This window comes from Ruegeria sp. AE4 (assembly GCF_056542185.1).
In genome coordinates this window covers 1-57,671 of the sequence record NZ_JBQFZK010000008.1, presented here as the reverse complement: position 1 = coordinate 57,671, position 57,671 = coordinate 1, and the positions used below count along the sequence as shown (strand labels likewise).

The window sequence follows — 57,671 nt, the reverse complement described above, 5'->3', positions numbered from 1 at the left end:
TTGCAACAGCTTCACGATCACATCGGATTTGGCGATCAGGTCCTGCAATTTGTCGTCGATATTGGCCGTTCGCATCCGCTCTTGCCGGAGCGACTCGGATTTTCCCTTGGAAAAGATGCCGACAAACGACTCCCACCCGGTTTTCGAGCGCATCTCGTCGAAATCCTTGGAAAACGCGTTGGTAACATCGTCCAGACCCATGATCAGCTCGGCGATGTTGGCGTTCATCACCTCAGTATGGGCGTGAACATCCTCAAGCGTGGCATTTTCGATGTCGATATCGGCCTCGGCCGTTCCAATCTTGGCCCGCGCCGCTTCGATCCGCGAGGTCAGCCCCTCAATCTGCGACTGGCTTTCGCGCACTTTCGTTTGCGTTTCTTTGATAAGCGCTTCGAATTGCTGGTTCGACATCTCTGCTGTCCTTTTTTTCTTTAATTACCCAATAAGATAGGGAATGTTACGGTCATTTACATCCCCTTGAGTCCAAAAATCACGCAAACTCTGGCAAACTTGGGGTGGAAAGGAAAGCCACGTGATCGCAACCTGACGTAGAACTCAACGCTGCGACTATGCTGCAACGATTGGGTCTGAAAATAATTTGATCAAATCTGGGCTGATCGACCCGCATCGGTGGACATAGACAAAGCCCTCAACACCTGATTGGGTGCGGCAACTCAACTTCTGCGCGGAGAATGACATGCTGGACGCAACGACCGATCTGAAATCAATTCTGAAGAATCCTGACTTGCTTGTAACCAAAGCCTATATCGGTGGTCAGTGGGTGGACGGTGACAACGGAACTTTCGACGTGACCAACCCGGCCCGGGGCGATGTGGTGGCCAAAGTGGCCGATGTCAGCCGAGCGCAAGTCGCCGGAGCAATTGCACAGGCCGAAGCCGCGCAAAAGGAATGGGCCAAGTTGACCGGCAAGGAACGAGCGGTGATCCTGCGGCGCTGGTTCGACCTGATGATGGAGAACGCCGAAGATCTGGGCAAGATCCTGACCGCGGAGCAGGGCAAACCACTGGCTGAGGCCATCGGCGAAGTCGGCTATGGTGCCTCCTTCATCGAATTTTTCGGGGAAGAGGCCAAGCGCGTGTATGGCGAGACCATCCCGGGGCATCAGCGCGACAAACGGATCATGGTGCTGAAACAGCCCATTGGTGTGGCGGCCTCGATCACACCCTGGAACTTTCCCAACGCCATGATCACTCGCAAAGCAGGACCTGCGCTGGCGGCGGGGTGTGCTTTTGTTGCCCGCCCGGCGGCAGAAACGCCACTTTCCGCGCTGGTTCTGGCGCTTCTGGCGGAACAAGCCGGCGTGCCAGCTGGTGTGTTCAACGTGGTGCCTTCTTCCCAGGCCAGCGAGATCGGCAAGGAGTTCTGCGAAAACCCCGGCGTACGCAAGCTGACCTTTACCGGCTCGACCGAGGTGGGGCGCATCCTGCTGCGGCAAGCTGCTGATCAGGTCATGAAATGTTCGATGGAACTGGGCGGCAATGCACCCTTTATCGTGTTTGATGACGCGGATCTGGATGCTGCAGTCGAAGGCGCGATGCTGTGCAAATTCCGCAATAACGGCCAGACCTGTGTCTGTGCCAACCGCATCTATGTACAGGCCGGTGTTTATGACGCGTTCGCTGCCAAACTGAAAGCGGCGGTCGAAGCCCTGAAAATCGGCGACGGTCTGGCCGAGGGCACCACAACCGGCCCGCTCATCAATGCCGATGCGGTCGCCAAGGTGGAAGAGCACATCAAGGATGTCACGGACAAGGGCGGCGCCGTTCTGACCGGCGGCTTGCCTCACGATCTGGGCGGTACGTTCTTTCAGCCGACCATCGTGACCGGCGTGACTCAGGACATGATGGTGGCGCAGGACGAAACCTTTGGCCCGCTGGCACCGCTGTTCAAGTTCGAGAATGAAGATGACGTGATCGCAATGGCGAATGACACGATCTTTGGCCTAGCCTCGTATTTCTATGCTAAGGATCTGAGCCGCGTCTACAAAGTGGCCGAGGCGCTGGAATATGGCATTGTCGGCGTGAACACCGGCATCATCTCGACCGAGTTGGGCCCGTTCGGCGGCGTCAAGCAATCTGGTCTGGGCCGCGAAGGCAGCCACCACGGCATGGAAGACTATCTTGAGATGAAATACGTCTGCATGTCGGTCTGATCTGGGGGGCCATCGCCTTGGGGCGGTGGCCATTCTGCCCTCGGGCGAGGCGTTGTTCTGGTCAATCGGATCGTTGACGGCTGGGCAATGAGCTGATTTCACCAAACATGAATTCCCTGCGGGCAAGCTTCGTGGGGACTTTTCTATAGGCCCGATCCGATCCCAAACTTAGGTCTTTTCGTCTTTCGCTATCACGGTCGTTACGGTGCGCGTCACCCGACTTTTGGTGATTGCAATCGCCCCTATGACCAAGGCACAGGCTATGGCTTGCGCAGTTGTGATCGCTTCTCCAAACGCAAAGAACCCGACTGCAAACATTGTGGGCAATTCAATGCTTCCAACAACCGCAGTTTGAGAAGCGCCGATCAGCGGCGAACAGATCGTGTAGACAAGCTGCGGCACAAGCGCCGTGACCAATCCAATTCCAATGATCAGAACCCAATCGGACTGACCGTCAGGAAGCAGCGTGGAAACGTCTGCATTCAGCATCAAAGGCAAAAGCCCTAGAACCGATCCCAGAGACACCGAAGCAATGCGTGCAAGTGGCGCAATTCGGGACAACCTGTGGACCAGAACAGAAATCCCGAAGCCAAAACCAAATGGCGCCGCCAGCGAGATTAAAAGCGTAGGAATGTGCTCGACCGGAACGGATGCTGGCGAGCCGGCTATGATGGCAGCCAGAATGATGAGGCCAGACGCAAGAAACGCGCGCCTTGTGGGAGTATCGGCGAACAAAGCCCACGCAATGATCAACGTGAAAACCGGATATGTCATATACAGCACGCCCACCGTCGATGCGGGCAGTGTCTTTAGTGCTGTGACATATCCGATCCAGCCAAGCCCCATCACCACTCCGACCGCAAGACCCCAACAAATCTCGCGCCAGGCTTTTCGATGTACGACGAGAACTGGCAGTAACAAAACAGCTGGAACGATGTAGCGATAGAATGCGACCGCGAAAGGTGCAACGCCCTGCTCAGTCAGCCCCCTACTGAAATAGGGAACAAGCCCGAAACAGATTGAAGCAAAAAGAACGCCAACAACCGCAAGCGGTTGCGGAATAGCCGGTCTGGTCTGCGTGGATGTCGTCGACATCTGCAAGTTCTAGCACAGGTTCGCGATGAGTGTAGCCGAGTTAACCGGACCCACGCTTTGATGAGCATAGGCGCTGACATCAAAAAACAACGCCCCGCGTCTGGAGGAACGCGGGGCGCGGGTGTTGCGGCAGTCCGGGAGGAGGAGACTGCCGCTAGGCTTTCAAAGCCTCAGTTCACGGCCTTGGCGTCAACCACATCTTTTTCGATGGCTTTAGCCGAGGTAATTTCGATCCGGCGCGGTTTCAGGGCTTCGGGCACTTCTCGCTTCAGGTCGATGTTCAGCATTCCGTTTTCATGGTTTGCGCCGGTGACACGGACGTGATCAGCTAGCGCAAAGCGACGTTCGAACGCGCGGGTTGCGATGCCGCGATGCAAATAGCTGCGGCTCTTGTCCTCGGATGCCTTCTTACCGGCAACAACCAGCGAGTTTTCTTTCACTTCAACGGACAGGTCGCTTTCCGAAAAACCGGCAACGGCCACCGAGATACGGTAGGTGTCGACATCGGTTTTTTCGATGTTGTAGGGCGGATAGCTTGGCTGTGCCACATCATTGGTCAGAACGCGATCCATCATGTCGGCGATCTGGTCAAAGCCAATGGTTGCGCGGTGCAGCGGTGCAAAATCAAATGTACGCATGTGTCATATCCTCAGTCTTGAGCGATTCACGATCTGGCCCTCCGGCTGGACGGACCAATGTTAATGACGGACCCCGTTGTGGCGATCCGATATCAGTGACATGGGAAGCGATTTGACCGAGTTCAACCCCCGCCGGAGCTGATGAATTTCGCGCCAGACCCTGACGCACCGGACCCAGCCTGTAACCGGCGGATCGTAGCCGTTGGTTTTGGCGCATCGCGCCGCATGATGGACTTGAGCTCGGCCACGACCTCGTCAAGCTCCATGCCGAACCCCACCTTTCTGCGACCGTTCGTGCCTACCGCTGAAACCACGGACAAAACCTGCCAGCGCGAACCGTTTTTTGCCAGAATGGCGGATCCGGAAGACCCGAAGGTGACGTCGCAATCAAAAGTGATCAAGCCTTGCCTGCGATCCAAAACGCGGCACGACCTTTCCCGCGTGATCGCCTCGGATCGTCCGCGCCCATATGAGGCTATGCTGATCTCGTTTCCTGAAACTCGCCCGCTGTGCAACACGAAAGGATCGGCAATCGAATACGGGATGGGCTCATTCAACCGCATCAGGGCGACGTCCATCCGAACGCCTTCGTGCGAAAGCGGGTTATTTGAAGCGTAGCCGGGCAAAACCGCAATCTGCGTGACCTGACGCTCGGCCAACGCGCTGCCGTTGCTCAGACCCGCACGAAACGTGATGTCTTCGGGCGCGTATGTTTCCCCGGTACGACGGTCCACAGCACAATGGGCAGCGGTCAGCACCATGTCCTGCGCGATCAGCGTACCTGTGCAATAGGACGCTTCGCGCACATCCAGCCGCCCGATTGCTTCCCAACCGTAAAGGTCGTCCCGGTCTGTCAGCTTGCGTTTGTTGGCTTGCGCATGGGATGCGGTCGCCAGAACACTCAGGCCCAAAAGCAGGCTTATGAAGACCTTGGTCATGGTCGGACAAACCTTGCACCGACGTTCTTGCCCGTCCCCGAACCGGAGGTCGACAATCCAAATCCGTGCCCGGCAGACAGCTCGTCGCGCAGCAATTGCAGCGAATGTTCAACCGCAGTCCCGATCGCAACGCTCTGGCCATCCATGCTGGCCTTTGCCGCCACAACCGACACGATCTGAGGGCGCGTGCCTGTAAAAGAAAAAACCGGTGCTCCTGAAGACCCGAAGTCGACGTCGCAAGACATGATCATAACGCCTGCCTGCCGGTTCATGACCGAACAAACCTGTTGCAACGATGGCGCTTCTGAGCGGTCATGTGCATAAGACACCACGCCCACTTCCGCACCCCGGCGCGGCTGATCTCCTGATTCAAACGGAATGACCGATGTGTTGCGGATCGGCTGCCAAAGCTCGATCAGGGCGACATCCGCGCCGACACGGTCCGTCGACGACTCGGCACTGAATTGATAATCCGGGTGAATTACAGCTTGTCTTGCCGTTCGATAAGCCAAAGCACGCCCCAGCCGCCACCCGGCCAGAAATTCGATATCGGACGGGTTCACCCGCTGCCCGGACACCTTGTCGAACAGGCAGTGCGCCGCTGTCAGCACAAGGGTTGGCGACACAAGCGTTCCGGTGCAGAACCCTTTTCCGGCAATATCCAGACGCCCGACAGCCATCCATTCGCGCCCGGAATCCGAGGTCTCCAGGCTTTCCAGCCTAGTGTCCTGTGCTGTAGCCGTCATCGGCAAAGCACAAAGAACAATCGCCTTAATCCAGTTGCGCACTCGGGTCTCCGGGGACTCACTCTGAGGCTTTTGTCCTACGTGTCACGTTGGGCAAAAATAGGGCGATCGGAGTCCAGGTGAATTTCCTGAGGAAATGATGCGGGGCGGCATCAGAGTGGCTTATCGCAAAATAGGAACAGAATCTCCTGCCCGTTGCAACGCGGGTGGTTTCGGCCCCCCTGTTGCCCAATCCAGCAACTCGACCGTATGAACGACTGGCACTTGGGTGCCGGACCCGATTTGCATCATGCAACCGATATTGCCTGCTGCGATGATATCAGGTTTCTTGACCTCAAGTGTCCTGATTTTACGCTGCTTCAACTGACCCGAGATTTCCGGCTGCATCAGGTTGTAAGTCCCTGCGCTACCGCAGCACAAATGGCTGTCGGCAGGCTCGACCACTTTGAACCCGGCACGTTTCAGAAGGTCTTTGGGATAGGTCTTGATCTTCTGCCCATGCTGCAGCGAACAGGCTGCGTGATACGCAACTGTAAGGTCCTGATCACGCCGTTCGGGTAGACTCAGCTTCATAACCAGCTCACTGATATCCATCGCGATACCCGAGACCCGCGCAGCATCGACCGAGAGCGCGTCGTTCCGGAACATATGCCCGTAATCCTTGACCGTCGTCCCACAGCCTGAGGTATTGATCACGATGGCGTCCAATCCGCCGCCGTCCATCTCGCGAATCCAGGCCCTGATATTGGCGATTGCGGCTGCGTGGCTGTCTTTCACCTTGCCCATGTGATGGGTCAGCGCTCCACAACATCCTGCACCCTCAGCCACCACAACCTCACATCCCAGCCGGGTCAGCAGACGGATCGTGGCGTCATTAATGTCAGTATTCAGCGCTTTCTGTGCGCAGCCCGTCATCAGCGCCACCCGCATTTTCCGCTCGCCTTCGGGCGCAAAGCTTTGAGGGTCATCGTTACGGCTGACCGGCGGAATGTTCTTGGGCGCCATGTCCAGCATGGCACGCAAACGGGCATCTGGCATCAAAAACCGGAACGGGCGACCCAGTTTCGCCCCGATCAGCGCCCAGCGAAAGCGCATCGGATAGGGCAGGATCTGTGCCAGAACCCAACGCAAAATACGATCCGCCAAAGGGCGTTTGTAATTCGCCTCGATATATTCCCGCGCGTGATCGACCAGATGCATATAGTGCACACCTGATGGGCAAGTGGTCATGCAAGCCAGACAGGACAGGCACCGATCGATATGTTTGACCGTCTTTTCATCGGGCTGCCGCTCGTTTTCGAGCATATCCTTGATCAGATAGATGCGCCCGCGCGGACTGTCCAACTCGTCGCCAAGAACCTGATAGGTCGGACAAGTCGCCGTGCAGAATCCGCAATGGACGCAATTGCGCAGAATTTCGTTCGAGCGCTTGGTTGCCGGGTCTTGCAGCTGCCGTTCTGAGAATGATGTCTGCATAAACCTATCCCATCAGCCCCGGATTAAACAATTCACGTGGGTCAAACTTAGCGCGCAACCCCTTTGTCAGGCTCGAGACGGCCACGTTTTCCGGTTGAAAACGCCCCAGTCGCGCGACTGTTTCTGCATCCGCTCGTACAAGTGTCGCGTGGCCAGAAAACACACCTAGACGCGCGCGCAGATCCGTACCTTTCGGGACGCGCAGCCAGACAAGCCCACCGCCCCAGTCGAAAAGCAACTGATCCGCTTCGGCACGCGCTGAAACTTCGGCCGCATCTCCGGGTTTTACTGAAAGCCGCCAGACATCCCCGTCCTGCCCCTGAAACGGATGAGCATCGCGGATACCAGCCCACAGCGTGTCTGCATCCGCTTCCTCTGAAATCTCTCCAAACCGGGACAGTTCAGCCGCCAACTTGCCTGTGCGATATGCGACCGCGTCCGTGAAGCCTTCGACCCTAAGCAGGGCTTTCCCGGCGTCGGGATCATACGCGGCCCCCGTTACTTCGAACGGCGATCTCAGCGCAGCGGACAGAACCCGAACCGCAGTTCCAGCTTCCCGGACCCCAACAGATAATGTTGCCACCCGTTCCGGTTTTGGAAGCACCTTCAGCGAAACTTCGGTCAAAACTCCTAAAGTACCCCAGGACCCGCCCATCAATTTGACCAGATCGTACCCGGTGACGTTCTTCATGACGCGGCCACCGTTCTTGATCACCTGCCCGCGCCCATCGACATAGCGTACCCCCAGCAGAAAATCCCGGCAGGCCCCGGCCTGAATCCGTCGCGGGCCCGAAATATTGGCCGCGACGACGCCGCCAATGGTCGGTTCACCTTGTGTCCCCAGCAATCCGCGATGATCCATCGGCTCAAACGCGAGGTGCTGGCCCTCTGCTTCCAGCGTCGCCGTGATCTCGGCCAAGGGCGTCCCCGCCCGTGCAACAAGGGTCAGCGCCCCGGGTTCGTATAGCGTAATACCGCGCAAAGCTCCGGTTTCGATTTCCGCATACGGGCTGGCAATTCCACGCGTCCCGCCTCCGACAATGCGTACAGGGTTTTCTAACCCGACCACCAGCTTTGCCAGATCGGCCTCAGTCTCAGGTCTCATTGGCTTCATCTTTTCCAAAATACTCCGGGGGCAAGGGGGCAGCGCCCCCTTATTCTGCAGCCATACGCCGCGGCTCCGACACGTCGAGCGGAAACACTTTGGCCGCGTTCAGCAGCCATTTGGGATCGAAAACGTCCTTAACCGCCATCTGCGCCTCAAGATCGGCAGGTGAATATTGATGAGACATCAGATCCCGCTTTTCGATCCCCACACCATGTTCCCCAGTCAGACAGCCGCCCTCGTCAACACACAGCTTCAGAATCTCTGCCCCAAAAGCTTCGCATTTTTCCAGATCGCCGGGTTTGTTGGCATCGAACAAGATCAGCGGATGCATATTTCCGTCGCCCGCGTGGAACACATTTCCGACCGGCAACCCAAACTCCCCACTCAATTCTCCGATACGACGCAGAACGGTTGGTAGGGCTGACACCGGGATCGTGCCATCCAGACACATGTAATCGTTCAATTGTCCCATGGCACCGAATGCAGATTTCCGACCCAACCAGATCTTGGCGCTTTCCTCGGCCGACTGGCTTTCGCGCAATTCAACCGGGTCATGGCGTTTTGCTATCTCGATGATTTTCGAAAGCTGAAAATCTATTTCAGCGTCAGACCCCTCCACTTCGACGATCAGCAGCGCGTTGCAATCGGGATACCCGGCATGGGCAAAGTTTTCGCAGGCCCTGATGCACAATGTATCCATGAACTCGATCGCGACCGGCAATATGCCCGATTGGATGATGTCCGAGACACACTGCCCCGCAACCTCATTGTCATTAAAACCCATCAGGACCGGTCGTGCGCCCTCGGGCTTGCGAAGAATACGCAACGTGGCCTCGGTCACCACACCCAGTTGACCTTCGGACCCACATATGACGCCCAACAGGTCCAGACCTGGTGCATCCAGATGCGCACCACCGATTTCGACAACGCTGCCGTCCATCATGACCATGGTCACGCCCAACAGGTTGTTTGTTGTTACCCCATATTTGAGGCAATGCGCTCCGCCCGAGTTCATCGCGATATTGCCAGCAATGGCACAGGCCAGCTGTGAAGACGGATCGGGGGCGTAGAAGAAATCCTCTTCCTCGACCGCACCGGTAACGCTTAGATTGGTGCGACCCGTCTGTACTTTGATGAAGCGGTTGTCATAGTCGATTTCCAACACCTCATTCATCCGTGCGACGCCCAGAATGACGCAATCCGCGGTCGGCAAGGCTCCACCGGCCAGTGAAGTGCCCGCGCCGCGCGGCACCACAGGCACGTTTTCGTCATGACAAATGCGCAGAACATCCGAAACCTGCTGTGTGCTTGACGGCAGCACGGCCAGCATTGGCGGGCATCTATAAGCCGTCAAGGCGTCACACTCGTAAGCGCGGGTTTCGGCGGGGTCGTGGATGATCGCCTCTTCGGGCAGAACCCGCGACAGCCGCGCAACAAGCGCAGATTTCCGGCTCAGAACATCCGGGCTTGGCTTTGGCATCTCCATGGCGCTCCTCCTTTTGGTAAAGTAATATTACCAATTTATCGCGCTGGCAAGTTCCCATGCCCGGCCTTACTGTCGCGGTCATGACCTGGATCGAACGTGCCGCTCTTTTTGCCCCTCTGGACTATGCATCGCTGCTTCTGCTGCTGGTTGCTTGGCTGTGGATTGGGTGGAAAATTGAACATCCGTCACCGCAGAGGCAATCCGTAGCCCTTATGATGGACGATTATCGGCGCGAATGGATGCGCGAGATGGTGACCCGCCAACCGCGCATGTTCGACGCGCAAGTCGTGGCGGCCATGCGGCAGGGCAGTACATTTTTCGCGTCGACCACGATGATTGCCATCGGGGGCGGGCTGGCCCTGCTGGGCAATACCGAAAGACTGGCAGGCGTCGCAATTGACCTTGCCATCGGCAGTGTCCCGGCAATGGTCTGGGAGATCAAAATCCTTTTCGTCGTATTGCTGCTGGCCAACGCATTTCTGAAATATGTCTGGGCGCACCGCCTTTTCGGATACTGCGCCGTGTTGATGGCTGCAGTTCCCAATGACCCCGAAGACCCGCAAACCTATCCCCGCGCCGGTCAGGCGGCTGAGATCTGTGTCACCGCCGCGCGCAGCTTCAACCGTGGTCTGCGCGCCACTTATTTTGCACTGGCGTCGTTGGCATGGTTTCTTGGACCTGTCGCGCTCATTTTGGGTACAGCGGTCACGTTTGGCGTCTTGTATCGGCGCGAGTTCGCCTCACACTCCCGGGAAATACTGATGGCCCGAGCCGCTAGCACGGATACGTGATACCGATGCGCTATCCCACTGGTTACACTGGTGCGATGCGATACTTGATTCTCTGCGCCATGTTGGCGAGCCCCGCCCTTGCCGACCCGCCAACAATCGAACAGGTCCGCACCAGTGCAAACGGTGATACATGGCGGTTCGATGTGACGATCCGGCATCCCGATACGGGTTGGGATCATTACGCCGATGGCTGGCGTGTTCTGGATATGGATGGAAACGAGTTGGGAATGCGCGTCCTGCTCCATCCTCACGAAACCGAACAACCCTTTACCCGCTCTCTGGGCGGGGTGGTCATTCCCGATGGCATGACACAGGTGCAAATTCAGGCACGGTGCATCGTCGATGGATGGAATGAAGGCACCACAGTGGTTAACCTGGATTGACCCTCAGAAAATTCCCATGGCCAGACCCGCACCCAAAGCGGCTCCTGTCTCGCGGCATTGATCCAGCTGGTCTTGCGGGATTGTCTTTTCGGCCAAAATGGTCTCGGGCGTTTGCGCATGGGTGCAGATGATCAGCGGAGGCTGAACAGCTTTCAATCGCCAACCAGTGGCTATCCGTGCGATCTGACGGGCGGCATTCTCGCCATCCGATCCCGCGCAAATCATCTGCGCATAGGGTCGGCCTTCTATTTTGCCCAGCACCGGGTAGTAGCAGCGGTCGAAGAATTCCTTCATCAGACCCGAAATTGCCGCCAGATTTTCAGGCGCGCAAAAGATGTAGCCATCGGCAGCCAACAGATCTTCCGGCCAGGCTTGATCGGCTGGCATAAGCTTTGTGTCAGCCTCACCTCGCGCGGCTTCGGCCGCGGCTTCGGCCATCTGCCGGGCACCGCCTGTGCGCGAGTGGTAGACAATCAGTAGCTGCGCCATGTCAGACCCGGTGATAGGGGCCACCTGACAGAATGGTCGCGGCCCGGTAAAGTTGCTCGGCCAGCATCACACGGGCCAGCATATGGGGCCAGACCATCGACCCGAATGAAATGGAAAAATCCGCCTCGGTCCGCAGAACCGGGTCAATTCCATCCGCACCACCGATCACAAATGCCAGGTCCTGCCGACCCGCGTCGCGCCAATCACCCAGCTTTTTCGCGAAATCGGGCGAGGACATGACACGCCCCCGTTCATCCAGCGTGCACAACACCGCCCCTTTGGGCAGGGCCTTACGCAGCAGCGCGGCTTCGGCTGCCATCCCTGCGTTTTTCTTGTCTTCAACCTCGATCACCTGCGCAGGCCCAAGGCCCAGCGCACGGCCGGTCCGGTCAAATCGGGTCAGGTAATCGTCAAGCAGTGTCTTCTCGGGTCCGGCGCGCAATCGCCCGACCGCAACTATGCTGATACGCATGTCTCTCTCGCCTCCGGCCTGTTAATGCAGGCCGGGATAGCGCCTCAGTTCGCCGAGGCGCTGCCGCCCTGAGGCAGCCACATCTTTTCCAGCTGATAGAATTCACGCACTTCGGGGCGGAAGATATGGACGATGACGTCGCCCGTATCGATCAGCACCCAGTCGCCGGTGTCCTTGCCTTCGACCTTCGAGGTGAAACCGAATTCCTGCTTGATGCGATCCGTCAGCTTTTCCGCCATGGCCGACACCTGACGGGTCGACCGACCCGAGGCAATCACCATGTGATCCGCAACCGATGACTTGCCCTGCAGGTTGATCTGCACGACGTCTTCGGCCTTGTCATCGGAAAGTGAGGAAAGGATTCGTTCAAGCAGCTTGTCGCTGATTGACTGAGAGTGGGCCATTATGTTGACCCCATCATCGGCGGGCAAACCCGCCTGTGTATGTAGAGACAGGACATAGTCCTCCTTTGCTGCGCGCCGTGAAACCCCGGCGCCGGGGTACTAATAAGGTAGCAAGGGGAATGCAACATTTCAATGAATGTACGCTGCAGGGCGCACACAGACGCTTACTCTGTGATGATCTGTTGCGCAGTTGCGCCGTCCGATAACAGTCGGATCTCGCGCTGTGGGAAGGGGATCGAGATACCTTCTTCCTTGAATGCGTCCCAAAGCGCCAGATAGACATTGCCCCGGATATTGGTCAGCCCCTTTGTCGGGTCGCTGATCCAGAACCTCAGCACATAGTCCACGCTGCTGTCACCAAACCCGGTGATGTGGCAAACCGGTTCATGTTTGCCGCCGCTCAGGACCCGGGCAACCGCCTTTACCGCCCTGATTGCGGTTGCGCGCACCTTATGCGGATCGTCGTCATAGCTGGTACCAAAATCCAGATCCAATCTCACGAACCGGTCGGAATGCGACCAGTTCACCACCTGGTTGGTAATCAGATCTTCGTTTGGTATCAGGTACTCGCGCCCGTCCCGTGTTACGACCGACACATATCGCGCGCCAAGTGCATTGATCCAACCGAACGTATCCCCCAACGAGATTACATCGCCCGGCTTGATCGAGCGGTCCATCAGGATGATGATCCCCGATATCAGGTTCGACACTACTTTTTGCAAACCGAACCCGATACCCACGCCGATGGCGCCAGACAAAAGCGCGATGCCGGTCAGATCGAACCCCAACGTTCGGATCGCAGCCATAAAGACTGCCCCGTAAAGCAGAACCTGTATGCCTTTTGACAGCAGCACCTGCATGGACGGAGTTATGTCGTCATTGCTTTGCAATGCGCGTTCGGCTGCGCGCGTGCCGATACGGGCCAGTGTCAGCAGGATGCCAATCAGCAAAGTTGCCTTGAGAATCCCAAGAGCCGAAATATGCAGGTCCCCAATGGAAATCGCGACACCGTCAAGAAAACCCGCGACATCATCCGTCAGATTCAGCGCGACAAGCGTTGCGTAGATCCACATTGCCCACTTGAAAATCCGGCGAAGTGTGCGGTTTTGGACCAGTCTCGCGACCAGTGCTATCGCCAGCCACGCCGCCGCCAACGTAGCTATCACCCCTATGATATAGCTTCGCGACGGCCAAGTGAGTTGCTGCATGGTCAGATACAATGCCCACGAAAGCAGGATGAAGTAGACCAGCGCCAACCGTCGCATCAGCTGCACCAGAACCCGCAGCCGCCATTTCGGCCATCCCGTGCGCGAACGAGCCCAGGCATCCCATCTAGACTGGGTCAGGAATTTCAGCAGCAAAGCCAGCGCCCACAGCAACAGGATGATGAGCAGTTGATATTGTCGCCAGCCCGGCGTGACGATCAGATCAAGCAGCCTCTCGAATTGCGCGGAAAAAGCCGCAACCATGTTGTTATAGAGGTCGGTCAGCGTACTTGGGATCAGGTCTTGGTTCATGCACGTCTCCTGCGGGGTCAGCTTGAACAGCAATGCAGGGCGATGCAAGCCTGACACTGGTTTTGAACCTTGATTGCCGGAAGGGCGCGGTATATCTGAACCGCATGAGACTCAATGTGGCCCAACTTCAGAATCTGGAAGATCGCGCGCGCTTGCGTGAACGGTTCTTTGGCGCTGCCCGCACGGTTCTGGCGCGCCTATCCGTCGCCTGAGCCAACTCGCCAGCTATTTCTCATTACATACGGGAGAGGACCGATGTCCCCCAAGACACTCTATGACAAGATCTGGGATGCCCATGTCGCGCACGAAGCCGATGATGGAACCTGCCTGCTTTATATCGACCGCCATTTGGTGCACGAAGTCACCAGCCCGCAGGCATTTGAAGGGCTGCGCATGGCAGGCCGTAAAGTGCGCGCGCCGGAAAAAACCATCGCTGTACCGGACCACAACGTGCCGACCACACCGGACCGCGTGAATGGGATCGAAAACCCGGAATCACGCATTCAGGTCGAGGCGCTGGACAAGAACGCCAAGGATTTCGGCATTCACTACTACCCGGTGAATGACGTGCGCCAGGGCATTGTCCACATCGTTGGACCGGAACAGGGTTGGACCCTGCCGGGTATGACCGTTGTCTGCGGCGACAGCCACACAGCGACCCACGGTGCCTTCGGCGCGCTGGCCCACGGCATCGGAACGTCCGAGGTTGAGCATGTTTTGGCCACGCAAACGCTGATCCAGAAGAAGTCCAAAAACATGAAGGTGGAAATCACCGGCAAGTTGCAACCGGGCGTGACCGCCAAGGACATCACTCTGGCTGTGATCGGTGAGACCGGCACCGCTGGCGGTACCGGCTATGTCATCGAGTATTGCGGCGAAGCGATCCGTAATCTGTCGATGGAAGGACGCATGACCGTCTGCAACATGGCGATTGAAGGCGGGGCTCGTGCTGGTCTGATCGCGCCGGATGAAACAACGTTCGACTATGTCAAAGGCCGCCCGCACGCGCCGAAAGGGGCGCAGTGGGAAGCGGCTCTGACATGGTGGAAAACCCTTTACACCGACGAAGACGCGCATTTCGACAAGGTCATCACTCTGCGCGGCGAAGATATCGCGCCGGTCGTGACCTGGGGCACCAGCCCCGAGGACGTTCTGCCGATCACCGCAACCGTCCCGAACCCCGAGGATTTCGAAGGTGGCAAAGTCGACGCAGCCCGCCGCTCCATCGAATACATGGGGCTTAAAGCCGGCCAGAAGCTGAGCGAAGTTGAGATCGACACCGTCTTTATCGGCTCGTGCACCAACGGCAGGATCGAGGACCTGCGAGCCGCCGCCGAGATTCTGAAAGGCAAAAAGATCAAGGACGGCATGCGCGCCATGGTCGTTCCGGGCTCGGGCCTCGTCCGCGCGCAGGCCGAAGAAGAAGGTCTGGCGGATATCTTCAAAGAAGCCGGTTTCGAGTGGCGTCTGGCAGGATGTTCGATGTGTCTGGCGATGAATCCCGACCAGTTGCAACCGGGTGAACGCTGCGCCGCGACTTCAAACCGCAACTTTGAAGGCCGTCAGGGCCGGGGCGGGCGTACCCACCTGCTAAGCCCGGCAATGGCCGCCGCAGCGGCAATCACAGGACGGCTGACAGACGTTCGTGAAATGATGTAAGCTACCCTCATAACTGGATATTTGAGGGATTGAAGACATGAGTGACTGGACAAAATGGCTATTGCTTGGACTTCTGTCCATCGTGTTCGGCATCTTTGTGCTGGGCGCACCGGTCGTGGCATCAATTACCGTGACGGTGGTCACAGGTGTATTGCTGTTGATTTCGGGCGCATTGCAGGTTGTTGGCGGCTTCACAGTCGAAGGGACCGGCAACAAGATACTGTCACTTATCATGGGTGTCGTGATGCTGTTTCTGGGCTGGTCCTTTTTGGATCACCCACTGCAAGGAACGCTGACACTGGCAACCGTCTGCCTGATCCTGTTCATGGCTGGCGGCATTGCCCGCGTGATCCTGTCGTTCCAGATGCGTGGAACACAGTATTTCTGGGCGACGCTGGTCTCGGGCATCATGTCGATTGTTCTTGCAATCCTGATCTGGCGCTTTGCTGCAATGGACCCTTCGGTGCTGCTGCAATTGCTGGGCATCCTGCTGGGGATCGAGATGATCTTTAACGGGCTCGGCCTTGTCTTCATGGCGTTCTTCGTCAAGGACGCACCAAAAGAAACGAAACAAGCTTAACGCGGGGTCTGGGCGCGGCCCTCTCCCGCAGGAGTGTGAACATGGATAAGTTTGAAAAAGTCCACGGGGTGGCCGCCCCAATGCCGCTGATCAATATCGACACCGATATGATCATCCCGAAAGTGCACCTGAAAACCATCAAACGGTCGGGCCTGGGTGTCGTTCTGTTCGACGAGATGCGCTATCACGATGACGGTCAGGAGAATGAAGAATTCGTCCTGAACAAGCCCGCCTATCGCGAGGCCGAGATTCTGGTTGCTGGCGACAATTTCGGCTGTGGGTCCTCACGCGAACACGCGCCCTGGGCGATCAAGGATTTCGGCATCAAGGTCGTGATCTCGACCAGTTTTGCCGACATCTTCTTCAACAACTGTTTCAAGAACGGCATTCTGCCGATTGTTGTCGGGGCAGAACACCACGCGATCCTGATGGATGATGCGCATAAAGGCGAAAACGCCCGCATGACCGTACATCTGGAAGACCAGCAGATCACCACATCGGACGGCGTCGTGATCGATTTCGAAATCGATCCTCACCGCAAGCACTGCCTGCTTAATGGTCTGGATGATATCGGGCTGACGATGGAAAAAGATCATCACATCGACAAGTTCGAGGATCACGCCAGTCAGGCCCGCCCCTGGGTGTGATTCTGGGGGCGAATCTGTGGATACTCAACCTGACGGGGTCGCCAAGGCGGCCCCGCTCGCATTCTTGGGGTTGATTTTTCGAAAACCACAACATGTGGGTATCAATTTGAGATACACGTCGGATTTGCGTCGAAAATGATGCAATACCGCACCAGTTGCGCCATCTTTTTGCCCGAAATCCCGTGTTTTCTGCACCTCGGCTTGAGCAAAATGCCGCTTATCGTTCATGTTGACGCTGAAGAGGCATCCGTCAACGTCAGACGAAGCGACGGGCACAAGTTGGAAACAAGTCGACAAAGATCGGCTGATCCGGTTTGAAAAAGGGTTCGGATAGTGATTGCGCGCACAACAGGGGCGGCGATACGCGGTATACTTGTTGCACTTATGGTGCTGACACCTGCGTTGTACCTGCCTGTCTCATCTACGAACGGGACCGAGATTCTGGTCTTTCTCGCGATCCTCGCGTTTATCCTGACCTTTGCCGAATACAATTCTGCCTTTCCCAGCTTTATCGAATTCCGCGACGCGCCCCCGGTCAATCGCCTTCGGTTTGTCGGCCTGATGTCGATGGTCACCTTTCTAACGCTGATCTGCAAAAACGCCTTTGAACCAACGCAGTTGACCACATTCTCTTATTCGGTTGGTTTGGCTGTCGCAAATGTGGTGGACTTCCCCTATTCTCCGGTGCGCCTCATCGTGTTGATGTTGCCCCCGGATGCCAGCCACGCCTTGATTGAACTGGTCCGCATCACCGCCAGCGTAGCTTATGTCGCGGCATTGGTCACGATTGTCAGCTTTGCCTATGCGGTCAGGGTTCGGGGTTGGCCAACCGGGAATGGCGCCTTCAATGTTTGGACAAACCTGCCGCTGTTTGACCCTACCAAAGGGGGCGATGTCGTTACGCGCCTTCAACGGGATGGCCGCCTGAACATCTGTATCGGCATTCTGCTGCCATTCCTCATTCCGGCGATAATCAAGTTGATGAGCAGTGTGATCGCCCCGATCTCTCTCGGGAACCCACAGACCTTGATCTGGACCATGAGCGCATGGGCCTTCCTGCCCGCCAGCATGATCATGCGCGGCATGGCGACCCTTAGGATCGCGGGCTTGATCATGGAAAAACGCCGCGCTTATTCGACCAGCGAGTCAACACAGGCCGCATGATCCGCACCCTATGTCTGCTATTGCTGCCCTTTGCGGCACAGGCAGAGGTCGTGCGTATCGCCACCTATAATACCGAGCTCAGCGAAAAAGGTCCTGGCCTACTGCTTCGCGACATTCAACGCGATGACGCGCAGGTTCTGGCCGTTGTTGACGTTATTGCATCGGCACGCCCTGACATAATCGCCCTTCAGGGTATCGACTGGGACCTAAACAATACTGCTGTAATCGCCCTGACCAGGAAACTGCGCAACGCGGGGCTTGATTACGGATATTACCTTGCCGCACAACCCAATGCCGGGCTGGAAACCTCGCTTGATCTGGACGGTGATGGCAAGACCCAAGGCCCCGGCGACGCCCAAGGCTGGGGGCAGTTCACAGGTCAAGGTGGGCTGGCGGTGTTGTCGCGATACGAAATCATCACCGCTGAGGTTCAGGATTATTCCGAGCTGTTGTGGCAGAGTTTACCAGGCGCCACCCTGCCCGGCGTAAACGGGCACCCCTTCCCGTCTGACGCGGCACATCAGATACAACGCCTGTCTTCGACCGCGCATTGGGTTGTACCGATCGAAACCCCTTATGGGCGGCTCAATCTCATGACCTTTCATGCGGCGCCACCCGTTTTCGATGGGCCCGAGGATCGAAACGGATTGCGCAACCAAGATGAGATCCGGCTCTGGTCCGTTTTACTGAACGGTGAACTGAGGCCAGTTCCCGAAGGTCCCTTCGTAATCGCTGGCGATGCCAACCTTGACCCAACGCGTGGAGAGGGCCGTAAACAGGCCATTCAGTCCCTTCTGGCCCATCCGCGTTTGCAAGACCCGCTGCCGAAAGACCCGTCAGGTTCAACCTCAACGGTCGCGTGGAAGGCCACGGGTGAAATGCGCGTGGATTATGTGCTGCCGTCGGCCGACCTGCGCATTTCGGATGCCGGTGTGACGTGGCCGGAAAAAGGCAACAAGCTTTACGAATCTGCCCTACGTGCCAGCAGGCACCGATTGGTCTGGGTTGACGTCACCCTGCCTTAAGGCATGATCGACTCTGGGGTCGCATAGGACAAAGTCACCAGGTTAGGTGAGATTGCAGAACGCAATGCATCATCCAGATCGGTCTGATGCTCAGAACCCAGTAACTCGGTCAGGTACGATCCGTCCAACTGGTGTGGCACCTGCCACAGATACCGCATTTCAATCAGGTGTGAAGACATGCGCCAGAATGGTCGCGCCAGCTGCAATGGCCACCATTGCATCGGCTTCACGGATATGTCGCGTCCGGTCACTCTCGTCAAAGACTGCGCGATCTGAGTTCCGGTCAGAGTGTAGCCAGCAAAAGGAACATCGCAGAACCGCGGCAGATCCTTTCGAATTTCACACAGCGCGACGGCAGCTTGGGCCAAATCAGGCAGATAGGCCCAGGCGTGCAAAGCTTCTGGATCTCCGGGATACACGAATTGATTGCGCGACAGATGCTTGATCATGACCTGATCGAACCAGTTTCCAGATGCCTCGGTGTCAATGAAATCACCCGCACGCAGAAGGATCGTACGGACGGTTGAGGCGCGATACGTCTCCTCCATCTCGATCCGGATGCGGCCAAGCGGATTGGTGGCCAAGTGCGGTGTACTCCCGGACCATGGGCCTTGCGTGTCCGCTCCAAACACATAGACGTTGCCTGGAACCAGTACGGTGGCTCCGGTCTCGGACGCGGCATCTATCACACGTCTGGTCAGGTCGGGCATTTCACGCGACCAATCAGGATAGAGCGGGTTCCACCCATTTACGATGACATCCACCCCTTTTGCCGCCTGGGAAAGAGAATCGGACCCGCGACGGAATGTCTGCACGGTCCAACCCGCATTCCGAAACGCCTTTGCAGCATTACGCCCAAACCGGCCCGACGCGCCGAGTATCAGAGCAGTTTGTGTCATTGATACCTCCTGTTTCGGACCAATCTATCCATTCAATGCACGTATGGAATTGCCGGGAAATGTAGAATGTGTATTCAATTATGAATGGATAAAGCACTGACGCATGCGGATTGGTCTCTGATCCAAAGCTTTCTGGCCGTGGCCGAAACAGGATCCCTGTCTGCCGCTGCTCGGCACCTTGATCGCAGCCAACCCACATTGGGGCGGCAAGTACAAAGCCTTGAGACCGAACTGGGCGTATCCTTGTTCGACCGCCACGCGCGCGGCCTGAAACTAAGCGTGGCAGGTTCCCAGCTCTTGCCGATGGCGCAGCAAATGCACAGCGCCATGACTGCCTTCAGCCTTGCCGCCGCAGGGCAGTCGCAGCAGCTTGAAGGCTCGGTCCGCATCACCGCTTCGGTCTTCGCGTCGCATCATCTGCTGCCTCCGATTCTGGCGAATATCCGAAGGCAGGAACCCGCCATTCAACTTGAGCTGGTCGCCACCGATACCACGGAAAACCTGTTATACCGCGAGGCAGATATTGCCGTTCGCATGTATCGCCCCGCGCAGATGGATATCATTTCGCGTTATCTGGGCGAGGTGCCGTTATGCTTTTGCGCGGCCAGGTCCTATCTCGACCGTAAGGGACGCCCCAAGACACCCGAGGAACTTTTTTCCCACGACCTTGTGGGGTTTGACGCCAATCAGGAAATCATCAAGGCCATGCGCGAAAAAGGATGGCCCGCAAGCCGCAACAGTTTTGCGACCCGCTGCGATCTGCAAAGCGCCTATTGGGAACTGATCCGCGCGGGATGCGGCATTGGCTTCAGTCAGGTCCAGATGGCCGAAGCCGACCCGGATGTCGAAATCTTGCCGCTGGATGTTGAAATCCCGGTTCTGCCCGTGTGGTTGGCTGCGCCGCAGGCCATGCGCCAGACCCCACGTATCCGCAGGGTCTGGGATTTGCTGGCAGAAGGGCTCAAGGCCAGCCTCTGAGGATCAAAGAGGGCCCGTATACGTTCCGCGCGCCGGGTAGTTATTGCCCAACGTGAACTTCAGACCACCCGCGATATCCGACATCGACGGGCGACCGAAAGGCGTGGTCTGTCGCCAAGCATAGTACAGCGTCCGGTCAGGTGCGATGTAGAAATGTCCGGGCTCTGCGAACAGGTCTGGTTCGGCACTGCCTTCGCGCTTGGTCGAGATGTTCAGCCCCCAACCCTCCCGCGCCTCAGACAGGGGCAGGCTGTGGCCTACGCGTAAGCGGGAAACATTGGCTTTTGCGGCGGTTTCAGCGGCACGTTCGGCGGTATCGGTGGTGATCATGATAACCTCGACACCCAGCGCCGCGAAATCGTCCAGCGCCGCCTCGGCCTCGGTCATCTGTCTGATGCAGATCGGGCAATGCAATCCGCGATATTGAATCACCAGCGTTCCGTTTTCGCCCTTGTTGGTCTCAAGGTCGAAACCGCCATGGGCGACGGTTTCAATTTTCAGTGCAGGAACCGGATTTCCAGGTGTCAGCATGTATTTTCCTTGTGTTTTGACAGGTCTGTCTCATTGACCCGATGCTGCGCAGACGCTAGGGCCTGTGCAACAAAACGCAAGGAGACCCTTCATGCCCAACCCCTCGCTCCTCATCCTGCCCGGAGACGGAATTGGCCCAGAAGTTATGGCCGAAGTGCGCAGAATCATCGATTGGTTCGGTGCCAATCGTGGTCTTCAATTTGACGTGAGCGAGGACCTGGTGGGTGGTGCCGCCTATGACGCCCACGGCAAGCCTCTGTCCGATGAGACCATGGCAAAAGCGCAAGAGGTTGACGCGGTTCTGCTGGGCGCTGTCGGCGGTCCGAAATACGACGATCTGGATTTCAGCCTGAAACCCGAGCGTGGCCTGCTGCGCCTGCGTAAGGAAATGGACCTGTATTCGAACCTGCGCCCCGCGCAGTGTTTTGACGCGCTTGCCGATTTCTCTTCGCTGAAGAAAGACATCGTTGCCGGTCTCGACATCATGATCGTGCGCGAACTGACCTCGGGCGTCTATTTCGGTGAGCCGCGCGGCATCTTCGAGGAAGGCAACGAACGCGTCGGCATCAACACCCAGCGTTACACCGAATCCGAGATTGAACGCGCCGCGCGCTCGGCTTTTGAACTGGCAATGCGCCGCAACAAAAAGCTGTGCTCAATGGAAAAAGCCAACGTGATGGAATCGGGCATCCTGTGGCGCGAAGTCGTCACCCGCGTCGCAGCGGACTACCCCGAAGTTGAGCTGAGCCATATGTACGCCGACAACGGCGCGATGCAGCTTGTGCGCGCACCGAAACAGTTTGATGTGATCCTGACCGACAACCTGTTCGGTGACATCCTGTCCGACTGCGCCGCGATGCTGACCGGGTCGCTGGGCATGTTGCCTTCGGCCTCTCTGGGCGCGCCGATGGCTAATGGTCGGCCCAAGGCAATGTATGAACCCGTCCATGGCTCGGCCCCGGATATCGCCGGTCAGGGCAAAGCCAACCCGATCGCCTGTATCCTCAGCTTTGCTATGGCCCTGCGCTACAGCTTTGATCAGGGCGAAGAAGCGGATCGTCTGGAGGCCGCGATCGAGAAAGTATTGGCCGATGGTGTACGCACCGGCGACCTGCTTGCAGATGAGGGCGTTCAGCCCGTATCAACCACTGAAATGGGCGACGCGATCCTTGCGGCCTTGGATGCCAGCGTCTGAAACACGAAACAGCGAAATGACAAAAGGCGGTGCCCGATGCACCGCCTTTTTCGTTTTTCCATCAAAGACGGCACTAGTTTCCGCCGAAAATATTCTTCAGCAGATTGTTGATATCATCGGCAAAGCCTCCGCGCTTTCGACGCGGTTGTGGCTGTGCGACCTGAACCGGCGGCGCTGGTGCCATCATCGGCAAGGGTGTCGGTGTCATCCCTTCGGTGACACGCAGCATGGTTTCTCTCCAGATTTCCGCAGGCAAACCTCCGCCGGTCACACCAGATAGGGGCGTGTTGTCGTCGTAGCCCATCCAAACACCGGTTACGTAATCCGCAGTAAATCCGATGAACCATGCATCCCGCGCCGCCTGGGTTGTGCCCGTTTTGCCCGCCACCTGCCAGCCGGGCAACTTGGCCCGTCCACCTGTGCCTTCGGACACCACACGTTCCATCATCCATGTCAGCTGTTTGGCAGCCGCGTCGTTAATCACCCGTTCACCGATACCGGTTGTCGTAACCATGACAGGTGCTTCATCACCCAGTAGCTTCAACTCGGTCAGGCCATAAGGTTCAACGGCAGAGCCGCCGTTCAGAATACCTGCATAAGCCCCCGTCATCTCAATCAGCGTGCTTTCCGACGCGCCCAGCGCCAAGGCCGGACCTTGCGCCAGATCGCTGGCAATGCCAAAACCACTGGCCACGGTGCGGACGTTATCCAAACCCGAAATCTCGGCAACTTTCACCGCCGGAATATTCAGCGAGTTCTTCAACGCATCCGCCAGTGACACGCGCCCGTAGTACTTGTTGGTATAGTTCTTGGGGCACCATTGACCGGACCCGGGAATGTCCACGCAGTAAGGTTCATCCATCACCGTATCCAGCGGCGAATAGCCGAGTTCCAGCGCGGTAGCGTAGACAAAAGGTTTGAAGGACGAACCGGTTTGGCGCTTGGCGATGGTGGCCCGGTTGAACACCCCGGCAACCCGTGTTTCTCGGCCGCCGACCATGGCTCTCACCGCTCCGTCCGCGGACATGACCACGATGGCCGCCTGCGCCTTGGAGCCTTCGCGCACCTTTTCCTGAAAGATGAATTGCAAAGCCTCTTCCGCCGATCGCTGAATCCGCTGATCCAAAGTCGTCTGAATCACAACATCTTCGGTTGTGTTATCACCAAAATAACTGGGAAGTTCCGAAACAACCCAATCTGCGAAATAGCCGCCCGCTCGGGCAGCTGCAGCTTCAGACAGTTGCGCCGGGCGCGTACGCGCTTCGCTGGCTTGTGCGGCGGTCAGATATCCCTGATCCTCCATCAGACCGATCACCAGCCGCGCTCGATCCTGAGACCGTTGCAGGTTGTTGGTCGGCGCATAGCGTGTAGGCGCAACCAGCAGACCAGCCAGCATCGCGGCCTCTGCGGGCGAAACCTCGGCGGCAGATTTTCCAAAGTAGCGCTGGCTTGCGGCTTCGAACCCACGCGCGCCTGCGCCAAGAAAAGCGCGGTTCAGGTAGATCGTCAGGACCTCGTCCTTGGAGTATTTCACTTCCATTGCCAGCGCATAGACAGCCTCCTTGGCCTTGCGCCACAAGGAGCCCTGACGGCAGTCGGCCTCATACGCAGCCTCGGAATCCCAATCGCCGGGATCATAGGGAACACCCAGACACAGCAGTTTCGCGGTCTGTTGCGTGATCGTCGATCCGCCATGCCCGGACAAAGGCCCTCGGCCTTCTTTCAGGTTGATGCTGACCGCGCTGGCGACACCACGCGGGCTGACCCCGAAATGCCGGTAAAATCGTTTGTCTTCGGTTGCGACAACCGCGTTTTTCAGATGTGGAGACACGGTATCGGCTGTGATCACGCCACCAAACTGATCGCCACGCCAGGCAAAGACCTTGCCGTCACGATCCAGCAAGGTCACGGAACCCCGCGCGCGCCCATCTAGCAAGGCATCCACATCCGGCAAGGTTGCGTAAACGATACCCACCGCCAGCGCGAGCAGCATGGCCGAAACCGCACCGACACGCCAGGTCAAGCCCCAGATCAGCCGCCAGATCCATCGGAACAAGCGACGAAAGATACCCCCGCCTTTGCCCCCTGATGACTTGCGGGTTTTCCTGCGTGTGGTTTTGCGCGTGGCCGTTTTGCGCGCCGTCGATTTCTTGCCCGCCGCGCTTTTGGTCGCCGCCGGTTTTCGGCCCTTTGAAGGGTACCGTCTATCCGCGACCAATGTCGGCTTGCGGCGCTTGGACTCAGTCATGCTCAAACTCTGCCCGGTTATACTTTTTGGTCACCATACCTCGACAACCGCAGTATGTAGAGGTCCGAATTTCCGGAATTTCCCCTCTCTATAGTGCTCAATTATTAGTCGCAACGACTGTGTTGTGCAAAAATTGTGCAACTTCGCATTATTTTCCGACAGGTTTTGGCCCCGAAAGCGTTTCTTACTGCGCCGCGGCGCGCTTTTTTTCTGCAGGTGCAAACAAGCCGGTCCCACCGGACAATCAGAGGGGAAAGACGTGAAACTGATCATTGCGACAATCAAGCCGTTCAAGCTGGAGGAGGTGCGCGAAGCACTGACCGAGGCTGGCGTGCGCGGCATGATGGTAACCGAGATCAAGGGCTTCGGCTCGCAGTCCGGTCACACCGAAATCTATCGTGGTGCCGAATATGCGGTGAACTTCGTGCCCAAGATCAAGCTTGAGATCGTGGTGCCTGCGACAATGGCCGACCAGATCGTCGAGACCATCACCAAAACCGCCAAAACCGGCAAGATCGGTGACGGCAAGATTTTTGTCCTCGATGTCGAACAGGCGATGCGTGTGCGTACCGGGGAAACCAACGAGGACGCGCTGTAAGTGCGCCCACTCACAATCATTCGAGGACTGACAATGAACCTGATGAAATCTCTCATCCCTGCCGCCGCCATTGTTGCGCTGCCGCAGATGGGTCTTACGCAAGAGGCCGCCGCAACCGGCGAAGCGGCACAGCACACCCAGTATATCTTTACCACGCTGCTGTTTCTGATGGCGGGCTTTCTTGTTTTCTTCATGGCCGCAGGTTTCGCCATGCTGGAAGGCGGTCTGGTACGATCCAAGAACGTTGCCATGCAGATGATCAAGAACGTGGCATTGTTTTCATTTGCCGCAATCATGTACTGGCTGATCGGGTTCAACCTGATGTATCCCGGCGACGGTTGGTCCATCACGGGCTGGCTTGGCCCGTTCTTCTCGACCACAACGCTTGATGCGGTTGGTGTTGCGCCGGCGGATGCGGCACTGGACTATGCTTCGGTCGGTTCAGACTTCTTCTTCCAGCTTGTGTTCGTGGCCGCGACCGCATCCATCGTTTCCGGCGCCGTGGCGGAACGGATCAAGCTTTGGCCCTTTCTGATCTTCGTCATCGTGCTGACAGGCATCATGTACCCGATTTCCGGTTCATGGAAATGGGGCGGCGGCTGGCTGGATGCCAAGGGCTTCGCGGACTTTGCCGGTTCGACCATCGTACACTCGGTCGGTGGCTGGGCTGCGCTGGCAGGGGCCCTTATCCTGGGCCCGCGGATCGGCAAGTACAAAGATGGCAAAGTTCACCCGATGCCCGGCTCTAACCTGGCGCTGGCGACCCTGGGAACGTTCATCCTGTGGCTGGGTTGGTTCGGATTCAACGGCGGCTCGCAGCTGGCGATGGGAACAGTGGGTGATGTATCGGACGTGTCACGCATCTTTGCCAACACCAACATGGCGGCTGCTTCGGGCTCGGTTGCAGCGCTGATCCTGACTCAGGTTCTGTACAGGAAGCCCGACCTGACGATGGTGCTGAACGGCGCGCTGGCGGGTCTGGTCTCGATCACGGCCGAACCGCTGGCCCCAACCCTGTTCGGTGCCCTGTGGATCGGTGCCGTGGGTGGTATTATCGTGGTCTTCGCGGTCCCGATGCTGGACAAGTTCAAGATCGATGATGTTGTCGGTGCCATCCCGGTCCACCTGTTCTGTGGCATCTGGGGCACCATCGCCGTCGTCTTCTACGGTGACGCAAGCCTGGGCGCGCAGCTACTGGGCATCGTCGCATACGGCGTTTTCACCTTTGTCGGCGCACTGATCCTGTGGACGATCCTGAAATCCACCGTCGGCATCCGTGTCAGCGAAGAGGATGAGATCAACGGCCTCGACATGGCGGAACTGGGAATGGAAGCATACCCCGAATTCTCGAAAGGCTAAGCCTTGCCGCCACCTGACAAAAAAACCCGGGCGTTCGCGCCCGGGTTTCCGTTTCGAATGTCGCGTCGGCGTTTAAACCCCGACATCCACAATTGCTTTGGCCAAAATCGGCACAGTCGCTGCGTTCAGCCCGGCAATGTTCAGGCGACTGTCGCCGACCATGTAGATACCGTGTTCAACGCGCAGTTTCTCGACCAGTTCCGGTGCCGCCCCAAGACGCGAGAACATTCCGCGGTGCTGGGCGATGAACCCAAACCGGTCGGATCCGGCCAGACGCTGCAACTCGTCAGCCAATTGCTGGCGCAGGCCCAGCATGGACAGCCGAACCTCTTCCAGTTCAGTTGCCCAGTCTGCCCGCAACGCCTCATCCATAAGAATGGTCGTCACCACGCGCGCGCCGTGGTCAGGCGGGAAGGAATAGTTCTGGCGATTCAAAAACGCCAGCGTGGCCTGATTCAACGCCGTTTCAGCCGCGTTGTCACTGACGGCCATCAGCAACCCGGTGCGCTCGCGATAAACGCCGAAGTTTTTGGAACATGACGCCGCAATCAGACATTCCTTTACCGATGAGGCCACCAGCCGCACGCCTTGCGCATCCTCTTCCAGACCGTCACCGAAACCCTGATAGGCAATGTCGATCATCGCAACGAGGCCCAGCGCATTGATCAGGTTCACAACCTCCTGCCATTGCACCATGTTCAGATTGGCACCGGTCGGATTGTGGCAGCAGCCATGTAGCAAAACCACGTCACCCGCTTTGGCGGATTTCAGGTCTGCGATCATCCCATCGAAATCGACGCCCCGGGTCTCTTCATCGAAGTAACGATACTGAACGGTTTCCATCCCCAGGTAATTCAGGATCGACAGATGGTTGGGCCAGGTCGGGTTCGACACAAACACACGTGCCGAAGGGTTCGCCATCCGGATCAACTCGAACGCCTGACGGCAGGCGCCGGTGCCTCCGGGTGTCGCCACTGCGGCGATGTTGCCACGCGGCACCGAAGTACCCAAAATCAATCCGATCATCGCATCCGCATAGGCCGGATCACCGGCCAGACCGGTATAGGCCTTGGTTTCCTGTTCTTCCCAGATGCGCTGTTCGGCGGCTTTCACCGCGCGCATCACCGGCGTCACGCCTTCGGCATTCTTGTAAACACCAACACCCAGATCGATCTTCTGATCACGCGGGTCTTCGCGGTACATCTGCATCAGCGCCAGAATCTTGTCGGCGGGCTGCGGTTTCAGGTTCTCGAACATCAGTTCTCTCCGGTTGCGACGGGCAGGGTCGGGAAGGCACCCCATTCAGCCCAGGAGCCGTCATAAAGCGAGTGGTCTTTCTTGCCCATGCGTTCCAACGCAAGGCTGAGAATGGCGGCCGTGACACCCGAACCGCAAGAGGTGATCGCCGGCTTAGACAGATCGACGCCTGCAGCCTCGAATATGGCGCGGCAGTCCTCGGGCGACTTCATTGTTCCGTTGGCGTTCAACAACTGCCCAAAGGGCACATTGCGCGAGCCCGGAATATGGCCCGAACGCAGCCCTTCGCGCGGCTCGGGTGCGGTTCCGGCAAATCGGTCGGCCGAGCGGGCATCGATGATTTCGTGATCCGCCAGCTTGGCGGCGGCGGAAACTTGCGTGACGTCCCGGACAAGCTGGTTTTGCACGCGAACGGTCATGTGGCGGTCGCGAATGACCGGAGGCAGATCCTCGATCTCGCGCCCCTCGGCCTGCCATTTTGGCAAACCCCCATCCAGAACCGCGATGTTTTCCTGCCCCATAAGACGGAACAGCCACCAAACGCGCGCTGCGGACATCAGCCCGGCACCATCATAAACCACAACCTGATGACCATCACCGACACCCATGGCCCGCAGGCGTGACATGAATTTTTCGACCGGTGGCGCCATATGAGGCAAGTCGGAACGGTGATCTGATATCTCATCAATATCGAAGAACCGTGCTCCGGGGATATGCCCGGCATCATATTCGGCCTTGGCATCACGGTTTTGCGCGGGCAAATACCACGACCCGTCCAGAATCCGCAGATCCGGGTCTTTCATATGCGCGGCCAGCCATTCGGTGGATACGAGGGTTTTTGGATCGTCCTGCATCAAAGCCTCCCCTAAGCGAGCTTGGGGTTTCCCTATACCCCGTGGCATGGGCGTTCAAGGCTGGATAGCGCTAGCGCTTGTTGACCTCAGGAATTATCGCGCCTTGCGCAGGCGGAAATGCTGGATGATGCCGATGACACTGATCACAATCCAAAACCCTTCGATCAGCATCGAGGCCAGATTGAAATTCTCAAGCAGCGAAAAGACGATCAGGACAGACCCCAGCAGGTTGATCACCGGAAAGGCCAGGTCATCGGAATTCATCATCCGCATCTGCGTCGCGAAATACGCCGCCACCACGATCAGCGCCCCGAATGAGCCGATGGCATCCACGATGGTAAGTGTGTCAAAGATAGCCGTCATATCTGGGCCGTGCCATTTTCAGGAGATTCAGTGTGTTGCGCATAGTGATGCATGTTTAGAAACGCGGCTCCTTGCGAACCGGCGCGATACCCGTGCGGCAGGTCCGCAGCAAAGCGCAACCCCTGCCCGGCCTGTAAGGGCACCCATTCCTCGCCACGCAGAATTTCCAAAGTACCGCTGAGGACAAATACTTCCTCGGTCACCCCGGCGGCATGAGCCGGGGATTCGTGGCTTTGGTTCGCGGCAAGGTTCACGTGAAAAGTCTCGGCTCCCAGTGCGGGATCGAAGGGAAAGACGATCTTGACCTCGATACTGCCGGGAAAGGTTACAGTCTGAAAGACCGATGGATCGCCCAGCGTTGTGTCGATCAACCCGCTGAGCGGTATCTGAAAGCCTTTGGCGATTTTCCAAAGCGTGGCGATCGTTGGGCTCGATTCGCCGCGCTCAATCTGGCCAAGCATGGCTTTGCTGACCCCGGTCATCTCGGCGACTTTGGACAGGCTCAACCCCGAAGCTGTCCGCACATCCCGTAATTTCAGCGTAATGTCGTCCATAGCCATACCCGCGCCCTGCGATTTACCTTGTACGTTATAACGCACATGTGCTACGTGCGCTATAACGTACGAACCCCGAATTATGCAACCCGAGGCAACAGGGAAAACAGCATCATGCCAATGTACCGATCCAGAACCTCTACCCATGGCCGCAACATGGCTGGCGCACGTGGCCTTTGGCGGGCCACAGGTATGGGTGACGACGATTTCGGCAAACCGATCATCGCCATCGTCAACTCATTCACCCAGTTTGTGCCGGGTCACGTGCATCTGAAGGACCTGGGCCAGATGGTCGCGCGCGAGGTCGAAGCCGCAGGTGGCGTGGCGAAAGAGTTCAACACGATCGCCGTGGATGACGGTATCGCCATGGGCCATGACGGGATGCTGTATTCGCTGCCCTCACGCGAAGTGATCGCGGATTCGGTCGAATATATGGTCAACGCCCATTGTGCGGACGCTATGGTCTGCATTTCGAACTGCGACAAGATCACTCCCGGCATGCTGATGGCCGCCATGCGTCTGAACATCCCGGCCATTTTCGTCTCAGGCGGTCCGATGGAAGCGGGCAAGATCGACATCGCCGATCTGGAAGCCAAGAAGATTGACCTTGTGGACGCTATGGTGGCCGCTGCGAACGACAAGTTCACCGACGAACAGGTTCAGCACATCGAAGAAAACGCCTGCCCCACATGTGGTTCATGTTCGGGCATGTTCACCGCGAATTCGATGAATTGTCTGGCCGAGGCGCTGGGTCTGGCCCTGCCGGGTAACGGCTCGACTCTGGCGACGCACGCAGACCGCAAAGAACTGTTCCTTGAAGCCGGCCGCAGGATCGTCGAGATTACCAAGCGCCATTACGATCTGGATGAAAAAGGCTTTCTGCCCCGTGAGATTGCCACCTTTGATGCGTTCGAAAATGCCATGAGCCTTGATATCGCCATGGGTGGATCGACCAACACGGTGCTGCACCTGCTGGCCATCGCGCATGAGGGTGAAGTTGACTTCACCATGGCCGATATGGACCGCCTCAGCCGTCGTGTTCCCTGCCTCTGCAAAGTCGCGCCCAACACCGAAAATGTGCATATGGAAGACGTCCACCGTGCCGGTGGTATCTTCTCGATCCTGGGTGAACTCAGCCGCGCGGGCCTGCTGCACAACGAATGCAGCACGGTGCATTCGGCCACGATGGGCGAGGCGATTGCCAACTGGGACATCACCATCGCCAACAACCCCAAGGCACAGGAACTGTTCAAGGCCGCCCCCGGCGGTGTGCGCACCACACAGGCGTTCAGCCAGTCGAACCGGTTCAAGGAACTGGACACTGATCGCAAGGGCGGCGTGATCCGGTCCAAGGAACACGCGTTCAGTCAGGACGGTGGTCTGGCGGTTCTGTTCGGCAACATCGCCCGCGACGGCTGCATCGTGAAAACCGCTGGTGTGGATGGCAATATTCTGCAATTCACCGGCTCGGCTTACGTGTGCGAAAGCCAGGATCAGGCAGTCAGCGATATTCTCACTGGCAAGGTGAAAGAGGGCGACGTGGTGGTGATCCGCTATGAAGGCCCGCGTGGCGGTCCGGGGATGCAGGAAATGCTGTACCCGACATCCTATCTGAAATCGAAGGGTCTGGGCAAAGCCTGCGCCCTGCTAACCGACGGGCGGTTTTCGGGTGGAACATCCGGTCTGTCGATCGGCCATGTCTCACCCGAGGCGGCTGAAGGCGGAGAGATTGGTCTGGTCCAGAATGGCGACACGATTGAAATCGACATCCCCAACCGCTCGATCAATCTGGCCGTCTCAGATGAAGAGCTTGCCGCCCGGCGCGAAGCACAGGACGCAAAAGGCTGGGTGCCTGCTGCGCCGCGCAAACGCAAGGTGTCTACTGCGCTGAAGGCCTATGCCAAGCTGACCACCAGCGCGGCAAAAGGTGCCGTACGCCAAGTCTAAACTGACACATTACCGGTCTGCTGACGCGGCAGACCGGTAACCCGATCATGCACAGGCGCTCTCGGGCTAAACCAGAGCAGATGTTTCGCATGAAACGTTGACAGTGGACGGGGCGTCCTGCCTTAAGATCAATCGCCCAGCTTGGCGTGAATTTCGTCCAGATCGATTTCGCCGATCGGCATCTTGTTGGCCGGGTTTTCGAAATCGTATTTGAACAACTCGAAATCCTGCTTGTAGATCTCATAGACCAGATGCATCGACAGGTCGTCGAAATAATCCTCGACCGGATGTGCGCGCTTGGGGCCATGGCCTTCGGATTCGTTGAACCGGGGTATTTCGGACAGCGAAATAGAGTGCTTCAGCTTGGTATTGTCCAAGACACCCTGCATCCCGTCGTTGAACGCTTCGGTCCAGAAGATCCGATCATAACGGCCACCGTTCACGATGAAGGTCGACACGTGACCAGACATGGCCGACCAGTGAATGTCCGGGTCCATCGGGCGTCGCCAGCGGATGGTATCCCGCGCAAACAGCAGGAACCGGCGAAAGCTGGCGATTTGGTCAAACTCTCCCTTGCCATCGTCACCGCCCACCTCGATCCCGTAATTGTAGATCAGCGTCGGCACCAGATTGCCACGATACCGTTTGCCGTTGCGCTGAATCCCGCAGATCTTGTCGAAAAACGAGCTCAGAATACGCGTGTATGGGTTGCGCACACAGGTAAAGGAATACGAAGCATGATCGCGCACATTTTTGGAAATCAGATCCTGGCTCTGATCAAAGGCCCATTTGTGCATGCCATCCTTGGCGTCATGGATGTCACCGTCAAAGAACTGGCCGTGATCCGAATAATACATGATCTGCCCAATGGTCGAGCAGGCGCATTTGGGCACGACGCGGTACACCATGCTTTCGCTCTCGGTCATCCAGGTACCGGGAAAACCCATCTGCTGTGCCTCCTACGCTGGTCTGGTCTCAAACCGATATGCCAGCTTTTGATAACAAGGAACCAAAATTATTCTGTTTATTCAATCGCTCATCCTCAGTATCACGGTTGAAACCGGGCAGAAACGGAAATTACCTAACCTCGATGGCGAAGATTGCTTATATATTGCTATGCCATAAGGACCCTGATGCAATCATTGCACAGGCTGAACAGCTGACCGCTGCGGGCGATTGCATGGCTATTCACTTTGACGCCCGTGCCAGCGCCGAAGCCTACGGGCGCATTCGTTCCGCGCTGGATCAAAATCCGAACGTGACCTTTGCCAAAAGGCGTATCAAATGCGGCTGGGGAGAATGGTCGCTGGTGCAGGCCACGCTGAACGCCTTGCAGGCTGCTGTCGAAACCTTCCCCCGCGCCACGCATTTTTACATGCTGTCCGGTGATTGCATGGCGATCAAAACGGCAGAATACACCCATCGGTTTCTGGATAATCACGACAAGGATTTCATTGAAAGCCACGACTTTTTCGAAAGCGACTGGATCAAGACCGGCATGAAAGAAGACCGGCTAATCTATCGCCATTATTTCAATGAACGCACCCAGCCGAAACTATTCTACGCTGCCTATGAAACGCAGAAGCGTTTCGGGCTGACGCGGCGAATTCCCGAAGACCTTCAGGTTATGATAGGCAGCCAATGGTGGTGTCTGCGCCGCCGAACGGTCGAGATGATTCTGGACTTCCTGCGACAGCGCAGGGACGTGATCCGGTTTTTTGCGACCACCTGGATACCCGATGAAACCTTCTTTCAAACGCTGGTACGCCATCTGATCCCGAAGGGTGAAATCGAAAACCGTACACCGACATTCCTGATGTTTTCGGATTATGGAATGCCCGTCACGTTCTACAACGATCACTATGACATGCTTCTGGGTCAGGACTATTTGTTTGCCCGCAAGATCAGCCCAGAGGCGCATGAACTGAAAGAGCGTCTCGGCTCACTTTACGCGAGTGAGGGCATCGATTTTTCCATCTCGAACGAGGGGCGCAGTCTGTATGCGTTTCTGGCCGGCCGGGGGCGCATCGGGCGCCGGTTCGGGCAACGTTTCTGGGAGGCCGGAAGTGTTCTGGGCCCCGACCGAGAGCTGTTTGTGATCGTGTGCAAGAAGTGGCATGTCGCCAAAAGGCTGGTCGATCAGATCGCGTCTGAAACAGATATCCCCTGCGTCGAATACCTGTTTAACGAAGAGGAAACTCAACTGCCTGATCTGGGCGGTATTGAAACGACGCTGACCAAGCGCTCGCGCCATCGGCGGGCCGTTGTACGAATGCTTTTCGAAAGTTTCGGATCAAACCAGTTGGTTCTGTGCCTCGACCCGGCCAATCTGGACGTAGTTCAGGATTTCAGCGGTGATCAGGCCAAAACCCATGTGCTTGAGGTCGAATGCGAATATTCGGACGAATACCTAATCGGACATGCGCGCCGCGTCGGCTTGGCGGGGGACAACAGCCCGGTCGAGACTGTTTCCCATCTGCTGCCGACACTTCGCAACGATCTGAGTTACGAGTCCCAACAAATCCGCGCCGCCGGTTTGGACAATTACCTGCGACTGCGGGAAACCGCCCAGCGCGCCGAAAACGTAGCTGTCATATCCGAATTTCTAGGGGTGGACGAAGAAAAGGCCAGCGTGGTGATGCGGCTGGACTACCTGTTCGCCGATTAAACGGAAGATCAGCCTGAAATCCGACAGCTTTTCGGCCCCCTTCGGTGCATAAGGTGCACCGCATATTTGCCTGCCGGAGCGGACGGCCTAAACCCAACATCACTGCCATCGTGATTTTTATTCAAAAATCGGATACTGTGCAGCCAATTGGGCCAATTTGCTTATACTTTTTCTCTTTGGCAGGCCGGCCCTGGCCAGTGAAAGGCAAAAACAGACGCGTCCTTAATTCTGAATGACGGGTATCTGCGCATCGAAAACCCGAAAGCCCCTGCTGGCCGCAATTAGACATTTGAAACGCAACTCCGGGGGGAACAGTTGTGCTTATAGATCAAATTGAAACATCCAGATCATATATCCCAAATGACGCAGACTGGAACCTGATATACAAGGTTCTGCCGGGCGAGGCCAAGATTGCCGACCCGTCAGTCATCAACCGTCATTTCGAATGTATCGAGGTGACCGACAACACGGTTCTGCCAGCAAGCGGCATGTATGTTGTTCTGCGCGGTGTGGTTCAGCTGCGGCAGAACGGTAATCCTTTGGCCAGCGCGGATGTCGGTGACTATTTCTATGAAGAGCACCTTCAGATATCAGACATTCCCGTCAGCCTCGAAGCGCTCGCGCTGGACGGATCGCGGGTGGCTTTTCTGTCCAGCGAGAACTGGCGTCAGATACCAGAGGAAATCCGGCAACCCTGCTTCGCCACGATGTTCGGCGATCTGGTCAGTGTTCAATTGCAGAACTTCCAGCAGCCGATCAATTGTTGCAGCGTGACGGCTGCCGCCCTCAGCATGTCCGCGTTGGGCTTCAGTTGCGAAGTGAACGACATTTTCCGTGAATGCGCGCTGCCTTCGTCTTTCGTCGTCAATGACGGTATCTCACTGGGTGAGCTGTTTGACGTCGCCTGTACCTACATTCATTCGCAGGGCTTGCGGGACAGTGTTCAGGTTCAGGCCTATTTCATGGACGAGGACACGACAAACGTGCAGCTGTTGCTGGATGCGATTGACGAATCCAACCGGCTGGGTGGTGACAATGATATTCTGGTGGCGAATTTTCAGGTCGGCGTCGCCCATGGCAAAGCGAATATGCCGGGCGGGCATTTTGCCGTAATCGCCAAGTGCAACCCAAGCACTGGGCTGGTGCACATGATGGACGTACATCCTGAGAAATACGGCAAGCTTTGGGTTACAACCGCAGACCGGCTTTGGAAGGCGATGTCGGACCGTGACGGAACCTCGATGCGGTCGCGTGGCATTTTGCGCTTCTCGGCGCGTGCCGCGGTCAAGACGCATCTGAAGACATTCAAGCAACGATGCAACTATGTCGACAGCACGCTCTATCTGGCAAAAGACCCCAAGAAACGGCGCAACCTGTTCCGCCGCGCCACTCCGAACATGAACTCCTTAGGTGTGTTGGTGGAAAGCCTGGCCATTCACGGCGATGACAAGGTGGACGAAGACGAGCTGCTGCGGGCCACCGAAGCCTCTTTCACGGATGTTGTCTCACGGGTGGCCACGGCCGCGGACATGCACAACATGGCCCAGAAATATCTGAACGCGGCTGAAAACATACACCTGAGCAGTTCACTTCGCAGTTTCGGAACGCGCGAGGACACATCGATCGATACCCCCGAAGACTGGTTCAAGATGCAACTTCAGGGCCTGGACGCCAACACGGACCGTCACCTGATGATCAATATCGACTTTAATCGGGTCACCGGGATCGAAGCCATCCGCCCGCCGGTAAACGTTTACCGGGAAACCGCGTTGCTCGAAGAATTCTGGTGCCTGTGTATCGCATATGATGAAGCAACCGACCTTGTGACGATCGTCGACATGAGCCCCGCAACGTCACAGGTCTGGCAAGCCCCTCGTGGCAACATCTTCCGCGGGCTACGCGATCTGGAAAACCCGGCGTTGCTGGTGATCGAAACGGTTGAGCCGCCCGAAGACCCCGGAGATGTCACCAGCATTATCCGGAACAACCCCATGGTTCTGTTTTATGAAGATGAAGACCCGTGGTCCTACATGCTCAGAAGTGTTCTTTCGAACATCGGTGCGACCAGCGTAAAGCAGGTGGATGTGGGCGGTCGCGACCCCAACGCGATAAAGATGCGACGTCAGCTGATATCTTTAGGTGAAAAACCCAAAGTTCCCTACCTGTTTTTCCAAGGCCAATGCATCAGCAAAGGCGAAAAGCTGGAAGACATTGTGGACATGATCAAGGCGGGTCACCTTCAGGACCGCATGATCGAAGCGGGTCTTCCCGTTTCCAAGCTTGAAGAGACGCCCAGCCTGAACAAGAACATGTTCGGCTATCCCAAAGGTGTGATGAACCAGGTAAGCAGCGGCAAACGCAACGTGCTGCTTTGTGCCTGCGGATCATCAGCGGCAGACAAGATCCCCGAACTGGTTGAGCGCATCGTCGACGCCGGACACAATGTCAAACTGATCCCTTCCACTTCGGCCGAGAAGTTCTTTCGGGACTTCGGCGCTGAACGGATCGACGCCAAGATCACCCATAACGACTACTACCGCGACGATGATGAATGGAACTTCCGTTACATGGAATTCGACATGCCGGTGCGAGCGTCTCATCTGGCGCTATGCGACTGGGCCGATTGCGTGATCGTCGCTCCTATCACCTGCAACACCATGGGCAAAGTGGCAAACGGGATCGCCGATAACCTTCTGACCTCGGTCTTTGTGGCGTGGCAGTACCAGAAGAAGCCCGTGATCCTGTGCCCGGCCTGTAACACGAATATGTGGAACAACATCACCACCCAGAACAATGTCGCAAGACTGAAGACGCTGGGCATTGATTTCATAGGTCCCCGGGAAGGCCGGCTGTCAAACGGTCGGATGGGGATTGGCATGATGGCCACACCTGACCAGATCATGGAAGCATTGGGCGAAGCGTTCGAAGAACTGGACGACCAAAAATACCGCGTGTGCAAATGGGCCCGAGAGGCTGCCGCCGCTGATGATATCAATGAATGGAAACGTGTGTTCCGCGCCATCGATGAAGGTGTCGTGGGCATCAATATCGTGGACGAGGCCCACGGCGATTCATTGCTGCATTATGCGGCCGGTGGCGAAGGAGAGTTGAACGAAGGCGGTCACGATCTGGGCAAGCCAGACTATGAAGCGGCACAGGATTTGATTGACCGCGATATCGACGTCAATATCGTCAACGATCACGGTTTCACGGCATTGCATGTGGCTGTGATGAACAAAGCCCCAAGGATGGTCGACATCCTGTTGCGCGCCAAAGGCATGGATGCAACCTCGTGCATTGAATTTGTTCAGGGCGTGGATATCGCACCCGAAATCCGGACCATGCTGGATGCTTGGGCGCAGGATCACAATCTTAAGATAAAAGATGCGGAACAGGGACGTGACGAAACCTTTATTGCCGTTCAGGAACCCACCTATCTGTATTTCACATACGGCTCCCTGAAACAGGGGTTCCCGAACCATGAGGCTCACAGCCGGGTCTTGAATGACTTTGTCGGGCCTGCCCGCACGCGGCAACCAATGCCGCTGATCGTTCCAAATGAACCCTTCTGCGACAATCCGAACTGTGGCTTCCTGCACCGAATGGCGACCCTTGTCGATCAGCAGGGCATGGGCAAACAAGTAAGCGGAGAGGTTTACCGAGTGACGGAATCGGGCCTGCACGAACTGGACAAACTGGAAGGTTATCATGGTCCGGGCTCGTCCAAGAACGTCTATATCCGCAAAAAGATCAACGTGATCTTGGATGGCGTGATGAAACCCGCCTACGCCTATGTGATCGCCGATCCTGAAAAGTACATGCAAAACTGGCGTGACGGCAAATCAGATGTCATCAGCGACTACACGCTGGATATGGCGCAGGGTGAACCCAAGCCCGGATTCGAGCCGGCTATCTAGTTTTCCACTGTGCTGACTGGTGGCGGTTTCGGGCTTTCCTTGGAACTGAGATTATAGGCCGTGATCACCACCATACAAAGCAGGACGAACGGCCAGAACCCGGCCTTGGGAATAAGGTTGTCCCGATAGTGGATGATCCGCAACGACGTCTCAACGTCAGACGCAAACAGGTATGTATTGACCGAAACTGCCAGCAGCATGAAGTACATCAGGAAAAAGAACGACTCCATATAGATCACAGGAGAACCTGCGAACCCTTCACGCAGCTGCACATGGGCCAACAGGATCACGAAAAACAGAACCGAGCAGGTTCCGATTACACTGGACGTGCTGAAGTCATGCCGATCGGCCAGCCCCTCGCGGCGCGTGACGGTCATCAGCGCCCCAAACAGCAGCATTGTCACGACAAGCAGCGGGACCATGTGCACGATGAACGCGTTTGCGAAATTGCGTTTGATGACAAAGTTATAATGCAGCTCGGGCATGTTGGTTTGATAGGCGTTCTGAGCGATGCCCAACGTCGTATCCAGGCTTGACAACTTATAGTCGAAATAGGTGTTCTCACGTTCCCACGTACCCATCACGATCTGACTGTCGATGCCGAAAATATCATCCGGACCGGTCGCGGAATAAGCCTCAAAGTCAGGAACCAGCGCAACATTGATGTCAAAAGATGCGGGCCAGAAGCGCACCCAGACCGTTTTGTGATCAAAGGGGTAGCGGGTGTAGTCAAAACTCTGCCGAAGGGTTTGTTCAAAATACCACCCGATCAGCAACCCATCTTGTTGCGGCAGCCGATAGGCCTCTTCGATCAGGCCGTTTGCTGTATCGACCGCTTCCGGCAGAAGAAAACCGATCTCACCCTCGGCCGGACGGATCTCATCATGAACACCTGTGATGTAGCGCTGCCAGACGTAACCGGTGACCTGCACGTCGCTGGCACCAAGAAAGCTGAATGATTTTAAGAAGATCCCCGTTTTAACGCGGTAATCCGGCACGGCATCCAGTTTTTCCAGATATGCGTCCACTGATGCCTGATCCGGAAGTTGAGTGGGATCACCCTCAAAATGATTCAGTTCGATCCAAAGTTTGAGCAAGAGACCCCCAAGCCCAAGGGTCAACAAGCCAGAAATCAGCCACACCTTTCTTTCAACGCTCATTCAGCCTCCTGCCGTGTCACCTAATCAGCCAGAAACCCCACTGAACCCAGAAGGGATTGCGTGATACCCATAGCGGCAAACTGCGTTGTCAGATCGGCATACCCCCCGTGTTGTATTGGCGGAGTGTTCTGCTGTCCGCTTTCAGCCAAAAGTCGTGTTTGACAAATGGATAAATCGACCATTGGCAAAGGCTCGGTAGTCGTGAAGGCTGCAAGCCCATCCGCATATTCAATTGCTGCGTCCCAATCGCCGCGCGCCAGCATGACGGCGCTGGCATCCGAGTAAAAGTGCAGGTGACTGTGCCCCACACATCCCTCGGCAATGATTTCAGACCCCAGGTTCAACAAGCGCATTTGCTCATCAGGGTTGGTCTCGGCCATTGCCAGAGCCGACAGAGCCTTGGGCCCTACAAAGTTCCGCCCATGTTCAAGCGCGATTTCAACCGCGCGACGCCCGGTCGTACGCGCGCGGTCTGACTGTCCGGCATAAACCTGTGTTCGCGCCAGGTGTTCAAGGGCCTGCGCCTCAAGACGTTTTGCCCCGACGCGTTCCGCAATTTCGGCTGAAACAATGAACGCGTCCAGCGCCTGATCAAGGTTGCCCAGAAAGGTCTCGGCCACGCCCAGGCAGGTCTGTGCAACGCATTCCGGAACAAAGGCAAAGTACTTTTGCGAGATTTCAATAGCCTCAATGGCGTCCGCCTTGCCCTGTGCGACGTCCCCGGTGTAACTGCGCGCGACGCTGAGATTGTGCAGATTGGCAGCCAGATCGCGGACCAGCCCTTTTTCGCGCGCCCGCTCAACAGCCTGCGTATAAAAGCCTGTCGCTGTCTTCATGGTGGCTTTCATGAAGTTTGCATCACCAAATCCGCTTAGCGCCCCTACCTCAAGGCGGGCAGAGCCAAGTTTGCGGGCAAGCGTCAGGGCGCGTTCATTGGCGCTCAGCGCTTCCTTGTCCCGGCCCAGAGGGAAATAAACATTACCGCGCACGTAGCTGATCTGAGCCACATCCCGCTCTGACCCGCAACGCTCGGCGGCGGATTCAGCCATATCGAGTGCCTCCAGGGCATCCTGATACAGGCTGGCTTGCCGTGCGGCCTGCGCCAGCCCGATATGCGCGCGGCTGATTTGCTCATCGGTTTCGGCAACCCGGGCAGCTTCCCGAAATTCACGCAGTGCGTCGCCGGACAGACCCTGAAGCCTGTGCGTCTCAGCACGAGCGCACAGCAGGTCGAACCGGACACCTGCAGGGGACGGCAGTTCCAGGGCGCGTTCGATCAATGGGCTGGCATCGTCGAATCTGAAGGCCTGGATCAGTTTGTCTGCCGCCTCCAGATACGCCTGCGCGGCGTTATTCGCCCCGGCCCGGTCCAGATGCTGTGCGCACAGGGTCGCATCGCGATCCTCGAACCACTTGGCGGCCTGCCTGTGCAGGCGCGCGCGCTCGGATTTGACCAACGTCGCATAGGATCCATCCCGGATCAGCGCGTGGGCGAACATGAGGTCAGGCCCTGCCTCTCGGACCAGCGCGGATCGGATCAGGCTGGTCGTATCCAGATGCCCTTCACCCAGAATGAAGTTCAGAACTTCTGGCGAGAACCGCTGCCCCAATACCGATGCTGCCTGAATGGCGGCGCGGCTGGTTCGATCAAGTGCATCCAGTCGGGACTGAACGATCCCCTGAATACTGCCGGGCACGCTTTGTTGGGTAAGTACATCCGTATTGCGCAACAACTGTTCAAGAAACAGCGGATTGCCCCCGGCGCGTTTGACACAGGTGTCCAGCAACTCGGGGTCGATGGCCGTGAATTCTTCGACCAACAGTCTGGCCTGTTCTTCCCCCATCGGCGCCAGTTCCATCTTGGACACCAGCGCGCCATCGGTTGCCATTTGCCAGTCCCGGTCAATCGGATCGCCTTCGGCCCGGCTTGTCATCATCAACACGCAAGGGATATTCCGCGTTGCCGCCGCTATATGAGAGCAGGTCATCAGGATCTCGGGCGAGGCCCAGTGGATGTCCTCGATCTGGATCAGCAAGGGGGCTTCCTGGCTGCTGGCCGACAGCAACTCTTCAATGACCTGCCGCCGTCCGCGCAGGCGGGTTTTATTGTCCATCACCGCAAACACCTCAGCCAGACCCGAATCCTGCTCCAGCTCAAGCAGCGCATTGAGGTGCGCGGCGTTCGGGGGGCTGACCCAGCCCCTGGCGATTGCGTCCCTAGCCGCTGCGGCAACTGTTTCCGCGCCATCCGACGGGTCAAGACCCAGAATGCTGCGGGCGACCATCTGAATGGCCGAATGCCCTTCGCGCGCGCCGAAATCCATAACGACACCGTTGTGGATCGTGTAGGACTCGCCGGATGCCAGTTCAGCGACTTGCTCGGACAAATGGGTTTTCCCGATCCCGGGCTCACCCAGAATCACATGGACTTCACCCTTGCCGTGGCGTTTGCATCGGTCGAATGTGGCCGAGAACACCGACAGCTCCCGCTCGCGCCCGATGAATTTGTGACGCCGTGTGCGAATGTTCCGGGCCAATCGATCCAGACGCCAAACTTCGACAGGATCATTCAGCCCTTTGATGACCTTCACACCAATGGATTCGCCCACGAAAAGCGGCCCCAACGCGCGCTGAATGTCATGTGAAACCAGAGTCTCACCCCCAGCGGAAATATCCGTAAGGCGGGACGCCAGATTCACCCCATCCCCTGTAACGGTGTATTCCGTATGCGACTGACTTCCGGTCGTACTGGCAATGACCTGACCTGACGCAATACCGATGTGGCAGGAAAGCGGCGGCGATAAGGTCGGTAGAACTGCATGTATCTCGGCAGCAGCACGCGCCGCCCTTTCGGTGTCATTGGTATGTGAAATCGGCGCTCCGAAAACGGCCATGACCGCATCACCGATATGCTTGTCTATACGACCACCATACTTTTCGACGACATTGTCCACTTTGCTGAAGAATTGATTCAGCAGCGCATGCAGATCTTCTGCATCCAGCTCGCTGGATAGTTTCGTGAATGCGGTCAGATCGGCAAACATCACTGTAACCTGTCGGCGCGCGGGCTCGAGCTGCGCGGCAGGTTCAGGCTCTGCTGATGTTTGGCTGGCATCAATCTGTTCAATGGCGCGCAGTAGCCGCCGCCGATCACCGACAGCCGTCACCCCGATTTCGATCAAATCCTCGGCCGTCAAATCTGGCAGGATGGAGAAATCGATTTTGTTGTCTGCGAAGGCCTGCGCGTACTCGTTTAATCCAATTGCGCTCAGCCAGCCCCTCAGGTCCTGAGACATGTTGCCCCTCTGAAGTCCCCCGCTTCATCCTGGAACCTAGCATGTGCACCGCTTCGAGTCTGCTAAAACCAAATTAATTTGTGATTTTGAGCAGGGTTAATCCGGTACTCGTTCTTGTACCAAGCCAGCATTTCCAAATCCGCTCGTCAGGACATACGAACAGCACGTCTGGGTGATCTCGCGGAAGCGGGCTCTTTCCCGGCGGTAAAGATATACCTCTCGCTTGTCTGGCAAATCTGAAATCGGGCGAAAGGCGACCGCATCCGGGATGAATTGCGCGACGGTCTGCGGCAGGACCGTGATCCACTCGCCTGCCCTGACCGTTGTGATCAGCGAGTGCGTGTTGTGAATGGTGACCTCGGCCCGGTCCAGAATCTTTTTGAACGAGGAGGATTCAATAATGTCGCACAAGGCGTTTCGCACGAAGGGTGCCGCCATCAGGTCACAGATTTCGGGCGGTTTGGCCCGTGTCATAAGCGGATGATCGGATGCTGCAACCAGTCCAAAACGATCCTGAAAAAGCGGCTCGGCACTGACCCCATTCAGGGGATGATGGCCAGATGCAATGCCGATATCCGCCTTGTCCCCGGCAACGGCGTCCAGAACATGTTGCGAATCCCCGTCTCGCAACTCGATCTTCAACCCCGGAAAGCGTGATGTCATATGTCCCAGCAAGGCGGGAAAGACCAAGGCCCCCACCGACGGCACGGATACGATACGGATCAACCCATGTTCCGCCTGCGCCGCCATTTCTATGTTCTGAACAGTCTGATCAAAATCGCGCACCTGTTTGAGAGCAAGGTCCAGAACCTGCTGACCCAGCGGCGACAGGTGATTTTTCCGTTCACCTTCAAACAGTTTCTTGCCCAAGTGATCTTCAAACTGCTTCAGCATCATTGAGACGGCGGATTGTGTCCGACCCAGACGGCTGGCAGCCTCGGCAAGGTTTCCGGTTTGGGCCACGGTACAAAAACACCGCAGCATCTCGACTTTCATCGCCATACTTCAAACTTTCTGAAGCTTCCTAAAGTTATTTGAGTTTGACTGATGTTAGCCGAAAGTTCCATCCTGGCCCAAATCGAAATTTGCGAATTTGGGGCCTGACGTGACCAAACTGAACCTGATTGCCGGCGAATGGCTGGCGGGCGAAAGCGAAATTGAAAACCGCAATCCTTCGGATCTAAGCGATCTGGTTGGCATGTTCACACAGGCCAGCGCCGATCAGCTTGAGGCGACGCTGGATCAGGCGCGCGTCGCGCAGGCCGAATGGGCTGCCTACGGGCTGGAGCGAAAACAGGCCGTCCTGAACGCCATCGGCAACGAGTTGATGGCCCGCGCCGAGGAACTCGGCACTCTGCTCAGCCGCGAAGAAGGCAAGCCGCTGGCCGAAGGCAAGGGCGAGGTTTACCGCGCCGGTCAGTTCTTCACGTATTACGCCGCCGAGTGTCTGCGCCAGATCGGTGAAAACGCCGATTCCGTGCGCCCCGATATCGAAGTGGATGTGCGCCGCGAAGCTGTTGGCGTAGTTGCGATCATCAGTCCGTGGAACTTCCCCACTGCAACCGCCTCGTGGAAGATTGCCCCGGCGCTGTGCTATGGCAACGCGGTGGTGTGGAAACCCGCCAACATCACACCCGCCTCGGCTGTGGCCCTGACTGAAATCATCGAACGTCAGGATATCCCGAAAGGTTTGTTCAGCCTTGTGATGGGCTCGGGCCGTTCGGTCGGGCAACGTCTGGTGGAAAGCCCCAAGGTCAATGCGATTTCCTTCACCGGGTCTGTGCCCGTGGGCAAAGGCATCGCCGCCGCGGCGATCCAGAACCTGACCAAGGTGCAAATGGAAATGGGGTCCAAAAACGCGCTGGCCGTGATGGACGACGCCGATCTGGATCTGGCAGTAACTCTGGCGCTGGGCGGGGCCTTTGGCGGTACCGGTCAAAAATGCACCGCCTCATCGCGGCTGGTGGTTCACGCGGGCATCCACGATGCCTTTGTCGAGAAACTGGTTGCCGGAGCGCAGGCAATGAAAGTGGGTCACGCGCTGGAAGCAGGCGTGCAGATGGGCCCCGTCGTCAGCCAGCAGCAGTTGAATGAAAACCTTGCCTATGTCGACCTGGGCAAATCCGAAGGGGCCGAGCTGGCCTGCGGCGGTCAGCGTCTGGAGATGCCCCATGACGGGTTCTACATGTCGCCGGGCGTCTTCCTGAACACCACCAACGACATGCGCATCAACCGCGAAGAAATGTTTGCGCCCCTGACATCCGTCATCAAGGTCGGCAGCTATGACGAGGCGCTGAGTGTGGTCAACGACACCAATTTCGGCCTGACCTCGGGCATCGTGACCAAATCGCTGGCCCGCGCCAACCATTTCCGCCGCAACGCGCGCACCGGTGTTGTGACGGTCAACCTGCCCACCGCTGGCACCGATTACCACGTACCATTCGGTGGCCGGGGCGACAGCTCGTACGGGCCGCGCGAACAGGGTAAGGCAGCGGCTGAATTCTATACAACCGTCAAAACCGCCTATATCAGCGCAGGCCCGGTCTGATGCGGATCGACGGGCTGCAATACGCCAACTGGTCGGAAAAGATCTTCCGCCAACTGCGCGAAGGGGGCGTGGACGCGATCCATGTCACCATCTCTTATCATGAGAATTTCCGCGAAACGGTTCTGAACTTCGAGAAATGGAACCGCTGGTTCGAGCAATATCCGGATCTGATCATGAAAGGCCGGTGGGCCAGTGATATCGACACAGCCCGTGAAACAGGCCGGACCGCCGTGTTTTTCGGATTTCAGAACCCTTCGCCCATTGAAGACGATATCGGGCTGGTCGGAATCCTGCACGATCTGGGCGCGCGGTTCATGCAACTGACCTATAACAACCAATCCCTGCTGGCGACCGGTTGTTATGAGGCCGAAGACACCGGCATCACCCGCATGGGCAAGCAGGTCATCAAAGAGATGAACCGCGTGGGCCTTGTGGTCGACATGAGCCATTCGGCAGACCGGTCCACGATCGAGGCGGCTGAAATCTCGGACCGGCCCATCGCGATTACACACGCCAATCCGCACGAATGGTCCCCGGCCCTGCGCAACAAACGAGATGATGTTATCCGCGCCGTGACGGAAAACGGTGGGATGCTGGGTTTTTCGGTCTACCCTCACCACTTGAAGGACAAGTCAGATTGCACACTGGAAAGCTTTTGCGAGATGATCGCCCGCACTGCGGACAAATATGGAGCCAGTCATCTGGGGATCGGCACTGACCTGTGCCAGGATCAGCCTGACAGCATCGTTGAATGGATGCGTGTGGGGCGGTGGACAAAAGAAATCGACTATGGCGAAGGCTCGGCCTCTGCGCCGGGGTTTCCACCAATGCCGGGCTGGTTTCAGGACAACCGAGACTTTGGAAACATCGAACAAGGGTTACGCGCGACCGGCCTGAACGATGACGAAGTGGCCGGGATCATGGGCAGGAACTGGTATCGGTTCTTTGCCGAGAACTTCGTCCCACAAAGGTAACCAAATGGAACCACACGCGCAGACAGAGATCGCCAGACGTGACCCCGCTATGGTCATGCGGTTGTCACGGCTGGGATCACTGCATCAATGTCGGCTCAGCTTTATGCGGCAACTGACACGCCGCATGGCCGATGAAAACTGGAGCTTTTCGCGCCCTGCATTTGAAATTGACGACAAAGGTGTCGGCCATGCGGTCTATACCGCGCAAGGCCCCGATCGCGCCTATTCGCTGGTCGCCTTTGCCCATGACCTGCCTGCCGATCAACGGTCAGACCGGGTTATCGCCGAAGCCTGGGACGCCACCTTTGCACTGTTCGATGGCATCCCCACGCCAGAAGACATTGATCGCCTGTCGCAGAACGTGCCGCTGCAAGAGGCAGGGCGTGTCGGCGAAACCGAATTGTCACTGTCACGCGCCAACCGTTCCGTGCGACTCTGGGCTCATGTGGTGGATCGTCTGGCTGCGGGCCAGCAACCGGACCTGGAACAGATTTATCAGGTCGGCTATCTGATGAGGACCACGGCCGTTTATGGGTCGGGCAAATTCGGCGCTGCGGATCGTGAGAAAACGGCGGACCGGGATGAGGTCAGTGGTCCCTTCCAGATCGAAATGCTGTCAGTCTATCTGACCCGGGTTTTTGTACGCGATCTGGTGCAATATATGGCGCAGGTCAAAGGCGGGGGTCAGACCGTCGCGCTTGATCCTGAAATCGCACGCTGGCTGGGCATCGGAAATTCCACAGGACTGGGAATGGCGCCGTTCATCGTGAACCATCCCGTTCTGTTCAACAACTGGATCATGGCGCGGGAACAGGCCATCTCGCGCGTGCGGTCAATTAAGACAGCGACCGAAAAAGACGCACGCGTCTTTCGCGACGTTTTCGCGCGCAGCAAACAGTCAATCGCGTGGTGGCAATCCGAACACCCGATACAGGTTGAAAAACTCGCTGCGCTAAAGGACGACCTGAATTCGATCGACGTATTTCTGGCTACAGACGACCTGACACAAGACCATCCGTGGGATCGCATGATCCGATGGTCGGAAACCGCGCTTAGCGAAGAAGGCCAGGAGTTGCTGGCCTCACTGATCCTTGAGCCTTACGGAGATGTCGTGGATGGGCTGTCCAGCTGCATGGCGGACACAAACACGGCTGCACAGGTTATTGATGGAACAATGCCGGTGTCAGGGGTGCGTACCTTGATCCGGAACAGTTTTGACTGGGCGCTGGATCTTGATTGGAGTGATCCGAAAAACTGCGCGCGCGCCTGGTACGTTTCCGAAGAGAAACTTGAACCCAGACTGGGTGAACGGTTTGAAGAACCAATTGCGGACTATGAACAACCGCTCGCGCCCGCGCGTGATGCGGCGATGGCTTTCAGGGCTCTGCAAGACTGGCCGGATGATGCGCCGATAGCAGAATTTCTTTTGCGCCACCCCGAGCATCGCCACACCGTACGCCGCGCCCAAATCAGCCGTATCGCGCCATATGGTGAGATTCATGACAACACAATCGGCGCGAAAGTGATGCCCATCGATATGTTGCGCGCAAAGCTGTCCTTCTTTGGCGCGACGCATTTCGACCCTCGTTCAGATCGCTGGGTCCGCATCTGCATGTATGCCGGCGCCCCCTACCCTGATGAGCTAAATACCGCGAACGCAGATTTGTGGGTTTATCCGGAGGTTGCGCAATGACTTTTTCATTGAACGAAGTCGAAGCAACCGCCAAACGCGCAACCCGCGGGGCCGGATATGCCTGGGGCGTGGCGGAAGAGGCTGCAAAAGCCACCCGTTGGCTAAGCGCCCAAGGGTTCGACGGGCCCGCTATTCTGGCCCAACTGCTCAAACGTGAATATGCGCCCTGTCTGGAACGCCACATTCCTGTGCTTCAGAACGGAGTATGGGTTGGCGAACAAGACCTGTGCCCCCTGATGACCGGAGCTGTGATATCGGATTCCCCGACCGTCCTGTCCCAAGGCACCATTGCGATTTCAAATCTCGCAGCACCGCTGCTGTTGCTGCCCTTTGTCGCTGCGGGGGCCAAAAAGCTGGGAACGACCGTAAAAGTCACCTTCGACGGGTATTCTGCGACAACTGATGGTGTTCATCTAAGCTGTGCAGACAGCAATTTGGACCGCGCTGATCATGTTGAGATAACCGAGGGCGACCACATTCAAAACGGTCGCCCCCTGCTAAGCCGTGCCGCCCCAAATGCAGAGGCGTGGCAGATCCTCAACTCCATGGCGCACCGTACATATGCCCCTGCAACTGAAGAATCCCGACTGCTTGGCGCTGGTTCCGGCCTGTCGGACAATGACTGAAGGATCATCAGATGACCGAGACCCAAACCCTGTCGCTTGCCGAAATCGAAAAGCTGTCCTTCACCGCGTTGGTTGCCGCTGGCACAAATGAAGAAAACGCGCGCCCTTTGGCCGTGGCCACGGCGGCAACCGAAGCGGATGGGGTGGCCAGCCATGGTCTGGCTTACATTCCGATTTACTGTGAACATGTACAATGCGGTAAAGTCGACGGTCAGGCAGTACCGGCGCTGGAAACCCCGCGCCCCGGCCTTATCCGCGTAGACGCTGCGACCGGGTTCGCACATGCAGCCATTGAAATGGGCTTCGAAGCATTGATCCCGGCGGCTCGTGAACAGGGCATCGCGGCCCTTGCGATCACCAACAGCTACAATTGCGGTGTGTTGGGTTATCACACGTATCGACTGGCGCAGGCGGGTCTGGTTGGTCTTGGATTCACCAATGCACCAGCATCCATTGCACCTTCGGGTGGATCGAAGCCCGTTGTCGGCACCAACCCGTTCTCTGTTGCGGTGCCGGGCCCAGACGGGCAACCCGCCTTGCTGATTGATCAGAGCGCCAGCACCATCGCCAAAAGCGAAGTGATGAAACACGCCAGAGAAGGCAAGGCCATCCCGGTCGGCTGGGCACTGGACCCGGACGGAAACCCGACAACAGACCCGAATGTCGGTCTGAAAGGAAGCATGGCCCCATCCGGCGGGTACAAAGGTGTGGGTATCGCTTTGCTGACTGAAATCATGGCGGCGGCTTTGACAGGATCTACTCTTGGGCTGCATGCCTCTCCGTTCTCGGGTACGGTCGGGGGTCCACCGAAAACCGGGCAGTTCTTCATCGCTATTGACCCTGCGGTTTCGTCAAATGGACTGTTTTCAACCGCAATATCGGATCTGGTCGCGTCGATCAGAGATCAGGACGGCGCGCACCTGCCCGGAGATGGGCGCCGTGCATGTCGCCTTGCCGCAGGTCAAAAAGGTGTCGCCGTCAACACTGCTACATTGGCCAGAATTGACGCGATAATTCAGGAAAACAGTTAAGAGCAGCCACCAGACCGGGCGGATGTGGTGGCCGCTTGCGCCTAGTTCACGAAATGCAGCGTGTCGAATTCACTACGCCAGGCAGAGACTTCCGAAGCGACAGGCGCGTCGTCCAGTCCTCGCCTGATCAAATCGGCGAGGCGATCAGCATCTCGAGAGGTCATGCCCCAGCGAACCAATTCAGGAGTGCCAATCCGCAACCCGTTCAAGTCCCCTTCAACCGGCTTGACAGGCAATCCGATGCCGCACGCAAGAAACCCGCTTTCGCGAAGCTTCTTCGATGCCGCCTGCCCTCCGCCATAGGGCTCTGCCAGAACCGCGAACTGATGCGAATTGGTGAAGCCTTCCGCACCCTCAAAGACGCGAACACCCTGCGCATCCAACGCTGCGGCCAGTGCTTTTGACAATGCGATCATCTCGTTCGCGTACGCCTGACCAAAGTCTTTCCAATCCAGCATGGTAACCGCAAGCGCGGCCGTTTTGGCGGCATCGAAATTGGCTGTCATCCCGGGAAAAGCAATTGCATCCAATGATTTGGCAATGTCGACATCATTCGACACGATCAATCCACCTGCTGGTCCACCAAGGCTTTTATAGGTGCTCATGGTCATGAAATGCGCGCCCTCATTCAACGGGTTCGACCATGCACGCCCCGCGATTATCCCGCACTGATGCGCGGCATCGAACATGACTTTCGCTCCAACTTCGTCCGCAATGGCCCGCACCTCGGCAACAGGGTGTTCAAAAAGGTTCAGACTTCCGCCGATCGTGATCAGCTTGGGGCGCTCAGCCCGCGCCAGGTCGCGCAGTTGGTCCAGATCGACTGTGTAGCCATTTGTGTTAACCGGTGCCTCGATCGTGCGCAGCCCGAACAGCCCTGCACAGCCCGCAGTATGATGGGTCACATGGCCGCCGATCATTGCGGGTGGCGCAATGATTGTATCCCCCGGCTTACAGGTCGCCATGAAGCCATAAAGATTTGCAATTGCGCCCGACGGCACACGAACCTCTGCAAATCGGGCATCAAAGACCTCTGCACAAAGCTCGGCCGCGATGACTTCGATTTCTTCGATTGCTTCCAGCCCCATTTCATATTTGTCACCGGGATAGCCCAGCGAAGGCCGCGACCCGATGCCCGACGACAAAAGCGCCTCGGCCTTGGGGTTCATGACATTGGTCGCGGGGTTGAGGTTGAAACACTCTTTCTCGTGAATGCGGCGGTTTTCCTCTGCCAGATGCGCGATCCGGTCCAATAGGTCGCCAGACGATGCCGATGCTGTCTTTGTCGCGATATTCTGAACCAATGTTTCGCTTGCGGTGGGCACCCAGTCTCTATGTGCAAGTGTCATCTGACATCCTCCTGTTTCGTGCACTGTGACTGCTGCTGCGTGACTTCGCAAAGCAGATTTGTTATTTCTTGGCGTAGAAAAACTAAGGCTAAGGTGATGAGCGTTTCCCCAAAACGTCCCAAAGGGCCCCCACTGAACGCAATGCGCGCTTTTGAGGCAGCGGCGCGCCACATCAGCTTTGTCGCCGCGGCTGAAGAGTTGAACGTCACACCGGGTGCAATCTCGCAACACGTCAAAACGCTGGAAGGCTGGGCCGGTGCAGCACTTTTTCGGCGCAACGCGCAAGGCGTAGAACTCACGCCCGAGGGGCAGTCGCTTGTCGCTGAATTTACCAGGGCTTTTGACCAATTGGCCGACGCGGCCCGTGCGCTGCGCAACCTTAAACCCAATGCAGATTTTCATATCGCTGCTTTACCGGCCATTGCTCAGCTCTGGCTTCCCAAAAGGCTGCGCCAGATCCGATCTCAATTTCCTGACATCAGTTTTTCCGTCACTGCGCTGGAAGCGCCGCCGAGCCTGGGGCGCGAACTGTTCGACCTGTCAATCTTCTTCGCTCCACCGGACGGCACGGCCAATCAGGTGGTCGTTTGCCCGGACGAGATCGTGCCGGTTTGCGCCCCGGCGCTTAAGGACCAAGTTTGCCGCGCAAACGGTTTTCTGGGCGTACCGTTGCTGCACGATCTGGTGTGGAACGAAGATTGGACCAAATGGGCCCAACACTCTGGCTATGACCTGCATAGTGCCAAGGGCGGTGCTCAATTCTCCCTCTACAGTCTGGCCGTAGAGGAGGCGAAGGCCGGCGCAGGTATACTGATGGGACACCTGTGCCTGATCGAAGACGCCTTGGCCACAGGCGAGCTGACAGCTGCGCACACCAAATTGTTCCCAACCGACCGATCTCTGGTTATCCAAATGCCACAACGAACCCGCAGGAGACCGGAAACGGACCAGATTATCGCTTGTTTGTCCCGTTGACCCAAATTGTCCCAGACCCCAGCGCGGGATAGGTGGGAACTGAAAGGGGGGGCGAAAGATTGCCCAAAACACCGGGCACTTATTTTCGTCAAACTCGAACGCTTGGTCCCAACTTTGCATGTTCAGTCATGTTTGGGTACACACGAAAAACTGTCAGAGCGCTTCCGCAATCGTGGCCACTCGGTTTGGCCAGCGACACGTGGAGGGTCACAGTGCTCCGCGCCCGTAGAAGACGGGCTGCGTCAAACGGGTTTAGTCGGTCTCAGCTTTTGGCTTTGCCTGCGACCTTGGAGGCAGCTTCCATGTTTTCGCCGATGATGTCTGCTTCTGTTTCGCTTACGTATTTTGCACAGCGCGACATCATTTCGAACCATTCACGTGCGTCATCCACCATTCGTTCCATGGAATGGCGTTGCCATTCGGCGACGGCTTGCATCGTTTTGCTTGGATCTGGGTTGTCGCCAAACGTAGCTTCCCGGGCAGTTTGCAGCGCGGTGCGTGCAGCCTCATGGCGGCGCTTGAACCAGAGGCGGGAGTATTCCTCCGCCTCGCTCAGCAGGTGGTCCTGCGCTTTCCAAAACTGCTCAATCTGCGGCGTCACCGCGGAGTTCATGGACATCATGCCCTGCATGGATTTCAACACGTCGGTAAGGGCTTCCTGTGTCTCGATTTCGGCTGATTTTGTGGGCATTTGAACTCTCCCTGGAAAAGAAGACGGTGATTAATTTTACCACACCCAGAGGTGCACTCTCATTAACCGAGATCAAATTCACTGGGTAATTCGCGCCGTCGTTTCACAATACGCCCGTCCACAACATACACGGTCGGTTGATATCAACTCATCTGGGCGACTGACCGTCTGAACATAACCAGACTTGTCATCAACAGGGCCAGACCCAACACAGCCATCCAAACGAATTCCGGCCAGACCGTTTCAATTCCAGCACCTTTGAAAACAATTGCTTGGCTGGCTGACATATAGTGGCGCGATGGCAGAAACAGCGTTCCGGCTTGCAACCAGCCTGGTTGCCCCTCGACGGGTGTTTCCCCTCCGGACAGCATCAGCATTGGCAGGACAATCAGCATGACCAGAAGCGCAAATTGCGCCATTGAGCGCGCAATCGTCGCCAGAAATACCCCAAGCGCCGTGGCTGTAAACAGAAAAAGTGCGGTTCCAAATAGGAACAGTATCTTTGATCCGGCGATACGAATGTCCAACGAACCCTGCATGACAAAAGTCAGCGATAACCCCGCAGCGATCAGAACAACGGCCGCATTGGCCCAGATTTTGGCCATCGCAATGTCGAGCGGAGTTAGAGGCATGGCGAGCAGATGCTCAATTGTTCCATGCTCTCTCTCCCGGATCATGGCAGCGCCGGTCAGGATGGTCGTGAGCCACATGATCTGACCGATCAGCGCAACGATGCCCGCAAAACGCACCGTATCTCTGTTTGGGTTGAAGGCACTTCTTAGAATGACATTGATTGCGGGAGGATCTACGAGGTCGACACCAACTGCAAAGCGATGGATTTCAGCGCTCAATATATTGGTGATGTAATTGGCGCCGATACCTGCCTGCTCCATAGCCGTGGCGTCTATCAGAACCTGTATCTCTGGTGTGCTTCTGGCACGCAGGTCTTTTTCAAAACCTGGAGGAATGGCAACGATGAAGATAAACCGCCCGGCATCCATGTGCGCTGGGCCGGTCCCCGGTTCAATTTGCACGACCGGTTGAAACTCCGGTGGGAAAAACGCAGTGGCAAGGGTGCGCGATAGTGGAGAGTTATCCTCATCTGCAAATGCGATTGAGGCGTTATTCACCGAGCTTGCAACGCCTGTTGCTTCCATGATCGGAGCCAGCGTGAATGACCAGACCAGCAAGGCCATCATCACCCAATCGCGGCGCAGGCTCATCATTTCCTTCAACCCCAGCCAGAATATGCAAAAAAGGCGCTGCATTCACTTCTCCTGCGCGCGCAGGCAAAGGGCGGCGGCGAGTGTCAGCACTGGACCGAAACAGGCAAGCGCAAGAATGTCCGGGGCAAGTGATTCCCACCCCAAGCCCTTGGTGAACGCGCCGACGTTCAGGTGCAGAAAATAGGAAGATGGCCAGAGCGAGCCGATGAACTGAGCCCCCCCTTCCAAAGTGGAAACGGGCTGCAACAGGCCCGAGAACTGGATGGTCGGCACAACCGAGGCGATGGCTGTCGCAAATGTCGCTGCCACCTGGCTGGATGTCATTGTGGCAATCAGCAATCCATAGGACGTCGTTGCCCAGATATACAAAAACGCACCAACCGCTAGCGGAATGGGATCGCCTTTGAGCGGCACACCGAAGACGAGAATGGTCATCGCTGCCAGCAACAGAAAGTTTGCAAAAGCAATTGCAATATAGGGAATTTGCTTACCAATCAGGAATTCGAGCCGGGTTGTCGGTGTTACGTAGAAATTCACCACAGATCCCAGCTCACGCTCACGCGCGACACTGACCGCCGTCAAGACGGCCGGCAACATGATAAGCAAAATCGCCGGCATGGCCGGGGCCATTGCTGCAATGCTTTCAAAACTCTGATTGTAGCGAAATCGCGGTTCTATCCGGGCAATCTCGAAGTCCCGTTGCCCCGTCTTTCGGGCGTGTTCGTCCAGAAAGGACTGATGCAGTCCCGCGACATATCCTTCAACGGTCTCGCCTTTGAACGGAATGGCACCATCGACTGTCGCGAGGACCTGTGTTGGCTCGCCTGTGCGCAGCTTACGACCGAAGTTCGGTGGCAACTCTAAGACCAGTGAAACGTCTCCTGCCTGGAGCCGGTTGTGGCCTTCCATAGCGCTTTCCAATGGCGGCGTGGGTTTGAAATAGGACGACCCCGCGAACTCAGTTGCATAGGCACGGCTCTCAGGACCCTGAGAAAGGTCTAGAACGGCAAAGTCCAGTTCATCAATGTCAAGCGTGATGCCAAAGCAGAAAACCAACATCAAAATGGCTGACCCAAGAAACGCAAAGGCAAGGCGCACAGGATCGCGCGCCACCTCGACGGCCTCGCGTCGCGTATAGGCCAGTGCGCGCCCGACACTGCCACCGACGTGTTTGGAATTGGTGGCCAAATCAACTCTCGGTGCTTCAACCGGCGCCGGTCTTTCTGCCGCCTCCAGAATTGAGATGAACGCAGCCTCAAGGCTGTCGGCGCTTTCAGCGGCGATCAATTCGGCTGGTGTGCCTTCTGCCAAGACCTGGCCTGCGTGCATAAACGAAACACGGTCACATCGTTCTGCTTCTGCCATGAAATGGGTGGAGACAAAGATCGTTACCGCGTCTTGTCGGGACAACTCGACGAGCAAGGCCCAAAACGTATCTCGCGCCTCTGGGTCCACTCCGGATGTCGGCTCATCCAATATCAGCACACGCGGGCGATGGATGATCGCAACCGCCAGCGACAGGCGCTGTTTGATCCCAAGGGGCAGGGCGGCCGCAAGGGTATCACGATGCGTGCCGAGTCCGAATCGTTCCGTCAGTTCCGAAATGCGCGCGTCGCGGTCAGGGATTGCGAAAATCCGGGCGTGCAACTGAAGGTTCTGATACACTGACAATTCACCGTACAATGAAAACGCCTGACTCATGTACCCAATCTCGCGGCGCACCTTTCGATCCCTGGCGTCAACGGGTTTGCCGAATAACAATGCCTCGCCTGAGCTTGTAGGCAGCAAACCGGTCAGCATTTTCATCGTCGTGGATTTTCCGCATCCGTTTGATCCCAGAAACCCGAAAATCTCTCCGCGATTGATCGAGAAATCAACGTTGTTCACGGCGATGAAATCGCCAAAGCGCCGTGTCAGCCCGCGTGCAGTAATCACGGGATCCGATTTGATCTGTCGAACGATTGATTGACCCGGCGCTGAACCAGATGCCTCGTCTGCCCGCAAGCGTCGGTACGCAGTTTCGAAGTCCTTATCGGCACGCTTCAATTCGGCGGGTTTACCCTGAAAGATGACGCGACCTGCGTCCATCGCGACGATCCAGTCAAAGCCTTCGGCCTCCTCCATATAGGCTGTAGACACAAGGACAGAGAGCTTGGGGTTTTCCGTTCGGATAGCGTCGATCAATGCCCAAAACTGTCGACGCGACAACGGATCAACCCCGGTTGTTGGCTCATCCAGAACCAGGAGTTTGGGGTCATGAATCAACGCACAGCACAGGCCAAGCTTCTGTTTCATTCCACCAGAAAGCCTGCCCATCAGGCGATCCTCAAATGGTGCAAGCGCGGTCGCTGTCAGCAATGCGGTGATCCGGGCGTCACGCTCGTCGTGTCCCTGTCCGAAAAGGCCCGAGAAGAACTCCAAATTTTCGCGTACCGACAGTTCTGAATAGAGATTCCGACCCAAACCTTGCGGCATGAATGCGATCGCAGGGCATATTCGTCTACGATGAGTGGGCTCATCAATCGCTCCGCCCAGAACGTCGATTGATCCGGATTGAAGCTTTTTTGCACCGGTGATCAACCCAAGCAATGTGGACTTGCCCACCCCGTCTGGGCCAATGAAGCCGACAAGCTGTCCGGTTGGAAGGTCCAAGGTTACAGAGTTCAACGCGATGTGTTTTCGATACCTGTGTGTAACACCGGCAATTCGAAACTCTGACGAGGCGACTGTGGCATTCATTCGAACAGCTCTTGCGGGATGGGCTGTTCAAGCGCCTCGGGCCATGCGCTGGTGGGATCGATCCGTATCACGGCAATGCCGCGCAGGCCCGTTTTTACGTGTTCAATCCGGCTTTCAACCAGGTCCTGGGGGATACGAACGCGGACACGAAAGACCAGTTGCTCGCGTTCATCCAGAGTCTCGACTTGTTTGGGCGTGAATTGCGCCTCGGGAGAAACAAAGCTGACATATGCAGGTGTGGCGTATTCGGGTAAAGCATCAAGCACGATGCGAGCTTCGGCTCCAATCGGCAACAGCCCGGCTTCCCGCGCAGGAAGGAAAACTTCCATATACACGTTCTCGAGACTGAGAAGGGTCAGGATCGGTTCACCCGCTCCGACGACCTCGCCCGGCTCGGCCAATCGATAAAGAACGCGACCCGGCATTGGTGCCAGCAAGGAACTGTCTTCGATTTGCGCCTCAATCCTGCGCACCTCGGCTTCTGCAGCGGCAATCCGGCTTTCTGCGGTTGCAACTCGGGCTTTGGCGGCACCCAACACAGCAGACGCAACTTGGTGGATGGTTTCACGTTCCTCAAAAACTGTCTTAGAGATATTGTTCCCGGTCAGTAGCGCTGTAGCACGTTCAAGTTCCTGCGCCGCCCGACGTTGCTCACTTTGGCGTTGCAGAACCAAGGCTTCAGCTTCTGCTTTTGTCTGGCGCGCCAAGGCGACCTCGGCTTTTGCCCGGTCCAGCGCTGCAGACAATTCGTCTATATCCATCCTGGCAAGTACATCACCGGCGGCGACCATGCCGCCTTCAGGTGCCAGAACTTTGGCAACACGCCCGGCGATCGTTGGCGCAATTTCAACCTGCTCTGCCTCAATCCTTCCATTACCCTGTACGAAGCCACTCGGCAATTGATCGCCGTCTTGGGAGATGACGGAGTAAACAACCGCGCCAGCAACCACGATGACTACCAGAGCAAAAAAGATGGGCGAACTCTTCTTCATAGCTTTTGCCAGATCGTTGAATGCGACGGTCAGTCTAGTGCCTGGCAGGATTGGGGACTTTGCGATGGATCAAGCGTTTCCAAAGCATGCTTGGGGGAACAACATATCCTGTTGGTCGGAATGGACCTGTCCCGTTTTTGTGCCGCCCCAAGTGCTCGTTTAAGCCACTTTCCTTTCGAATGCGACAGGGCTTTTCCAGCCCAATGCTGAGT

50 protein-coding genes (1 of these 50 running past the window's edge) are annotated in these 57,671 nt (G+C 57.0%); 22 read left to right on the top strand and 28 right to left on the bottom strand.

What is annotated here, in order from left to right; all coding sequences use genetic code 11:
- On the bottom strand, positions 1–411 hold the beginning of the coding sequence (locus ACR0EK_RS11755) for a coiled-coil domain-containing protein (RefSeq protein ID WP_267365200.1). 669 nt of this gene lie to the left of the window's left edge; 411 of the gene's 1,080 nt are visible here — the first part of the coding sequence; its start codon is at positions 409–411; the stop codon falls past the left edge of the window.
- A gap of 286 nt (positions 412–697) precedes the next feature.
- On the opposite strand from ACR0EK_RS11755, the gene ACR0EK_RS11750 reads away from it, so the two are divergent.
- Entirely contained in the window at positions 698–2,173 is a 1,476-nt protein-coding gene (locus ACR0EK_RS11750) for an NAD-dependent succinate-semialdehyde dehydrogenase (protein WP_480900048.1), read from the top strand.
- A 168-nt stretch (positions 2,174–2,341) separates the two neighbouring features.
- On the opposite strand, the gene ACR0EK_RS11745 is transcribed toward ACR0EK_RS11750, so the two are convergent.
- From ACR0EK_RS11745 to ACR0EK_RS11715, 7 genes are all read right to left on the bottom strand, one after another.
- Positions 2,342–3,268: a DMT family transporter gene (locus ACR0EK_RS11745; RefSeq protein ID WP_480900049.1), complete on the bottom strand. Its 927-nt coding sequence runs from the start codon at positions 3,266–3,268 to the stop codon at positions 2,342–2,344.
- A gap of 170 nt (positions 3,269–3,438) precedes the next feature.
- Positions 3,439–3,906, bottom strand: a complete 468-nt coding sequence (locus tag ACR0EK_RS11740; protein ID WP_480900051.1) for an Hsp20 family protein — start codon at positions 3,904–3,906, stop codon at positions 3,439–3,441.
- Between the two features lie 122 nt (positions 3,907–4,028).
- Positions 4,029–4,844, bottom strand: coding sequence for a trypsin-like serine peptidase (locus ACR0EK_RS11735; RefSeq protein ID WP_209507230.1), 816 nt, complete (start codon positions 4,842–4,844; stop codon positions 4,029–4,031).
- Positions 4,841–5,632 carry a trypsin-like serine peptidase gene (locus ACR0EK_RS11730; protein ID WP_480900053.1) on the bottom strand — a complete coding sequence of 264 codons (792 nt, stop codon included), beginning with the start codon at positions 5,630–5,632 and terminating at the stop codon, positions 4,841–4,843. Before ACR0EK_RS11730 ends, ACR0EK_RS11735 begins: the two co-directional genes overlap by 4 nt.
- Before the next feature lie 120 nt (positions 5,633–5,752).
- Positions 5,753–7,066 carry a glycolate oxidase subunit GlcF gene (glcF, locus tag ACR0EK_RS11725; protein ID WP_480773966.1) on the bottom strand — a complete coding sequence of 438 codons (1,314 nt, stop codon included), beginning with the start codon at positions 7,064–7,066 and terminating at the stop codon, positions 5,753–5,755.
- Between the two features lie 4 nt (positions 7,067–7,070).
- Positions 7,071–8,171, bottom strand: a complete 1,101-nt coding sequence (locus tag ACR0EK_RS11720) for an FAD-binding protein (RefSeq protein WP_480773965.1) — start codon at positions 8,169–8,171, stop codon at positions 7,071–7,073.
- A gap of 49 nt (positions 8,172–8,220) precedes the next feature.
- Positions 8,221–9,660: an FAD-linked oxidase C-terminal domain-containing protein gene (locus tag ACR0EK_RS11715; RefSeq protein WP_480900055.1), complete on the bottom strand. Its 1,440-nt coding sequence runs from the start codon at positions 9,658–9,660 to the stop codon at positions 8,221–8,223.
- 80 nt (positions 9,661–9,740) lie between these two features.
- Here ACR0EK_RS11715 and ACR0EK_RS11710 point away from each other — a divergent pair, with 80 nt between their 5' ends.
- Together ACR0EK_RS11710 and ACR0EK_RS11705 are read left to right on the top strand one after the other, a co-directional pair.
- On the top strand, positions 9,741–10,451 hold the full coding sequence (locus ACR0EK_RS11710) for a DUF599 domain-containing protein (protein WP_480507274.1): 711 nt from the start codon (positions 9,741–9,743) through the stop codon (positions 10,449–10,451).
- Positions 10,452–10,486: 35 nt separating this feature from the next.
- Positions 10,487–10,834 carry a hypothetical protein gene (locus ACR0EK_RS11705; RefSeq protein ID WP_480900095.1) on the top strand — a complete coding sequence of 116 codons (348 nt, stop codon included), beginning with the start codon at positions 10,487–10,489 and terminating at the stop codon, positions 10,832–10,834.
- Between the two features lie 3 nt (positions 10,835–10,837).
- Here the strand turns inward: ACR0EK_RS11705 and ACR0EK_RS11700 are convergent, their stop codons facing one another.
- From ACR0EK_RS11700 to ACR0EK_RS11685, 4 genes are all read right to left on the bottom strand, one after another.
- Entirely contained in the window at positions 10,838–11,323 is a 486-nt protein-coding gene (locus ACR0EK_RS11700) for a flavodoxin family protein (protein WP_480914384.1), read from the bottom strand.
- Position 11,324: 1 nt separating this feature from the next.
- On the bottom strand, positions 11,325–11,795 hold the full coding sequence (gene rlmH / locus ACR0EK_RS11695) for a 23S rRNA (pseudouridine(1915)-N(3))-methyltransferase RlmH (protein ID WP_480914382.1): 471 nt from the start codon (positions 11,793–11,795) through the stop codon (positions 11,325–11,327).
- 44 nt (positions 11,796–11,839) lie between these two features.
- On the bottom strand, positions 11,840–12,199 hold the full coding sequence (gene rsfS, locus ACR0EK_RS11690) for a ribosome silencing factor (RefSeq protein WP_209599225.1): 360 nt from the start codon (positions 12,197–12,199) through the stop codon (positions 11,840–11,842).
- Positions 12,200–12,363: 164 nt separating this feature from the next.
- Positions 12,364–13,716: a mechanosensitive ion channel family protein gene (locus ACR0EK_RS11685; RefSeq protein WP_480914381.1), complete on the bottom strand. Its 1,353-nt coding sequence runs from the start codon at positions 13,714–13,716 to the stop codon at positions 12,364–12,366.
- 116 nt (positions 13,717–13,832) lie between these two features.
- Here ACR0EK_RS11685 and ACR0EK_RS11680 point away from each other — a divergent pair, with 116 nt between their 5' ends.
- The 6 genes from ACR0EK_RS11680 to ACR0EK_RS11655 all read left to right on the top strand — a co-directional run bounded on the left by ACR0EK_RS11680 (position 13,833) and on the right by ACR0EK_RS11655 (position 18,791).
- On the top strand, positions 13,833–13,928 hold the full coding sequence (locus tag ACR0EK_RS11680) for an isopropylmalate isomerase (protein WP_245220657.1): 96 nt from the start codon (positions 13,833–13,835) through the stop codon (positions 13,926–13,928).
- Between the two features lie 43 nt (positions 13,929–13,971).
- Positions 13,972–15,375 carry a 3-isopropylmalate dehydratase large subunit gene (gene leuC, locus ACR0EK_RS11675; RefSeq protein WP_480900059.1) on the top strand — a complete coding sequence of 468 codons (1,404 nt, stop codon included), beginning with the start codon at positions 13,972–13,974 and terminating at the stop codon, positions 15,373–15,375.
- A 37-nt stretch (positions 15,376–15,412) separates the two neighbouring features.
- On the top strand, positions 15,413–15,955 hold the full coding sequence (locus ACR0EK_RS11670; RefSeq protein ID WP_209507240.1) for an HdeD family acid-resistance protein: 543 nt from the start codon (positions 15,413–15,415) through the stop codon (positions 15,953–15,955).
- Between the two features lie 41 nt (positions 15,956–15,996).
- A complete protein-coding gene (leuD, locus tag ACR0EK_RS11665) occupies positions 15,997–16,602 on the top strand; it encodes a 3-isopropylmalate dehydratase small subunit (RefSeq protein ID WP_480483885.1) in 606 nt (201 codons plus the stop codon).
- Between the two features lie 333 nt (positions 16,603–16,935).
- Positions 16,936–17,766 (top strand): hypothetical protein, encoded by an 831-nt coding sequence (locus ACR0EK_RS11660; protein ID WP_480483884.1) that lies wholly within the window; start codon positions 16,936–16,938, stop codon positions 17,764–17,766.
- Entirely contained in the window at positions 17,763–18,791 is a 1,029-nt protein-coding gene (locus ACR0EK_RS11655) for an endonuclease/exonuclease/phosphatase family protein (protein ID WP_480900061.1), read from the top strand. Before ACR0EK_RS11660 ends, ACR0EK_RS11655 begins: the two co-directional genes overlap by 4 nt.
- Here the strand turns inward: ACR0EK_RS11655 and ACR0EK_RS11650 are convergent.
- Positions 18,788–19,690: a Rossmann-fold NAD(P)-binding domain-containing protein gene (locus tag ACR0EK_RS11650; RefSeq protein ID WP_480773957.1), complete on the bottom strand. Its 903-nt coding sequence runs from the start codon at positions 19,688–19,690 to the stop codon at positions 18,788–18,790. The genes ACR0EK_RS11655 and ACR0EK_RS11650 overlap by 4 nt on opposite strands.
- A gap of 84 nt (positions 19,691–19,774) precedes the next feature.
- Here ACR0EK_RS11650 and ACR0EK_RS11645 point away from each other — a divergent pair, with 84 nt between their 5' ends.
- Positions 19,775–20,668 carry a LysR family transcriptional regulator gene (locus ACR0EK_RS11645; RefSeq protein WP_209599231.1) on the top strand — a complete coding sequence of 298 codons (894 nt, stop codon included), beginning with the start codon at positions 19,775–19,777 and terminating at the stop codon, positions 20,666–20,668.
- Positions 20,669–20,671: 3 nt separating this feature from the next.
- Here the strand turns inward: ACR0EK_RS11645 and ACR0EK_RS11640 are convergent, their stop codons facing one another.
- Positions 20,672–21,199, bottom strand: coding sequence for a redoxin domain-containing protein (locus ACR0EK_RS11640; protein ID WP_480900063.1), 528 nt, complete (start codon positions 21,197–21,199; stop codon positions 20,672–20,674).
- A 91-nt stretch (positions 21,200–21,290) separates the two neighbouring features.
- On the opposite strand from ACR0EK_RS11640, the gene leuB reads away from it, so the two are divergent.
- The gene (gene leuB, locus ACR0EK_RS11635; RefSeq protein ID WP_209507247.1) at positions 21,291–22,394 is read left to right on the top strand and encodes a 3-isopropylmalate dehydrogenase; all 1,104 of its coding nucleotides are present in this window, start codon (positions 21,291–21,293) and stop codon (positions 22,392–22,394) included.
- A 73-nt stretch (positions 22,395–22,467) separates the two neighbouring features.
- Here the strand turns inward: leuB and ACR0EK_RS11630 are convergent, their stop codons facing one another.
- Entirely contained in the window at positions 22,468–24,642 is a 2,175-nt protein-coding gene (locus ACR0EK_RS11630) for a transglycosylase domain-containing protein (RefSeq protein WP_480870592.1), read from the bottom strand.
- A 259-nt stretch (positions 24,643–24,901) separates the two neighbouring features.
- On the opposite strand from ACR0EK_RS11630, the gene ACR0EK_RS11625 reads away from it, so the two are divergent.
- Together ACR0EK_RS11625 and ACR0EK_RS11620 are read left to right on the top strand one after the other, a co-directional pair.
- Positions 24,902–25,240 carry a P-II family nitrogen regulator gene (locus tag ACR0EK_RS11625; RefSeq protein WP_209507249.1) on the top strand — a complete coding sequence of 113 codons (339 nt, stop codon included), beginning with the start codon at positions 24,902–24,904 and terminating at the stop codon, positions 25,238–25,240.
- Positions 25,241–25,273: 33 nt separating this feature from the next.
- Complete coding sequence (locus tag ACR0EK_RS11620) at positions 25,274–26,599, top strand: ammonium transporter (RefSeq protein ID WP_480900065.1); 1,326 nt, start codon at positions 25,274–25,276, stop codon at positions 26,597–26,599.
- 72 nt (positions 26,600–26,671) lie between these two features.
- On the opposite strand, the gene ACR0EK_RS11615 is transcribed toward ACR0EK_RS11620, so the two are convergent.
- The 4 genes from ACR0EK_RS11615 to ACR0EK_RS11600 form a co-directional block, all read right to left on the bottom strand.
- Entirely contained in the window at positions 26,672–27,856 is a 1,185-nt protein-coding gene (locus ACR0EK_RS11615) for an amino acid aminotransferase (protein WP_480488174.1), read from the bottom strand.
- Entirely contained in the window at positions 27,856–28,710 is an 855-nt protein-coding gene (gene sseA, locus ACR0EK_RS11610; RefSeq protein ID WP_480488175.1) for a 3-mercaptopyruvate sulfurtransferase, read from the bottom strand. Before sseA ends, ACR0EK_RS11615 begins: the two co-directional genes overlap by 1 nt.
- 93 nt (positions 28,711–28,803) lie before the next feature.
- On the bottom strand, positions 28,804–29,073 hold the full coding sequence (locus tag ACR0EK_RS11605) for a CBU_0592 family membrane protein (protein ID WP_480483876.1): 270 nt from the start codon (positions 29,071–29,073) through the stop codon (positions 28,804–28,806).
- Positions 29,070–29,633 carry a helix-turn-helix domain-containing protein gene (locus tag ACR0EK_RS11600; protein ID WP_480483875.1) on the bottom strand — a complete coding sequence of 188 codons (564 nt, stop codon included), beginning with the start codon at positions 29,631–29,633 and terminating at the stop codon, positions 29,070–29,072. Before ACR0EK_RS11600 ends, ACR0EK_RS11605 begins: the two co-directional genes overlap by 4 nt.
- Positions 29,634–29,741: 108 nt before the next feature.
- Here ACR0EK_RS11600 and ilvD point away from each other — a divergent pair, with 108 nt between their 5' ends.
- On the top strand, positions 29,742–31,574 hold the full coding sequence (gene ilvD / locus ACR0EK_RS11595; RefSeq protein ID WP_480967824.1) for a dihydroxy-acid dehydratase: 1,833 nt from the start codon (positions 29,742–29,744) through the stop codon (positions 31,572–31,574).
- Positions 31,575–31,702: 128 nt separating this feature from the next.
- Here the strand turns inward: ilvD and ACR0EK_RS11590 are convergent, their stop codons facing one another.
- Entirely contained in the window at positions 31,703–32,521 is an 819-nt protein-coding gene (locus tag ACR0EK_RS11590) for a sulfotransferase family protein (RefSeq protein WP_267364226.1), read from the bottom strand.
- Between the two features lie 143 nt (positions 32,522–32,664).
- Here ACR0EK_RS11590 and ACR0EK_RS11585 point away from each other — a divergent pair, with 143 nt between their 5' ends.
- Entirely contained in the window at positions 32,665–34,242 is a 1,578-nt protein-coding gene (locus ACR0EK_RS11585) for a DUF5928 domain-containing protein (protein ID WP_480967823.1), read from the top strand.
- Between the two features lie 317 nt (positions 34,243–34,559).
- Complete coding sequence (locus ACR0EK_RS11580; RefSeq protein WP_480967822.1) at positions 34,560–38,159, top strand: flavoprotein; 3,600 nt, start codon at positions 34,560–34,562, stop codon at positions 38,157–38,159.
- Here ACR0EK_RS11580 and ACR0EK_RS11575 read toward each other — a convergent pair.
- The 3 genes from ACR0EK_RS11575 to ACR0EK_RS11565 form a co-directional block, all read right to left on the bottom strand.
- Complete coding sequence (locus ACR0EK_RS11575) at positions 38,156–39,319, bottom strand: hypothetical protein (RefSeq protein WP_480520108.1); 1,164 nt, start codon at positions 39,317–39,319, stop codon at positions 38,156–38,158. The two genes, ACR0EK_RS11580 and ACR0EK_RS11575, sit on opposite strands and share 4 nt — an antisense overlap.
- Before the next feature lie 20 nt (positions 39,320–39,339).
- On the bottom strand, positions 39,340–42,615 hold the full coding sequence (locus tag ACR0EK_RS11570) for an ATP-binding protein (RefSeq protein WP_480967821.1): 3,276 nt from the start codon (positions 42,613–42,615) through the stop codon (positions 39,340–39,342).
- A gap of 96 nt (positions 42,616–42,711) precedes the next feature.
- The gene (locus ACR0EK_RS11565) at positions 42,712–43,617 is read right to left on the bottom strand and encodes a LysR family transcriptional regulator (RefSeq protein WP_480967820.1); all 906 of its coding nucleotides are present in this window, start codon (positions 43,615–43,617) and stop codon (positions 42,712–42,714) included.
- 103 nt (positions 43,618–43,720) lie between these two features.
- On the opposite strand from ACR0EK_RS11565, the gene ACR0EK_RS11560 reads away from it, so the two are divergent.
- From ACR0EK_RS11560 to ACR0EK_RS11540, 5 genes are read left to right on the top strand one after another with little or no spacing between them, the layout of a single operon-like run.
- On the top strand, positions 43,721–45,163 hold the full coding sequence (locus ACR0EK_RS11560) for an aldehyde dehydrogenase family protein (RefSeq protein WP_480914366.1): 1,443 nt from the start codon (positions 43,721–43,723) through the stop codon (positions 45,161–45,163).
- Positions 45,163–46,137, top strand: a complete 975-nt coding sequence (locus ACR0EK_RS11555) for a membrane dipeptidase (RefSeq protein WP_480914364.1) — start codon at positions 45,163–45,165, stop codon at positions 46,135–46,137. Before ACR0EK_RS11560 ends, ACR0EK_RS11555 begins: the two co-directional genes overlap by 1 nt.
- A 4-nt stretch (positions 46,138–46,141) precedes the next feature.
- Positions 46,142–47,830 carry a hypothetical protein gene (locus ACR0EK_RS11550; RefSeq protein ID WP_480914362.1) on the top strand — a complete coding sequence of 563 codons (1,689 nt, stop codon included), beginning with the start codon at positions 46,142–46,144 and terminating at the stop codon, positions 47,828–47,830.
- Complete coding sequence (locus ACR0EK_RS11545) at positions 47,827–48,456, top strand: DUF3726 domain-containing protein (protein ID WP_480900083.1); 630 nt, start codon at positions 47,827–47,829, stop codon at positions 48,454–48,456. The genes ACR0EK_RS11550 and ACR0EK_RS11545 overlap by 4 nt, the downstream gene beginning before the upstream one ends.
- A gap of 11 nt (positions 48,457–48,467) precedes the next feature.
- Complete coding sequence (locus tag ACR0EK_RS11540; RefSeq protein ID WP_480900085.1) at positions 48,468–49,487, top strand: Ldh family oxidoreductase; 1,020 nt, start codon at positions 48,468–48,470, stop codon at positions 49,485–49,487.
- Positions 49,488–49,528: 41 nt separating this feature from the next.
- On the opposite strand, the gene ACR0EK_RS11535 is transcribed toward ACR0EK_RS11540, so the two are convergent.
- Positions 49,529–50,836: an aminotransferase class I/II-fold pyridoxal phosphate-dependent enzyme gene (locus tag ACR0EK_RS11535; protein WP_480900087.1), complete on the bottom strand. Its 1,308-nt coding sequence runs from the start codon at positions 50,834–50,836 to the stop codon at positions 49,529–49,531.
- 96 nt (positions 50,837–50,932) lie between these two features.
- On the opposite strand from ACR0EK_RS11535, the gene ACR0EK_RS11530 reads away from it, so the two are divergent.
- The gene (locus ACR0EK_RS11530) at positions 50,933–51,811 is read left to right on the top strand and encodes a LysR family transcriptional regulator (RefSeq protein ID WP_480900089.1); all 879 of its coding nucleotides are present in this window, start codon (positions 50,933–50,935) and stop codon (positions 51,809–51,811) included.
- Between the two features lie 262 nt (positions 51,812–52,073).
- On the opposite strand, the gene ACR0EK_RS11525 is transcribed toward ACR0EK_RS11530, so the two are convergent.
- The 4 genes from ACR0EK_RS11525 to ACR0EK_RS11510 form a co-directional block, all read right to left on the bottom strand.
- A complete protein-coding gene (locus tag ACR0EK_RS11525) occupies positions 52,074–52,502 on the bottom strand; it encodes a phasin family protein (RefSeq protein WP_480488186.1) in 429 nt (142 codons plus the stop codon).
- 143 nt (positions 52,503–52,645) lie between these two features.
- A complete protein-coding gene (locus ACR0EK_RS11520; RefSeq protein WP_480870614.1) occupies positions 52,646–53,770 on the bottom strand; it encodes an ABC transporter permease in 1,125 nt (374 codons plus the stop codon).
- A complete protein-coding gene (gene rbbA / locus ACR0EK_RS11515) occupies positions 53,771–56,467 on the bottom strand; it encodes a ribosome-associated ATPase/putative transporter RbbA (protein ID WP_480900091.1) in 2,697 nt (898 codons plus the stop codon).
- A complete protein-coding gene (locus tag ACR0EK_RS11510) occupies positions 56,464–57,459 on the bottom strand; it encodes an HlyD family secretion protein (protein ID WP_480483857.1) in 996 nt (331 codons plus the stop codon). The genes rbbA and ACR0EK_RS11510 overlap by 4 nt, the downstream gene beginning before the upstream one ends.
- Positions 57,460–57,671: the final 212 nt, after the last annotated feature.

What these genes read in the sequence shown, in the direction of transcription:
- ACR0EK_RS11750 (WP_480900048.1), top strand. Translation starts at nt 698, where the DNA reads ATGCTGGACGCAACGACCGATCTGAAATCAATTCTGAAGAATCCTGAC.
- ACR0EK_RS11745 (WP_480900049.1), bottom strand. Translation starts at nt 3,268, where the DNA reads ATGTCGACGACATCCACGCAGACCAGACCGGCTATTCCGCAACCGCTT.
- ACR0EK_RS11740 (WP_480900051.1), bottom strand. Translation starts at nt 3,906, where the DNA reads ATGCGTACATTTGATTTTGCACCGCTGCACCGCGCAACCATTGGCTTT.
- ACR0EK_RS11735 (WP_209507230.1), bottom strand. Translation starts at nt 4,844, where the DNA reads ATGACCAAGGTCTTCATAAGCCTGCTTTTGGGCCTGAGTGTTCTGGCG.
- glcF (WP_480773966.1), bottom strand. Translation starts at nt 7,066, where the DNA reads ATGCAGACATCATTCTCAGAACGGCAGCTGCAAGACCCGGCAACCAAG.
- ACR0EK_RS11720 (WP_480773965.1), bottom strand. Translation starts at nt 8,171, where the DNA reads ATGAGACCTGAGACTGAGGCCGATCTGGCAAAGCTGGTGGTCGGGTTA.
- ACR0EK_RS11715 (WP_480900055.1), bottom strand. Translation starts at nt 9,660, where the DNA reads ATGGAGATGCCAAAGCCAAGCCCGGATGTTCTGAGCCGGAAATCTGCG.
- ACR0EK_RS11710 (WP_480507274.1), top strand. Translation starts at nt 9,741, where the DNA reads ATGACCTGGATCGAACGTGCCGCTCTTTTTGCCCCTCTGGACTATGCA.
- ACR0EK_RS11705 (WP_480900095.1), top strand. Translation starts at nt 10,487, where the DNA reads ATGCGATACTTGATTCTCTGCGCCATGTTGGCGAGCCCCGCCCTTGCC.
- ACR0EK_RS11700 (WP_480914384.1), bottom strand. Translation starts at nt 11,323, where the DNA reads ATGGCGCAGCTACTGATTGTCTACCACTCGCGCACAGGCGGTGCCCGG.
- rlmH (WP_480914382.1), bottom strand. Translation starts at nt 11,795, where the DNA reads ATGCGTATCAGCATAGTTGCGGTCGGGCGATTGCGCGCCGGACCCGAG.
- rsfS (WP_209599225.1), bottom strand. Translation starts at nt 12,199, where the DNA reads ATGGCCCACTCTCAGTCAATCAGCGACAAGCTGCTTGAACGAATCCTT.
- ACR0EK_RS11685 (WP_480914381.1), bottom strand. Translation starts at nt 13,716, where the DNA reads ATGAACCAAGACCTGATCCCAAGTACGCTGACCGACCTCTATAACAAC.
- leuC (WP_480900059.1), top strand. Translation starts at nt 13,972, where the DNA reads ATGTCCCCCAAGACACTCTATGACAAGATCTGGGATGCCCATGTCGCG.
- ACR0EK_RS11670 (WP_209507240.1), top strand. Translation starts at nt 15,413, where the DNA reads ATGAGTGACTGGACAAAATGGCTATTGCTTGGACTTCTGTCCATCGTG.
- leuD (WP_480483885.1), top strand. Translation starts at nt 15,997, where the DNA reads ATGGATAAGTTTGAAAAAGTCCACGGGGTGGCCGCCCCAATGCCGCTG.
- ACR0EK_RS11655 (WP_480900061.1), top strand. Translation starts at nt 17,763, where the DNA reads ATGATCCGCACCCTATGTCTGCTATTGCTGCCCTTTGCGGCACAGGCA.
- ACR0EK_RS11650 (WP_480773957.1), bottom strand. Translation starts at nt 19,690, where the DNA reads ATGACACAAACTGCTCTGATACTCGGCGCGTCGGGCCGGTTTGGGCGT.
- ACR0EK_RS11645 (WP_209599231.1), top strand. Translation starts at nt 19,775, where the DNA reads ATGGATAAAGCACTGACGCATGCGGATTGGTCTCTGATCCAAAGCTTT.
- ACR0EK_RS11640 (WP_480900063.1), bottom strand. Translation starts at nt 21,199, where the DNA reads ATGCTGACACCTGGAAATCCGGTTCCTGCACTGAAAATTGAAACCGTC.
- leuB (WP_209507247.1), top strand. Translation starts at nt 21,291, where the DNA reads ATGCCCAACCCCTCGCTCCTCATCCTGCCCGGAGACGGAATTGGCCCA.
- ACR0EK_RS11630 (WP_480870592.1), bottom strand. Translation starts at nt 24,642, where the DNA reads ATGACTGAGTCCAAGCGCCGCAAGCCGACATTGGTCGCGGATAGACGG.
- ACR0EK_RS11620 (WP_480900065.1), top strand. Translation starts at nt 25,274, where the DNA reads ATGAACCTGATGAAATCTCTCATCCCTGCCGCCGCCATTGTTGCGCTG.
- ACR0EK_RS11615 (WP_480488174.1), bottom strand. Translation starts at nt 27,856, where the DNA reads ATGTTCGAGAACCTGAAACCGCAGCCCGCCGACAAGATTCTGGCGCTG.
- sseA (WP_480488175.1), bottom strand. Translation starts at nt 28,710, where the DNA reads ATGCAGGACGATCCAAAAACCCTCGTATCCACCGAATGGCTGGCCGCG.
- ACR0EK_RS11605 (WP_480483876.1), bottom strand. Translation starts at nt 29,073, where the DNA reads ATGACGGCTATCTTTGACACACTTACCATCGTGGATGCCATCGGCTCA.
- ACR0EK_RS11600 (WP_480483875.1), bottom strand. Translation starts at nt 29,633, where the DNA reads ATGGCTATGGACGACATTACGCTGAAATTACGGGATGTGCGGACAGCT.
- ilvD (WP_480967824.1), top strand. Translation starts at nt 29,742, where the DNA reads ATGCCAATGTACCGATCCAGAACCTCTACCCATGGCCGCAACATGGCT.
- ACR0EK_RS11590 (WP_267364226.1), bottom strand. Translation starts at nt 32,521, where the DNA reads ATGGGTTTTCCCGGTACCTGGATGACCGAGAGCGAAAGCATGGTGTAC.
- ACR0EK_RS11585 (WP_480967823.1), top strand. Translation starts at nt 32,665, where the DNA reads ATGGCGAAGATTGCTTATATATTGCTATGCCATAAGGACCCTGATGCA.
- ACR0EK_RS11575 (WP_480520108.1), bottom strand. Translation starts at nt 39,319, where the DNA reads ATGAGCGTTGAAAGAAAGGTGTGGCTGATTTCTGGCTTGTTGACCCTT.
- ACR0EK_RS11570 (WP_480967821.1), bottom strand. Translation starts at nt 42,615, where the DNA reads ATGTCTCAGGACCTGAGGGGCTGGCTGAGCGCAATTGGATTAAACGAG.
- ACR0EK_RS11565 (WP_480967820.1), bottom strand. Translation starts at nt 43,617, where the DNA reads ATGGCGATGAAAGTCGAGATGCTGCGGTGTTTTTGTACCGTGGCCCAA.
- ACR0EK_RS11555 (WP_480914364.1), top strand. Translation starts at nt 45,163, where the DNA reads ATGCGGATCGACGGGCTGCAATACGCCAACTGGTCGGAAAAGATCTTC.
- ACR0EK_RS11550 (WP_480914362.1), top strand. Translation starts at nt 46,142, where the DNA reads ATGGAACCACACGCGCAGACAGAGATCGCCAGACGTGACCCCGCTATG.
- ACR0EK_RS11545 (WP_480900083.1), top strand. Translation starts at nt 47,827, where the DNA reads ATGACTTTTTCATTGAACGAAGTCGAAGCAACCGCCAAACGCGCAACC.
- ACR0EK_RS11540 (WP_480900085.1), top strand. Translation starts at nt 48,468, where the DNA reads ATGACCGAGACCCAAACCCTGTCGCTTGCCGAAATCGAAAAGCTGTCC.
- ACR0EK_RS11535 (WP_480900087.1), bottom strand. Translation starts at nt 50,836, where the DNA reads ATGACACTTGCACATAGAGACTGGGTGCCCACCGCAAGCGAAACATTG.
- ACR0EK_RS11530 (WP_480900089.1), top strand. Translation starts at nt 50,933, where the DNA reads ATGAGCGTTTCCCCAAAACGTCCCAAAGGGCCCCCACTGAACGCAATG.
- ACR0EK_RS11525 (WP_480488186.1), bottom strand. Translation starts at nt 52,502, where the DNA reads ATGCCCACAAAATCAGCCGAAATCGAGACACAGGAAGCCCTTACCGAC.
- ACR0EK_RS11520 (WP_480870614.1), bottom strand. Translation starts at nt 53,770, where the DNA reads ATGCAGCGCCTTTTTTGCATATTCTGGCTGGGGTTGAAGGAAATGATG.
- rbbA (WP_480900091.1), bottom strand. Translation starts at nt 56,467, where the DNA reads ATGAATGCCACAGTCGCCTCGTCAGAGTTTCGAATTGCCGGTGTTACA.
- ACR0EK_RS11510 (WP_480483857.1), bottom strand. Translation starts at nt 57,459, where the DNA reads ATGAAGAAGAGTTCGCCCATCTTTTTTGCTCTGGTAGTCATCGTGGTT.